Source organism: Cupriavidus sp. IK-TO18, from assembly GCF_015549295.1.
Classification (GTDB): domain Bacteria; phylum Pseudomonadota; class Gammaproteobacteria; order Burkholderiales; family Burkholderiaceae; genus Cupriavidus; species Cupriavidus oxalaticus_A.
On record NZ_JADGMP010000009.1, the window covers coordinates 230,687 to 281,180 of the forward strand.

The window sequence follows — 50,494 nt, forward strand, 5'->3', positions numbered from 1 at the left end:
TCTGCTCGATGTTGTCATGCTGGCGCAGGCGCAGGCCGGCCACCTCGCGCGCGCGGTCGCCCAGGTCGGGCAGGTTCTGGAACACCATCAGCGTATCGAACAGGGCTCCGCCGATGCCGGACTCAGCCTGGATCTCCGCGAGCGCGGCGTGCTCGAACTCGCGCATCGCCACGGCGGCGTGCTGGGTCGCCTGCAGGTAGTCCGCCACCGCCAGCGCGCCTTGCGGACGCAGCCGCAACGGCAGCGTGTTGATGAACACGCCCAGCATGCGCTCGGCGCCTTCCAGGCCCGCGGGGCGGCCGGCCGAGGTCACGCCGAAGACGATATCGTCGCTGCCGGCGTGGCGCGACAGCACGATGCCCCACGCGGCCTGCATCACGGTGTTGAGCGTGACGCGGTGCGCCGCGGCCAGCGCGCGCAGGCTGGCGTCGAGGCCGGCCGGCAGGATCAGGTCGCGGCAAAGCGGCGCGGTTTTCCCGTGGGCGCTGGCGGGTGCGATGCCCGGCAGCACTGTCGGGCCGGCCAGGCCGGCGAATGCAGCGCGCCAGAAGGCCTGCCGCGCGGATGCGGGCTGTGCCGCGAGCCAGGCGATGTAGTCGCGGTACGGCCGGCGCGGCGTCGGGGCATGTGCCGGATCGGCATAGCGGGCCAGCGCCTCGTCGAGCAGCTGCACCGAGCCCCAGCCGTCGACGATCAGGTGGTGCCGGCTCCAGACCAGCCACCAGCCCGCGTCGCCGGTGCGCAGCAGCGCCAGCCGCATCAGCGGCAGCTCGGTGGGATCGAAGCCGCGCGAGCGGTCGGCATGGCACCACTCCGCCAGCCGCGCCGCCTGCGCGCCGGCCCCGCGCCAGTCTTCCACTGTCACGGGTAGCTTTGCGCGCGCATGCACGCATTGCAGCGCGCGGTCGCCGCCCGCTTCGCCTGCCGCGGCAAAGGTGGTACGCAAGATCGGGTGGTCGTCCAGCAGCGCCTGCCAGGCGGCGGCCATGCGTTCGGTGTCGAGCGGACCCTCGACCTGCAGCACCAGCTGGTTGACGTAGGCACCGTTGCCGCCATCGCGCAGGTGGTGGAACAGCAGGCCTTCCTGCAGGGGCGACAGCGGATAGGCATCTTCGATGTCGCCCGCTCGGCTGCGCAGACGCTCCAGCGCCTGCGTGTCGCAGCCGCTCAGCGCAAAGGGCTGCGCAGCCGCTGGCGTTGCGGCTGCACTGGCAGTTTTCTCGCGCGCGGCGAGATGGACCGCCAGGCGTGCCAGCGTCGGGTGCGCGAACAGGTCCCTGGGCGCGAGCACCAGCTGCTGCGCGCGCGCCCTGGCGACGATCTGCAGCGCCAGGATGGAATCGCCGCCGAGCGCGAAGAAATCCGCATCGCGGTCGATCTGCTCGCGTTGCAGGATTTCGCGCCACAATCCCGCCAGCATCTGTTCGATGGCGGCCGCCTGTGCGGCGGCTGGCGCCGCGTTCGCACGCAGCACGGCAGCCAGCGCCGCCGGCGTGGGATGCGCGAACAGCAGCCTGGGCGTCAGAGGCAGGCCCGCCTTGCGCGCCTGCGCGACCAGTTGCAGTCCAAGAATGGAATCGCCGCCGAGCGCGAAGAAGTTGCCGTCGGCGCCCACGCTTTCGCGTCCGAGCACGCCTGCCCACAGGCGCGCCAGCGTCGCCTCGGTCTCGTCGCCCGGTGCCGGTTGCGCCGGCGCCACGGCCTCGCCGGGCACGGGTGGTAGCGCCTTGCGATCGACCTTGCCGTTGCGCAGCCGCGCGAAGGCGTCGCACGCAATGAACGCGGCAGGCAGCATCGGCGCCGGCAACGCGGCGGACATGGTGGTGCGCAGGGTATCGAGATCCAGGCCGGCGTCGGCCACCAGGTAGGCGACCAGCCGCAGCCCCTCGCCCGCCGGCGACGGCAGCGCCAGCACCATGGCATCGCGCACGCCCGGCGCCTGGCGCAGCCATGCTTCGACTTCGCCCGGCTCGACGCGGAAGCCGCGGATCTTGACCTGTGCGTCGGCGCGGCCGAGGAAGACGATGGCGCCGTCTTCGTCCATGCGTACGCGGTCGCCGGTCCGGTACAAGCGGCCGCCCGGCTGGAACGGGTCCGGCACAAAACGCTCGGCGGTCAGCGCGGGGCGGCGCAGGTAGCCGCTGGCGACGCCGGCGCCGCCGATATAGAGCTCGCCCACCGCGCCACGCGGCACGCGGTTCAGGTGGCGGTCGAGCACGCAGGCGCTGACGCCGGCAAGCGGCTGGCCGACGGGAATTGGACCCGCCACAGCGGCGTCAGGCACCGCATGCGTCAGGCACCCCACCGTGGCTTCTGTGGGGCCGTAGTGATTGACCACGCGGCATGCCGGGCGCAGCGCCTGCACGCGCGCCACCAGCGCCGCGTCGAGCGCCTCGCCGCCGAACACCAGGCACTGGCGCGGCACCAGCCGCACGGGATCGGCCACCGCCAGCAGCGCGCGCAGGTGCGTCGGGACGATCTTCAGGCAATCGACCGGCCGCGCTGCCAGGGCTTCGGCAAGCGCTTCGGGGTCTTCCGCCAGCGCGTCGTCCAGCACGCGCAGCGTGTGGCCGCCGAGCAGCGCGCCGAACCATGCGGTGTGGCCGAGGTCGGCCGTCACCGAGGACAGCGACGCCAGCGACGACCCTGCCGGCAGCGCCAGCGCGCGCAGCACGCCGGCGGCGTAATGCGCGAGGTTGCCTTGCGTGACCACCACGGCCTTGGGCGTGCCGGTCGAGCCGGAGGTGTAGATCAGGTAGGCGGGCTGTGCCGGAGCGGCGGCGGGCCATGCGGCAGCGCCGGTTGTGTCCTCGCTCGCGAGCGAGGACACATGCCAGGCTGCGCCCGGCGTGGATTGCGCCAGCCACTGCGGCCGCTCGCCCTCGCCCACCACGGCGGCAAGGCACGCATCGGCGGCCAGTTGCGCCAGCCGCGCGGCGGGCATGCCGGCGTCCAGGCACAGGAAGGCGGCGCCGGCCTTCCATGCGCCAAGCATGGCGGCAGCCATGCGCGCGCCGCGCGGCAGCAGCAGGCCGACCACATCGCCGGGCCGGACGCCACCGTCGCGCAGGCTTGCGGCGAGCGCGGTCGCGGCGCGATCGAGCGCGGCGTAGCTGCATTGCGCATCGGCGGCATCGACGGCGAGCCGCCCGGGATGCGCGCGCACGCCGGCCTCGAAGGCCGCCAGCGCGGTGGCGTGCCGCTCGATGCGGCCAGCGCGCATATCGGAGAGCACCGCCGCCTCATACAGCGGCAGGTCCCCGACACGCGCGTCGGCGTTGTCGAGCACAGCATCCACCGCAGCGCGCAGCGTGGCGATCAGGCGCTGGACGGACTGCGCGTCGAACCGGTCGGCGTCATAGCGCCATTGCCCGCGCAGGCGATCGCCCTCGTCCTGCCAGCGCAGGTTCATGTCGTTGGCTGCGCCGCGCTGGGTGGCGAGGTATTCGCGCACCAGGTAGCGGCCCAGCACGTTGCGCGGCCCCACCGGCACGAAGGTGGTCATATGCCGGAACAGCGGCCCCTCCCCGCCCATGCGCGCCAGCGGATATTGCTGGTGGCGCAGCGCGCCGCGCATCTGCCGGGCGCAGTCGCGCACCACCGCGGCAAAGGCCGGATTGGCGGAGAAGTCTGCGCGCAGCGGCACCGTGTTCAGCGTAAAGCCGATCAGGTCGGCGGACTGTGCGCCTGATCGGCCCGCCGTCGGCGTGCCGATCAGGAAATCGTCCTCGCCACTGGCGCGGTGCACGACCGTCTTGAACAGCGCCAGCATCACCACGAAGAGGCTGACTTCCAGCTGCGTTGCCAGCTCGCGCAGGCCTGCCGTCTGCTGCGGCGTGAGGCGGAATTCGAGTTCGGCGCCGCGGTGGCGCGATTCCGCGTCCAGCGTGCCGGGCATCGCCGGCGCCGCGGGCGCGTCTTCAAGCACGCCTTCCCAGTACGCGCGCAGCGAAGCGCCGCGCGGGCCTGCCAGCAGTTGCCGCTGGCGCGCAAGCCAGTCGCGGTAGCGGCCGCTTTGCGACGCCATCGGCGCTGCGCCGGCGCACAGCGCCTCGTAGGTGGCGAAGATCTGGTCGCAGACCAGCTCGAACCCGAGGTAGTCGCCGGCGATATGGTGCATGCCCGCGCACATCCACATGCGGTCGGCGCCGCCCGGCTGGCGCGAGACGAGGAAGCGGAAACGGCAGACCTGCCCCGCATCGGGGTCGAACGGTTCGTCGGCTTCGCGCTCGAACCAGGCGTGCAGGCCCGCTTCATCGAGGCCGTCGGCACGCGTCAGCGACACCTCCGCGGCAAAGCCCGCGGGGCGTGCCATCACGATCTCGCCGTCTTCCTCGATAAAGCCGCTATGCAGCGCCTCATGGCAGTCCACCACGTGGCGCACCGCCTGTTCGAGCAGCTCAAAGCGCAGGCCAGCCGGCACCTCGATCGCGAACACCATGTTGTAGGCGGCGCTGTGCGGATGGCGGCGATGAAACGCCAGCAGCGCGAGCTGGCCGGGGCCGGCGGGATAGCGGTCGAAGTAGCCGGGATGCGCGGCCAGCCACGCATCGGCCTCGGCGGCGCGGGTTGCCAGCAGCCCGGCCGCGGCCTGCTGCGCATCGGTGCCGGCCGCGCTGTCGCCAGCCACGCGCCAGCGCCCGTCATGCAGGCGCAGGCGCACGCCTTCGGCGCGCAGGGTTCGCATAAGGGCGCCAGTTTCGGCCGGCAAGGGAGCTTCGGAAGACGACATGGCGAAAGCGTTGGAGATGACAGGTCCCCGCCGGGCAGGCGCAGCCAGCCCGGCCAGGAGTGATCAGACGGGAAACGCGCCTCACCCCAGTCCGGGCGGCGCGGGCTCGGCCATGGCGACGATCACGCGGCGCGCGCCGGTGAAGGTGCCGCGCCCGTGGGCGGCGAGCATGTTGTCGAGCATCAGCACGTCGCCCTGCTGCCAGGGAAAGCGCACCGTGCATTGGTCCAGCGTGGCGCGGATCGAGGCCAGCGCATCGTCTTCCAGCGGTGCGCCGTCGCCGTAGACGACGTTGCGCGGCAGTTCGTCGACGCTGCCGACCACGTCCAGCAAGGTCTCGCGCACGTGCGGCGCCAGGTTGGAAACATGGAACAGGTGGGCCTGGTTGAACCACACCATCTCGCCGGTCACGGGATGGCGCGCGACCGCCTGGCACAGCTGGCGCGTGCGCAGCTCGCCGTCGGGCTTCCATTCGAACTCGATCCGCTGCGCGCGGCAGAAGCGCTCCACCTGCGCGCGGTCTTCGGTGTTGAAGGCGCGCTGCCAGCTCAGGTCGAGGCCGTTGCCGTAGTTGCGTACGTACATCAGCCGGCGTTGCGCAAAGCGCTCGCGGATGGCTGGGTCGAGGCGCTGGTAGACCAGGCGGCTGTCGGCGATCGGCGTTTCGCCGCCGGATTCGCTCGGCTGCACGCAGTGGAACCAGATCTTCATCGGCCACTGCAGCGTGTACGACTGCTCGTTATGCAGCGGGATCACCTGGTGCGCCGGGTATTCGGTCGAGGTGTAGACGCCCTCCCTGACCTGCGAGCGCGGCGTGGAGCCGAACTCGTAGCTCAGCAGCGGATGGCCGAAGGCGCTGGCGAAGGCGCGGAACGCGGTGTCGTCATCGAAATGAAAGCCACGGAACAGCACGCCGCCGACGCGCGGCAACTGCTCGGCGGCAATCGCCGCCATGGCATGGAACTGGCCGCGCCAGTCGGTGCCGCCGTCCGGCTTGACCACCAGCGGCAGCGCGCCTTGCGCGGACAGCGGGGCGATACGCAGTCCGCCTGCCCCGGCGTTGCTTGCCGAGGTGGCTGAGGTTGCGGCGGTAGCCACGCCGGCAGCGGCGCGGTGGTCCGCCCTGAGGTCGGCGATGGTACTGGTCGTGTCCATATCCCTGTTGCCTCTACGGGTGCGTTCGCGAGGCCGGTTGCGGCCTGGGAGTCAATGGAGGCCAACGGGGGCAGCCTCGCGAACCATGTCTGCACATTGAAAGTGTGAAGCGAGTGTAGCGGAATAATTTACGAATGGAAATACAAATCATTATCATTTACGATATGGACCGACGAATCATCGCGAACGTTCGCGACGCCATCGCGGCGGACTTGCTTGCCTGCGCCGCGATGGCGTTTCCACACCACCAGAAGGAGCATTGCCATGAGCTGGGACCACCCCGACACGCGTTTCCACGTCGTCCGCAATGAAGAAGGCCAGTACTCGATCTGGCCCGACTACAAGCCCGTCCCGGCAGGATGGAAAAGCACCGGATTCCAGGGCAATCGCGACGAGTGCCTGACCCATATCGACACGGTCTGGACCGACATGCGCCCGCTCAGCCTGCAGCGCGCGCTGGCTGGCGCATGAGCGCGCCGCAGCCTGGGCGCGAGCGCTGGTTTGCCGTGATGCCCGGACGGGCAGGCGATGCCACGAATGCAGAGGCTACGCGCGTGCGCCTGTACTCCCTGCCCTATGCGGGCGCCGGCCATACCGCGTACCACGGGTGGCGCGACGCGCTGCCCGCGCAGGTGGAGCTGGCGCCGGTATGCCTGCCCGGACGCGGCATGCGCACGGCCGAGGCGCATGCGGCTTCGATCGAGGAACTGGCCGCGGCGCTGGCGGCGGCGATCGCACGCGCGGCGCGCACCGAGGCGCCGCGCTTTGCGCTGTTCGGGCACAGCATGGGCGCCCTGCTCGGCTTCGAAACCGCGCGCGTGCTCGAAACCGTGCACGGCCTTGCGCCCACGGCGCTGGTTGTGTCCGGACGTGGCGCGCCGGCGCTGCCGTCGGCGCGGCCGCCGTTCAGCACGCTGCCTGACGGCGCCTTCGCCGACGTCATCGCGGGGATGGGCGGCATGCCGGCCGAGATCCGCGAAACCCCGGAAGCACTGGCGTTCTTCCTGCCGGTGCTGCGTGCCGACATCGCGCTGTGCGAGCGCTGGCGCTACGTCCGCGGCCCGCGCCTGGGCTGCCCGATCACCGTGCTGGGCGGCCAGGACGATGTCCACGCGCCGCCCGCCACGCTGGCAGCCTGGCGCGACGAAACCCTGCACGATTGCCGCCAGCAGGTCTTCGCGGGTGGGCACTTCTTCCTGCACGAAGCGGCGCCCGCGGTGCTGGATGCCGTTGCTCAGGCAGTGCTTGGCACCGCGCCGCTCAGCGGAGAAGCCGGCCATGCGCTTGCCTGACTTCGCCGCACCGTCGCACGGCGACATCCACGTGTGGCACGTGGCGGCCGATGCGCCGGTGGATCCCACCGTGCTTTCTGCTGACGAGCACGCCCGCGCCGCCGCGTTTCGCCAGGCCGCCGACCGCAACCGCTTTACCGCGGCGCGCGCGGCCTTGCGCACGCTGCTGGGCGGCTGCCTGGCCCTGCCGCCCGCCGCCGTCCCGCTGGCCGCCAACGCCTTCGGCAAGCCCGTGCTGGCCACGGCCCCGGAGAACCCGCCCCTGCACTTCAACGTCAGCCACAGCGGCGCGCGCGCGGTGATCGCGCTGTCGCGCGCGCCGGTCGGCATCGACATCGAAGCCTGGCGTGCCGGCATGGCCTGGGCGGACTGGCGCGACAGCGCCGCCGTCGCCTGCGCGCCCGATGAAATGCACTGGCTTGCCGGGCTGGCGCAGCGGCAGCCGGAGCACGCCATGCTCGGCTTCCTGCGGCTCTGGACCGCCAAGGAAGCGTGCAGCAAGGCGCTCGGCACCGGCCTGTCGGCGTCGCCGCAAGCGGTGCGCGTGGCGCCGCCCGGCAGCGCCGGATGCGTGCCGCCGCTGGCGCGCGCCGGCGCGGGTGTCTGGTATCTGCACGATGCCGGCGGCGGTTCGCGCTATGTGGCATGCCTGGCCACGCCGCTCGCGGCGGTGCGCGTCGTGCAACGGCAATACCCGCCGCGGTGCGCCAGCGCCAACCCTTGATCCAGTCCTTGCAGTCAACGCCCCCAACGCCCCTGTATCAACGCCCTCCGCTAGGAACGACACCATGACGCCTCCCTCGCTCGCCACGCTCGCCCATGGCCAACCCGCGCCGTTCTCGGCCGGCGCCTTTGCCCGGCAAGCGCCGATCCGGCTCGACGACAATGCCTACCTGCAGCGCCAGTGCGCCCGCGAATCCAACGCCCGCTCGTATCCGCGCCGCATCCCGCTGGCGCTGGAACAGGGCTACGGCGTGTACCTGCGCGACACCAGCGGCCAGCTCTTCATCGACTGCCTGGCGGGTGCCGGCACGCTCGCGCTCGGCCACAACCACCCGGCGGTGGTGCGCGCGCTACGCGACACGCTCGACAGCGGCCTGCCGCTGCATACGCTGGACCTGGCCACGCCGGTCAAGGACCGCTTTATCGACGACCTGTTCGGCCTGCTGCCGGACGAGTTCGCCGCGCGCGCGCGCATCCAGTTCTGCGGCCCGACCGGTGCCGACGGCATCGAAGCCGCGCTCAAGCTGGCCAAGACCGCCACCGGCCGCCACACCGTGCTGAGCTTCGCCGGCGGCTACCATGGCATGACCCACGGCACGCTGGCGCTGATGGGCAACCTGGGGCCCAAGGCGCCGCTGGGCGCGCTCGGCGCCAGCGTGCAGTTCCTGCCTTATCCGTATGACTACCGCTGCCCCTTCGGCCTGCGCGGCGAAGCCGGCATCGATGCCGGGCTGCGCTATATCGGGCAGATGCTGTCCGATCCCGAGTCCGGCGTGTTGCCGCCGGCAGCGGTGGTGGTAGAAGCGGTGCAAGGCGAAGGCGGCGTGATTCCCGCGCCGGCACGCTGGCTGCGCGAACTGCGCCGCATCACGCGCGAGCGAGGCATCGCGCTGGTGCTGGACGAAGTGCAGACCGGGCTGGGCCGCACCGGGCACACCTTCGCGTTCGAGCATGCCGGCATCGTGCCGGACGTGCTGGTGCTGTCCAAGGCGATCGGCGGCGGGCTGCCGATGTCGGTGGTGATCTACGACGGCGCGCTCGACGCCTGGCAGCCGGGCGCGCATGCCGGGACCTTCCGCGGCAACCAGCTGGCGATGGCGGCGGGCTCGGCCACCATCCGCACTATCGCTGCGCAAGGGCTGGTGGCGCATGCCGAGGGCATGGGGCAGCGGCTCGCGACACGGTTGCGCGAGCTGCAGTCGGACTTCGCCGCAATTGGCGAGGTGCGTGGGCGCGGGCTGATGCTTGGGGTGGAGCTGGTGGATGAGCGTGCCGACCCTGACGTGGTCGGCGCGTACCCCGCCGATGGCGACTTCGCGCGTACCATGCAGCGCGAATGCCTGCAGCGCGGGCTGATCGTCGAGCTGGGCGGGCGCCATGGGGCGACGGTGCGGTTCCTGCCGCCGCTGGTCATTGACGAGGCTGAGGTGGATCTGGTGGGTGAGTTGTTTGGCGAGGCGCTTGGCGCGGCAACGCGGGAGTTACGGTAAGCGCGCTTGACACGCGCCGGCCCTCTCCCCCGGCCCCTCTCCCCCGGCCCCTCTCCCGCAAGCGGGAAAGGGGAGCAAACCAACGGTTAGCGCATCGTGCTACAGCGCATCCCGCAACAGATCGCGCAGCCTGAATTTCTGGATCTTCCCCGCCGGCGTCGCCGGCAACGCATCGCGCACGACAAGCTTTTCCGGGATGTACTGCAGCGCCATCTTCTGCCCCTTGAGCCATTCCACCATCGCCGCGTGATCGAAGTCATGCCCGGCGCGCGGCACCACGAAGGCACAGGCACGCTCGCCCAGCCGTTCGTCGGGATAGGCGACGATCGCCACCTGCGCCACCGCGGGATGGCGGTACAGCAAGGTCTCGACCTCCAGCACGGGGATGTTCTCGCCGCCGCGGATGATCACGTCCTTGCTGCGGCCGGCGATGCGCAGGTACCCCTCGGCATCGAGCCGGGCCAGGTCGCCGGTGTCGAACCAGCCATCGCCATCGGTGCCGTTCAGCTGCGGGCGCTTCAGGTAGCCGCCGAAATTGGAGCAGGCGCGCACCAGCAGCCGGCCGGTCTCGCCGACAGGCACGTCCGTGTCGGTGCCATCGACCACCCGGATCGCCACGCCGGGCAGCGGGCGGCCGTCGGTGGTGGACGCACGTTCGTCGCTGTCCTCCGGCAGCGTCGTGGTGACCGCGCCGTTCTCGGTCATGCCCCATGCCGATACGATCTTCGCGCCCAGCGCCTGCCGTGCCTGCTCGACCAGCGCACCCGGAATCGGCGCGCCCGCGCACAGGAAGATGCGCAGGCTCGGCACCGGCGCGCCGGACTCGGCCACCACGCGCGCCAGGTCCGTGAGGAAAGGCGTGGAGCCCATGGTGAAGGTCACGCCCTCGTCGCGGATCAGCGCGGCGGCGCGGGCCGGGTCCCAGATGTCCTGCAGCACCGCATGCGCGCCCAGCACCACCGGCATCATCAGGCCGTACATGAAGCCGGTCTGGTGTGCCATCGGCGACGCCATCAGCACCACGTCGTCGCCGGTGAGATGCAGCCGGCCGGCATAGGCGACGATGTTGGAGAACAGCGTGTTCGCGGTATGCATCACGCCCTTGGGCTCGCCGGTGGTGCCGGAGGTGTAGATCAGCTGCGTGACGTCGTCCGGGCCCGGGCGGCTGCACTGCAGGATGGTGGCGGCATCGGCTGCGTCTTCCCAGGACGGGCCGCTCAGCAGCGCCTCGAAGCTGTCGTCGCCGTCGCCATCCACCACGACGATATGGCGCAGCGCAGGCAACCCTTCACGCAAACCCCGCAGCATCTGCGCATGGTCGAAGCCGCGGAACAACTTCGGCACCACCACCACCTTGCTCCGGGCGTGCGCCAGCATGAACGACAGCTCGCGCTCGCGGAAGATCGGCATGACCGGGTTGAGCACCGCGCCCAGGCGCGCGCAGGCCAGGTACAGCACGCTCAGGTGCCAGCCGTTGGGCAGCTGGCATGAGACCACGTCGCCGGCCACGATGCCGAGGCGGGAAAGGCCCACCGCCACGCGGTCGGCCATGCGCTCCAGCTGCTGCCAGGTGAAGCGCGTCACGTGTTGACGATCGATGCTGAGCGCGGTCAACGCGGGGGCGTCGGGCCGCTCACGTACGCACTCGGCAAGATAGTCGTTGATGGTACGGTCCTGCCAGTGCCCGGCGGCAATGCTGGCGGCACGGCGCGGCGCGATCAGTACGGCGTCGAAATCCATGGCGGTCTCCTCGTTGTTGTGTGCTGCCAGTCGTTGCGTCGGGCGCGCGTCAGGCCGGTACCGCTTCGCGCCCCGCGCGCGTGCGCGCGATGATGGTCTTCATGATCTGCGCGGTGCCGTCGCCGATCTGGAAGCCGAGCACGTCGCGCAGGCGCTGCTCCATCACGCCGCGGTCATAGCCGCCGTGGCCGAACGACAGCAGGCACTGGTGCACCACGTCGTACGCCAGCTTGGGCGCCCACCACTTGCACATGGCGGCTTCGGCGGTATGCGGCAGGCCGCGGTCCTTCAGCCACAGCGTCTGCAAACACAGCAGGCGCGCGCCCTGCACCTGGGTCTCGAAGTCTGCCAGCGGGTGCGACACGCCCTGGAACGCCGACAGCGGCTTGCCGAAGGCCTGGCGCTCGGCCACGTAGGCCCAGGTCTCGTCCAGCGCCGCCTGCGCCACGGCCAGCACCTGCAGGCCGATCAGCGCGCGCGAGAAATCGAAGCCCTGCATCACCTGCACAAAGCCTTCGCCCTCCTTGCCGAGCAGATGGCTCGCCGGCACGCGCACGTTCTCGAAGAAGATCGAGCCGCGTCCGATGGCGCGCTGGCCGTGGCAGTCGAAGCGGTTGCGCGTGATGCCCGGGAGGTCCATCGGCACCAGCAGCGCCGACACGCCGCGCGCGCCCGCCTCGACCGAACCGCTGCGTGCGAACACCACCGCGGCATCGGCCTGGTCGGCGGCGGAGATCGAGGTCTTCTCGCCGTTGAGCACATAGTGGTCGCCATCGCGTTCCATGCGCAGCCGCAGGCTGGCCGCGTCCGAGCCGCCGCGCGGCTCGGTCAGCGCGATCGCCAGCAGCGCTTCGCCGCGCGTCAGGCGCTGCAGCCATGGGCCGGCGATCTCTGGCCGCGCGTGATGCGCCAGGATCTGCCCGTTCAGCGAGGCCAGCAGGTTGATATACGACAGGCTCAGGTCGGCGCGCGCCACCGCTTCGTGGATCACACCGGCCGCGAGCGAGCCCATGCCCTGCCCGCCGTATTGTTCCGGCAGCTCGGGCGCGATAAAGCCCATCTCGCCCATCTCTCGCATCAGCGCGCGGTCGAGCACGCGGGTGCGGTCGCGCTCCAGGTAGCCGGGCGCGACGCGGGCGTCGGCAAAGCGGCGGGCATGTTCGGCCAGCGCCGACAGGTCTTCGTCAAGGTAGGGATTCATGGCTGTCTCCGCTGGCTCCATTCACTTCGCGTACTTGCGGAAGTCAGGCTTGCGCTTTTCCTGGAAGGCGCGCACGCCCTCGCGCGATTCCTCGGTGTCGTAGTAGAGCTTGAGCGCGTACATGCCCATGCCGGCGATGCCGCCCTGGTGCGCGGTGTCCATATTGAACGAGCGCTTGGCGATGGCGATCGCGGTCGGGCTCTTTTCCAGGATCTCGTCGCACCACTTCTGCACTTCGGCGTCGAGCTGCTCGTGCGGCACCACGGCATTGACCAGCCCCATCGCCAGCGCCTCGGCGGCGGGATAGCGGCGGCACAGGTACCAGATCTCGCGCGCCTTCTTCTCGCCGACCACGCGAGCCAGGAACGCAGTGCCATAGCCGGGATCGACCGAGCCGACACGCGGGCCAACCTGCCCGAACACCGCCTTGTCCGAGGCGATGGTGAAATCGCAGATCGTGCACAGCACGTTGCCGCCGCCGATGGCATAGCCCTGCACGCGCGCGATCACCGGCTTGGGCACGTCGCGGATGGCGTTGTGCAGCTCTTCCATCGGCAGGCCGATGGTGCCGCGGCCGTCGTACTGGCCTTCATGCGCGGACTGGTCGCCGCCGGTGCAGAAGGCCTTCTCGCCGGCGCCTGCCAGCACGATGGCGCCGATCTCGCGGTCATAGCCGGCGCGGTTGATGGCGTGGATCAGTTCGTCGCAGGTGCGGCCGCGGAAGGCGTTCATCTTTTCCGGGCGGTTGATGATGATCCAGGCCGCGCCGTTGCGCACTTCATAGCGGATGTCTTCGTATTGCATGGTGGTCTCCGTTGTCAGTTCGGGATGGGTTGCGCTCAGCCGTTCATGGTCAGGCCGCCCGACACGCTCAGCACCTGTCCGGTGATGAACGACGCGTCGTCGCCGGCAAAGAACAGCACCGCGCCGGGCAGGTCGTCGGGCTGGCCGATGCGGCCCAGCGGGATCGAGCGGGTGAAGGCTTCCACCAGCTTTTCGGGGTTGCCCGCGCCCTGCTTGTAGTCTTCGAACAGCGCGGTCTCGGTCGGCCCCGGGCACACCACGTTCACGGTGATGCCGTGGCGCGCATGCTCGCGCGCGATAGTCTTGGAGAACGACACCAGCCCGCCCTTGCACGCGGCATACACCGCTTCGCCGGAAGACCCCACGCGCGCGGCATCGGAGGCGATATTGACGATGCGTCCGCGCTTGCGCGCCACCATGCCGGGCAGCACTGCGTGGTGCATATGCAGCGCGCCGGTCAGGTTGATGGCGATCAGCCGCTCCCACTGCGCCGGCTCGGTCTTGACGAACGGGCGGAACACGTCCCAGCCGGCGTTGTTGACCAGCACGTCGATCGGGCCCAGCTCCTGCTCCACCGCAGCCACCGCGGCGTCGACGCTGGCGCGATCGGTAATGTCGCAGCGCACGGACAATGCGCGGCCGCCGGCATCGCGGATCTGCGCCGCCACGCGTTCGCCTGCCTCCGGGTTCAGGTCGAGCACGCCGACCGCCGCCCCGGCGCGCGCAAAGCGCAAACAGGTTGCGCCGCCGATACCGCCACCACCGCCGGTCACGATGACCGTCTTGCCTTCGAGTCCTTGCACAGCCGTTCTCCTTTCAGGGTTCCGGTGCTATCGTGCCGGCGATGCGCCGCCACCTGCCCCGTCAATTACGTAAATATATTGACGTATAATAGGAGCGGTCGACGGCTGGCGCAAGGCATCAATACTATGGAAATGACTATGGTTAACCCGGACAAAAATGGCGCACCCCCTACCAGCGCCCGCGCGGAACTGGCCAACCGGCTGTTCTTTCGCCTATACCAATGCGCAAATATGTTGCATAAAACCGGGTCGCGAGCGGTCGAAGCCGAAGGCCTGACGACGCAGCAGTGGGCAGTGCTGGGCGCGCTGTCGCGTCCGGAAGCCGCCGATGGCATGAGCGTCGGCGACCTGGCGCGCTACCTGATGGTGAGCCGCCAGAATCTGTCGGGCCTGGTCAGCCGGATGGAACGGGACGGCCACGTGACGCTGGCGCCGGACGGGCGCGACCGCCGCTCGCGGCTGGTGCGGATGAGCGAGCCGGGCCGCGAGGTGTGGCTGCACCAGGCGCAGCCGAAGATCCGGCAGTACTACGAGCAGGCGCTGGACGGGTTCTCGACCAACGACCTGACGCATACGCTGCACTACCTGCTGAAGCTGCTGGACAACATGCGCGCGCTGGATACGCCGGACGGCGGCGATAGCGGCCCGGCGCAGGACTGAGGCGGGCCGCTGTATCAGGGCTGATACACATCGCGCCGCCACGCGGCGGCCGGCCCTGCGGCATCTCCCGCTACGCGGCGCGCCACGGCCGCTGGCGCGCGATATGCATCGGCATGGGGTTGCTCAGGCACCCCGGTGCTGCGCCGGGGAGTCCTGAACCACTGCCCCGGCTTGCGGCGATGGCTTGCGTGCGCGCAGCCGGGACGGCGTTCGATCGATCCTTTACCGGAGGTCCCGCCATGACCCGCTACATCGTGCTAGCCAGCTTCACCGACCAGGGCATCCGCGCCGTCAAGGACACCACCAAGCGCGCCGCCGCGGTGCGCGAGATGGGCGCGCGTTTCGGGGTGCAGATGAAAGACATCTTCTGGACACTGGGCAAATACGACATCGTGCTGACTGTCGAGGCCCAGGATGATGCCAGCATGACCGCCTTCGGCCTGGCGGTCGGCGCGCTGGGCAACGTGCGCACGCAGACGCTGCGGGCATTCAATGTCGACGAAATGCAGGCGATCCTCGGCAAGATGAGTTGAGCCCGCCTTCGCACTGTCCCCGTCATGAAGCACGCCCGCCATGGTGCCTGGCGGGCGTTGTCGCTTCTGGCTTGTGTTGTTCCTCCTGATATCCGACGGCCTTGTCAGACGACGCCCGATACCTGGGAGGCGAGACAGAGCAGACACTCATACTGCCAACTTCCGGGAGAGCGCCATGCCAGGCAAGAATATCCACGTCGTGCCTACCCATAACGGCTGGGCGGTCGAAGCGGAAGGACGCTCCGGCAACCAGCAGCGATTCACTTCGATGGATCATGCGATCGCTACCGGCATGGAGAAAGCCAGGCGCGCAAAGGTTGAGCTGCTGATCCACGGCAGGGATCACCGGATCATGGAGCGAAGCTCATTTGGAAACGCTCCTGGCGACCTCGACGGGTAGTTGCAGGGCACCATCGGCATCGTGCTTCTGCGACCCTGAATCCGGGCGCTGCCTCCGTGGCCCCTCGAGACCGCGCACGGATCTGCTCCGGATAGCGACCGGCATGGCATACCCCACGTCAGGCCGCACACGTACACCAATGCGCTTCGACTACCGCAATGTACGCAGGCCGGACTCATGGACAATCCGATGCGCAACTTGAAAGGCTTTTACATCCTTCTGGTCGCCGTCACCATTGCGTTCATCTGGATACTGCTGCCCTTCTTCAGCGCGATCCTCTGGGGCACGATACTGGCGATCCTGTTTCATCCAATGCAACGCAGGCTGACGGTGCGATTTGGCAACCGGGAAAATCTCGCAGCGCTGACGACGCTGCTTGTTTGCGTGCTATTGGCCATTGTTCCGGTCTTCCTGATGATTGCCACACTCGCACAGGAAGTGGCGCATGCCTACAACCAGATCAAGACTGGCCAGTGGGACTTCGGGCAGTATTTTCGGACTGCCGTACAGGCCCTGCCCGCTTCCGTCGAGAACTGGCTGAACGAAATCGGATTAGCCGACATAGCGGGGTTGCAATCGAAACTGACCGAAGGTGCCGCACGGATCAGCCAGTTCATGGCGGCCCAGGCTGTCACCATTGGCCAGAACACCCTGCAGTTCGCCGTCGGCATCGGCATCATGCTGTATCTGGTGTTTTTCCTGCTGCGTGATGGTACGGTCATTTCCCATCGCATCCGCGAGGCGATACCGCTGAACGACGCGCACACACGCCGGCTGGTCGGCCGATTCACCACCGTAGTCCGCGCCACGGTCAAGGGTAACGTCGTAGTGGCCGCGGTCCAGGGAATCCTGGGCGGCGTGGCTTTTCTGCTGCTGGGCATCAACGGGGTGTTGCTGTGGGGGACGCTGATGGCGTTTCTGTCCCTGCTACCGGCCATTGGGGCCGCGCTGGTCTGGGGTCCGGCCGCGGTTTATTTCTTGCTGGCGGGCCCTGCCTGGAAAGGAATCGCGCTCATTGCCATCGGTACCCTTGTCATTGGCGCCGTGGACAACTTGCTCCGTCCTGTCCTGGTCGGCAAGGACACCAAGTTGCCAGACTGGGTGGTCCTGATATCAACATTGGGCGGCATGTCTGTATTTGGCATCAACGGCTTTGTGATAGGTCCTCTGATTGCTGCGCTGTTTATTTCCTGCTGGGATATTTCGGTGATCGAGGATCGCGACGACACCATGTAAACGGCCGTCGCCGCCACTCCGGCATCCTCATGCCGCGATTGGCAATAAGCCGATCAAATCCCTAGAAATACGAATTATTCTCATTTATCATTCGTCCTTTCGTTGCTTTCGCCCTGGGCCGTCATGCTTTTCCGCCGTCTTGCCATACCCGCCGCTGCCAGTTCCCTGCTCCTGCCTCCCGTTGTCTCCCGCGCCGCCGACGAACTCACCACGCTGCCATCCGTGACGGTCAGCGCCGCCAGTGACGGGCAAACCGACGTCGGTTTCGCCACGCGGCGGGCGGCCGGCGTGACCAAGTCGGGCGAATCGGCGGCCGACGCCGCGCAATCGATTACCGTCATCACGCGCGACCTGCTCGACAGCCAGCAGGCACAGAACCTCAGCGACGCGCTGCAGAATTCAGCCGGCGTGGTCACCAACGCCTATGGCAGGCGCGGCTGGGACGACTTCATCATCCGCGGCCAGCGTGCATCGGAATCGATCTTTGCCGACGGCCTGCTCGTCGACAGCAACAACCGCGTGGCGCAGGAACTGTTCGGCGTGGAACGCGTGGAAGTGCTCAAGGGACCGGCCTCGATACTGTTCGGCGCGGTGCAGCCCGGCGGCCTGGTCAACATGGTCAGCAAGCGTCCGCGCGCGGAACTGTTCGGCGAACTGGGGCTTACCGTCGGCAACTATGGCTTCCGGCAGATGACGGTCGACGTGGGTACGCCGCTGGCCAGGGACAGCAAGGCTGCGTTCCGCCTGAACGCGCTGATGATGAACAGCGACGATCCGACCGACTACGTCTGGTATCGCAACCGCTGGATCGCGCCGTCCCTGACGCTCGACCTTGGCACGCGCACGGACTTCACGATCCTGGCCAGCCACAACCAGCGCAACTACGTGCGCCAGCAGGGCCTGCCCGTGAACGGCACCCTGGTGCCGAACCGCAATGGCGTGGTGCCGAGCAACCGCTTCATCGGCGAACCGAATGCCCCGTCTTATGACGGCGAGCAGAACCGCATCGGCTACGCGCTGACGCACCGCTTCGACTCCGGCTGGACGCTGAACCAGAACCTGCGCTACCAGGCATCGTCGCTGACCGGCACGCTGGTATCGGCCGGCACGATGGCGGTCAACAGCCAGTCGATGAACCGCAGTGGCACGCAGCAGAGCTTTTCGGGGAATTCGTTCGGCGTTGACACCAACGTGCAGCGGACCTTTGCGTTTGCGGGGCATGCCCATAGCGTGACCTTCGGCGTCGACTACCGGCATACGAAGGAAGACCGCCTGCAGAAGACGTGCCGCGTGGCCGCGCTGAACGTCTACAACCCGGTCTATGGCGCCAGCATCAACTGTCCGTCCGCCTATAGCCTCGACGCGACCGATACGCTGGATGCGGTCGGCCTCTATCTGCGCGACCAGATCCGTCTTGCAGAGCGCTGGACCTTGACTGGCGGCGTGCGCTACGAATCGGCGCGGACGAGCACGTCGGACCGGCTGGCGTCGTCGCGTTCCGTGAATGACAACAATGCCGTCACCGGCAGCGCGGGCGTGATGTACGAGCTGACGAACTGGGCACGGCCGTACGCGAGCTTCGCCACGTCGTTCCTGCCGAACGCCGGCACCGATGTCAGCGGCGCCACATTCCAGCCAGAAAAGGGGCGCCAGTACGAAGTGGGCATCAAGTTCGACATGCCCGCCAAAACCGGCCTGCTGACGCTGGCCGCGTTCGACCTGACACGCACCAATGTGCTCAGCAGCGATCCGGTCAATACGGGTTTCAGCATGGCCGTCGGCGAACAGCGCTCGCGCGGGCTGGAAGTGGAACTGACGCAGGATCTCGGCAATGGCCTTAGCGTGTCGGCGGCCTATGCCTACATCGCAAGCGAAGTCACCGAGGACACCACGGCCGCCAACGTCGGAAAGCCGCTGAACAGCGTGCCCCGGCACAGCTTCTCGGTCTGGAGCCAGTATCGCTTGCGTGGGGCGCTGGCCGGCTGGTACATCGGTGCCGGCCTGCGCGGCGAGAGCGCCAAGCGCGGCTACAGCTTCAACTACACCGTGCCGGGCTACACGGTGGCCGATCTTGCCGTCGGGTACGTGGCATCGCACTGGCGCGCGGCATTCAACGTCAAGAACGTGTTCGACAAGATGTACTACGCGGGAGGCCTGAACAACAACGTGTTGCCCGTGGGCAATCCGCGGGTAGCCATGCTCAACGTGACGATGAACTATTGAGCCCGGGAACGAGGTGGTGTCTCGCCTGCCATGCGAAACACCACCATCCTTCCGGTCAGACGGATGCTGGCTCCAATATCTGCCCGCCCCCATAGCTCGACTGCACCGGCACCTGCCCGCCCACCGTCATCCTGATCGCGCAATACTTGAACTCGGGAATCTTGCCGAACGGGTCCAGCGCCGCGTTGGTCAGCTTGTTGATCGCCGCTTCGTAGTAGCAGAACGGCACGAACACGGCGCCGCGCGGCGTGCCGGCATCGGCGCGCGCATACAGCGTGACTTCGCCGCGGCGCGACGATAGCGTGACCACATCCCCGGGCTTGCCGCCCATTGCATCGAGATCCAGCGGATGCACCAGCGCCACCGGGTCCGGCTCGATCGCATCGAGCACGCCGGCGCGACGCGTCATGCTGCCGGTATGCCAGTGCTCCAGCTGGCGCCCGGTGATCAGCACCATCGGGTAGTCCGCATCAGGGCGCTCCGCCGCCGGAATGATGTCCGCGGGCACGAAACGGCCACGGCCGCTTTCGGTCGGGAAGCTGTCCGTGAAAATCACGGGCTCGCCCGGATCGCCCTCTTCCTTGCACGGATACGTCACCGCATGTTCGCGCTCCAGCCGCTCCCAGGTCACGCCGCCGATGCTCGGCATTGCCTGCCGCATCTCGTTGAACACGTCCACCACGCTGTCATAGTGCCAGTCCAGCCCGAGCTGTGCCGCCATCTGCCGGATGATCCACAGGTCCTGCCGCGCCTGCCCCGGCGGGTCGAGCGCCTGCCGCCCGAGCTGCACCGTGCGGTCGGTGTTGGTGAAGGTGCCGGTCTTCTCCGGGAACGCCGATGCCGGCAGCACCACGTCCGCCAGGTACGCCGTCTCGGTCAGGAAGATGTCCTGCACCACCAGGTGGTCGAGCGATGCCAGCGCCTCGCGCGCATGCTCGGCGTCGGGGTCGGACATCGCCGGGTTTTCGCCCATGATGTACATGCCGCGCACTTCGCCGCGCTCGATCGCCTGCATCACCTCCACCACGGTCAGGCCCGGCTGGCGGTCCAGCGGCATGCCCCATAGCGCTTCGAAGCTGGCGATCGCCACCGGATCGTCGACGCGCCGGTAGTCGGGATACATCATCGGGATCAGCCCCGCGTCGGAGGCGCCCTGCACGTTGTTCTGCCCGCGCAGCGGATGCAGCCCGGTGCCGGGCCGTCCGATCTGGCCGGTCATCAGCGCCAGGGCGATCAGGCAGCGGGCGTTGTCGGTGCCGTGCACGTGCTGCGAAACGCCCATGCCCCAAAGAATCATCGAACTCTTCGAGGTCGCATAGAGCCGGGCGACTTCGCGGATGATCTCGGCGTCGATGCCGCAGATCGGCGCCATCAGCTCGGGACTGTACGCGGCAACGTTGCGCTGCAGTTCGTCGAAGCCGATGGTGCGGCTGTCGATGAAATCGCGGTCCACCAGGCCCTCGTTGACGATCACATGCATCATCGCGTTGAGCAGCGCCACGTCGGCATCGGGCTTGAACTGCAGGAAGCGCCAGGCGAAGCGCGCCAGGTCGGAGCGGCGCGGATCGGCCACGATCAGCCTGGTGCCGTTTTTCACGGCGTTCTTGATCCAGCTTGCCGCGACCGGATGGTTCACGGTCGGGTTGGCGCCGATCACGATCACGACCTCGGCCTTGTCGACATCCATCACCGGATTCGACACCGCGCCCGAGCCGATGCCTTCCAGCAGCGCCGCCACCGACGAGGCATGGCACAGCCGCGTGCAATGGTCGACGTTGTTGCTGCCAAAGCCGGTGCGCACCAGCTTCTGGAACAGGTAGGCTTCTTCGTTGCTGCCCTTGGCCGAGCCGAAGCCCGCCAGCGCGCGCTTGCCATGCGTGTCGCGGATCTGCGCGAGCCTGCCGCCGGCGAGCGCCAGCGCCTCTTCCCAGCTGGCTTCGCGGAACACGTCCATCACATGGTCGGGATCCATGACGAAATCACCGCGCTTGGGCACGCCTTCGCGGCGCACCAGCGGCACGGTCAGCCGCTGCGGGTGCTGCACGTAGTCGAAGCCGTAGCGGCCCTTCACGCACAGCCGCTGGTGGTTGGCGGGGCCGTCGCGGCCTTCCACGAACAGGATGCGGTTGTCCTTGACGTTGTAGGTCAGCTGGCAGCCCACGCCGCAGTACGGGCACACCGATTCGACCTGCTTGTCGGGCACGGCCAGGGCCACGTCGCGCGCCGGCATCAGCGCGCCGGTCGGGCACGCCTGCACGCATTCGCCGCAGGCGACGCAGGTGGAAGCGCCCATGGGGTCGTCCATGTCGAACACGATGCGGGCCTGATCGCCGCGCAAGGCCAGTCCGATCACGTCGTTGACCTGCTCGTCACGGCAGGCGCGCAGGCAGCGGGTGCACTGGATACAGGCATCGAGGTTGACGGCGATGGCCGGGTGCGACAGGTCAGCCGCCACGCGCTCGCGCGGCGCAAAGCGCGGCTTGCCTACCTCCAGCTTCGTCGCCCACTGGTCGAGTTCGTTGTGGCGCGTGTATTCCGCTTCCGGCATGTCCGACTGCAGCAGCTCCAGCACGGTGCGCTGGGCGCGGCGGGCGCGTTCTGATTCGGTCTGGACCTGCATGCCCTCGGCGGGATAGCGGCAGCAGGACGGGGCCAGCACGCGCTCGCCCTGGATCTCGACCATGCAGGCGCGGCAGTTGCCCGCGGCTTCGAGGCCGTCCTTGTAGCACAGGTGCGGGACGTCGAAGCCCTCGCGCTGCGCCACCCTGAGCAGGCTTTCGCCGGGTTGCGCGGTGACTTCACGGCCGTTGAGCGTGAAGGTGACGGCCGGCTCGGCGGATTCGACAAGCGCGCGTTCGGCGCGGGTCAGTGCATTCATGTCAGTCTCTCACGCGAGTTCGTGCGGGAAGTACTTGATCACGCAGTCGACGGGATTGGGCGCGGCCTGCCCCAGCCCGCAGATCGATGCATCGCGCATCACCGCGGACAGGTCGTCCAGCGCGGCGAGGTCCCACTTCGGCTGGTGGATCAGGTCGAGGGCCTTGGCTGTGCCGGTGCGGCACGGCGTGCATTGCCCGCACGACTCATGCTTGAAGAAGTGCATCAGGTTGCGCGCCGCCTGCGTGGCGCTGTCGTGGTCCGACAGGATCACCACCGCGGCCGAGCCGATAAAGCAGCCGTACGGCTGCAGCGTGTCGAAATCGAGCGGGATATTGCCCAGCGACGCGGGCAGGATGCCGCCCGACGCGCCGCCCGGCAGGTAGGCGTAGAAGGCATGGCCGTCGAGCATGCCGCCGCAGTATTCGTCGATCAGCTCGCGCACGGAGATGCCCGCGGGCGCCAGGTGAACGCCCGGCTTCTTCACGCGTCCGGATACCGAGAACGAGCGCAAGCCCTTGCGCCCGTTGCGTCCCTGCGCGGCGAACCACTCCGCGCCCTTCTCGATGATGTCGCGCACCCAGTACAGGGTCTCGAAGTTGTGCTCGAGCGTGGGCCGGCCGAACAGGCCCACCTGCGCCACATATGGCGGGCGCAGCCGCGGCATGCCGCGCTTGCCTTCGATCGACTCGATCATCGCCGACTCTTCGCCGCAGATATACGCGCCTGCACCGCGGCGCAGCTCGATCGCGGGCAGGCCGGGAATGGGCGGGTCGTCGCGCAGCTGCTGCAGTGCCTCGGCCAGCAACGCACGGCAGCCGGCGTATTCGTCGCGCAGGTAGATATAGATCGCCGACACGTTCACGACCGTCGCCGCGATCAGCATGCCTTCCAGGAAGCGGTGCGGATCGCGCTCCAGGTAGACGCGGTCCTTGAAGGTGCCAGGCTCGCCTTCATCGATGTTCACGGCCATCAGGCGCGGTGCGGCTTCCTTCTGCACGATGCGCCATTTGCGGCCGGTGGGGAAGCCCGCGCCGCCCAGGCCGCGCAGGCCGGAATCTTCCATCGTGCAGAGCACGGCGGCGGGATCGAGGGTGCCGTCGGCCAGCGACTGCAGCAACCCATAGCCGCCGGCTGCACGGTACGCGCCGTAGCCGATATGGGGCTCGGGCTCGTGACGCACGGCCCCGGCCTGCACCGCGGCGGCCACCGTGTCGGCGGTGGCACCGTCCACGGGATTCTGTCCGACCAGTGCCGCGGGCGCCTTCTCGCAACGGCCGATGCAGGGGGCTGCGATCACGCGCACGTCGGTGCCGAGCAAGGCGGGCAGCTTGTCGATCAGCGCGCGGGCACCGGCCAGTTCGCAGGCGATGCCCTCGCAAACGCGCACCGTCAGCGCGGGCGGGGCCGCGATCTGTCCGTCCGCATCCTCGCGCACCACGTCGAAATGGTGGTAGAAGGTGGCGACCTCGTACACCTCGGTCATCGATAGCCTCAGCTCGCTCGCGAGCGCGACCAGGTGGGGCATCGCAAGCTGGCCATAGCGGTCGTTGATGCAATGCAGGTGTTCGATCAGCAGGTCGCGGCGGCGCGGCATGTCGCCCAGCGCCACGCGCACTTCGGCCAGCGCGGCCGCGTCGACCTGGCGGCCCTTGGGCTGGCGGCGCTTGCGCTGCCGGCCGAGCCCGGTCGCCTCAAGGGGGATGACAACCTGGTTCATGGCGGTGCCTGGATCTTTTGTGGATGTCGGAAGGCCGATCAGGAAGGTGCCTCGCGGGCCACCCTCCTGTCGTGCTTCATTTTTCTCGTATTGTGCTACCGGGGCGGGTGCCCGTGCAGGCGTCCGCCCGCCCCGGCTACTACCGGCGCCCGCAGGCGCCGCAAGGCTCTCTTCATCAGGTCAGGTCTTCCGGCACGGTACGGTAGCCCATCGGTGCCGAGGTATTGGCGTGGACATACTTGCGGGCATGGGCTTCGCGCATTGGCTTGAGCACGAACAGCGCCATGATCGCAGTCAATGCCGCCATGCCCGAGGCCACCATGAAGACCGCATGCCAGCTGCCCGTGGCGGCCGTGATCACGCTGGAGAACGGCACCAGCAGCGCGGCCGTGCCCTTGGCGGTGTACAGCAGGCCGGCGTTGGTCGCGGCAAACTTCGGCCCGAAGGTGTCGCCGCAGGTGGCCGGGAACAGGCTGTAGATCTCACCCCAGGCGAAGAACACCACGCCGGTCAGGATCACGAAGGCAACCGGATGGTGGCCGTACTTCGACAGCAGCAGGATACCGACGGCCTCGACCCCGAAGGCAAAGAACATGGTGCGTTCGCGGCCGATATGGTCGGAGATCCAGCCGAAGAACGGTCGCGTCAGGCCGTTGAGCACGCGGTCGATGGTCAGTGCGAAGGTCAGCGCGGGCAAGGTCAGGCCAAGGATCGAGATCGGCGCCTCGTGCAGGCCGAAGTCCTTGGCGATCGGACCGAGCTGGGCGGTGGCCATCAGGCCGCCGGCGGCCATCATCACGAACATCGCGTACATGACCCAGAAGATCGGCGACTTCAGCACCTCGCGCGGCGAAGCGTTGTAGGTGGCGGCAGCCTTCAGCGTGGTCTTGACCTCGCTCAGGATCTTGGCCGACGGCGGGAACAGGGCCATGCCCAGGATGAACACGACCAGGCCCTGGCCAAGACCGAACCACAGGAACGCGGCTTCATAGCCCGACGTCTTGATCATGTTGGCGATGGGCACCACGGTCAGCGCGGAGCCCGCGCCAAACCCGGCCGCCGTGATCCCTGCCGCCAGCCCACGGCGATTGGGGAACCACTTCAGCGCGTTACCCACGCAAGTGCCATACACAGCGCCAGCACCCAGGCCGCCGATTGCCGCCGCGACGTACAGCATCGGCAGCGAGGATGCCACCGAGTTCAGCGCCCAGGCAACGGCGCAGAGCAGGCCACCGCCCACCACTACCGGGCGCGGGCCGTACTTGTCAACGAGGTAGCCCTCGATCGGTACCAGCCAGGTTTCCGTCACGACGAAGATGGTGAATGCCACCTGGATCGCGGTGCGGCCCCAGTGGTATTTATCGTCGATCGGGTTGACGAACAGCGTCCAGCCGTACTGCATGTTGGCGATCATCGCCATGCAGATTACGCCGAAGACCAATTGCACCCACGGCGACGCAAAGCGCGACGTGGACTCCCTTTGCTGCAGTTCCATGATGTCTCCTTATAGCGGCATGCCGCCAAGGTGGAAGATTGGGCGCCTGAAGACGCCTCTGCGTGACTCTCGGTCTCGAACAGCTTAGCCGTTCTAGTGCTATACGGTATGTGATATATCAACCAAGTCAAGCGTATTTGTTGCGGCTCTGCAGCAAACTCTGTCCGCAACCTGCGCCGGGCTGCTCGATGCTGCCGCGCCACTATTGCGCGCGTTGCATCAAAGGCCGTGCCTCTGGTACCGGGAATCCTTGGAAATCAAGCAGTTGTCCTGAGCCGGCGCATCAATCGGCGCGCCGGTGGGCAACCATCAGCATGCCGGGGATTGGCGACCGGGGAAACCGGGGAAAACGGTCGGGTGGGGAAAGTCCCTAGTTTGATACATTCAGACCAACGTGACTCTCGCTTCGCATGCCGGAGCGGAATGCGGGTACGGTTCAGCCGAAAGTCAGGGAAGATGGGAACGCAAGCGCCGGTGATAAGAGCCTGGCGGGAGGTTCACGATGGGGCGGGGAAGCAGGACAGCGCGCAGGACAACAGCGCACCGAAGGGCGGAAAGATGGCGGCCGCAGGATCTTCAAGCCAGGCTTGAGACGACAGGGTCTACGACAAGGTGCCGGCCGCTACATCCTTGTCAAACGCGCTCAGGGCCCCGCCTGCCATGCGCAGAACGCACGGACGGGCCAGCCCGGCACGGATCAGGCGTACGCCAGTTCGCCGGCAGCAGGCACGACACGCGTCTGGCGTGCGCGGCCCACTCCGTCGCTTTCCTGGCTCGATCCCAGCCCGGCAAAGCGGCCATGTTCCTGCGCGGTCACCAGCACGTCCATCGGCAGGCGGGTAGCCAGCAGGACGGTCATGGCGACACCGCCGGCAAGCGCGGCCAGGCCAAGGACGAAGAGCAGTGCGACTTCCATTTCAAAAACTCCAGTTGCGTTGTGGTCAGGAGTTTTCATTATATGCTGCGCCGCACTATGTGTAAATATCCTGTATGTAATATATCAGTAGAAAGTTTACTCCAATACAACAGCGGTTGGACGGCGATCCCGCATGCGTCACACGGTGGTGGTATCGCGGCGCGCAGCGGTCGCTGTGGCCGGGGGTTCGTACTCCAGGCCGCGCAAAGCGTCCCAGATCGCGGCTGCGTTGGGCTTCAGCGACCGGCTCTTGCGCCGCACCAGCATGACTGTCGAAGTCACCTGCGGCCGCAATGGCCGCATCACGGCGGCCGGGTTCAGCCCGCCCGCCTGCGCGCGCGACGGCACGACGCCGATGCCCAGCCCCAGCGCCACCATGCCGAACACCGCGGCAAAGTGCCCGAGCAGCTGCAGCGAGCTGGTCCGCACGTGGTAGCTGCTGAGCGCCTTCTCCACCGCCGGCTGCACGCCGCACTGCTGGTCCAGCGTCAGCACGCTGGCATCGCTGAGCTCGCCCCACCCTACCGAGTCGCGCGCGGCCAGCGGATGCTGCGCGGGCAGCACCGCGTGATAGGGATCGATGCACAGCGGCTCGCAATACAGGTCATCGGCGGCAATCGGATCGGTGGCGATGCCGAAGTCGACCTCGCCGCTGCGCACGCTCTGCAGCACAGATTCCTGCGAACGGTCCTTCAGGTGGATCGCGATCGCGGGCCACGCCTGCCGGCAGCCCGCCAGCCAAGCCGGCAACGACATCGAGCTGAGCACCGGGTCCGACGCGATCTGCACCAGCCCCTGGCACGGGCGGCTCGCGCTCTGGCTGTCGCGCAGCGTCTGCTCGACCTCTTCGATCAGGTGGCAGATGCGCTGCGACAGGTGCAGGCCCGCGTCGGTCAGTTCCACCTGGCGGGTAGTGCGGTCGAACAGGCGCTGGTCGATTTCTTCTTCCAGCTCGCGCACGCTGCGGCTTACCGCGGACTGCGTCAGGCCGAGTTCGGCGGCCGCGCGCGTAAAGTTCTTGTGCCGCGCCACCGCGGCGAAGGCCTTCAATTGGGGCAGCGAGATATTCATGGCCGCCCTCCCTGACACGCCACGGCGCAGCTCGGGCGCAACCCTAGGTCGGGCGCGGCGGGATGTCGCGGTGCGGGCACCGATGCATGCGGTCCGGTCATGGCAGTCTCCTTGGATGGGGCGTGGCTGTGTGCAGCCATCGTTGCTGTGGGTATGGATTTGCTGGTGTCGCGCGGTCGTTGGCCTGATGTCATGGCAACGGCCCGCACGCAGGCAGGCCGTTCTTCCGGGGAACTTAGTCTCCTTCTCTCTGGATTCGTGGCAGATAGGCGGCATCCGCGACCTGCAGGCCTTCGGCCTGCCCGGTGATGAATCGCCTGCGCATTGGCGCCAGCAATACCTTGGCCGAGATTCCCGCTCTCGCGGCCGAACTTGTCCGACAGGAACCCGCACAGCGGCCGCGTGAAGCCGTTGCACAGGTTGTCGATCGACAAGGTCATCGTCAGCAGCGGCAACGTGAGCCCCAGCAGCGTCACCGGCATCGACGCAAACCCGTAATCCTTCGCGATCGGGCCCAGTGCTCCCCAGTGATGCCTGGCGTCCATCGGGGATACAAACAGGGTCCAGCCATACTGCAGGTTGGCCACCAGCCCCATGCATACCACGCCGATTGCGGGCTGGATCCAACGATTCTGCAGGCCCCGGCCGTTCACATTTCCGTGAGCGGGCGTGGCCGCCGCTTCATATTGCGCCATCTGTTCTTGTCTCCTGGTGCTTGCCAGCTGCGTCCTGGATGGGACACCCTCCCGGGCCTCTTCGGTGTGGGCCCTTGGTCGCGATGAGATCGGCGCCTGACATTGCGGCATGCAAATCCGGGATTGATGCTACTTGAATCTAAGATCAGGACTGCATAAAGTTTTTTATCGTTTGTATTGATGACCGTTTATATATTGCACGGAACGATTGAATGAGGAACGCCACGCTGCGGCAACTGAAGGTCTTTGAAACCGTCGCCCGCCATATGAGCTTTTCACGCGCCGCCGAGGAGCTGCACCTGACGCAGCCGGCCGTGTCAACCCAGGTCCGGCAGCTGGAGCACCATGTCGGCCTGCCGCTGTTCGAGCAACTCGGCAAGAAGATCTACCTGACGCCGGCAGGGCACGAAATGCTGCATTACAGCCGCAGCATCATCCAGCAGTTCCGCGAAGCCGAAGACGCCATGTCGCAACTCAAGGGCATTTCCGGCGGGCGCCTCAACGTGGCGGTGATCAGCGCCGGCGACTATTTCTTTCCGCGGCTGCTGGCGGAGTTCATGGAGCGCCATGAAGGCGTGACGCTGAACCTTGCCGTGCACAACCGCGAGGAATTGCTGCACCAGCTGGCCGGCAACCTGACTGACCTTGCGGTGATGGTGCGTCCACCCGAAGGCATGGACACCATCAACGAAGTCTTCGCGCCCCACCCTTACGTCATCGTCGCGGCGCCCAGCCATCCGCTGGTCGGCAAGCGCAACATCCCGCTGGCGGCATTGGCGGACGAGGCCTTCGTTTCGCGCGAAAAAGGCTCTGATACGTGGAATTCGATGCAGGAAGGCTTTGCCGGGCGGCTGTCCAACCTTCGCATTGCCATGGAGATCAAGAGTACGGAGACCATCAAGCAGGCGGTGATTGCCAACATGGGCATCGCCTTCCTGTCGGCGCATACGGTCGGGCTCGAGTTGCAGGCGGGGAAGCTGGCCGTGCTCGATATCGAGGGCTTTCCGGTGATGCTCAACTGGTACGTTGTGCATCGCAAGAACAAGCGGCTGCCGCCGGTGGCGCTTGCGTTCAAGCAGTTCCTGATGGAGGAAGGCGCCGGACTGATCCAGCGGATTACAGGCGTGGAGGGACTGATTCGACTGGAAGCCTAGGCTAGCAATCCATAAACAATGGATTATGGTTTGACAGTGAAACTTTAATTATCGTAAATCCTTCGCCGTCCCTATGCTTGTCTCAACCCCACCGCTACGGCGTATCGAGGAGACAAGCCATGAACCAGGTCCAGACTGACAGCCGCCCCGCCGCCATCACGGTCGGCACCGACAACCGGCCCATCCCGCGCGAGACGCAGCTCGCGGCCTATAACGCCGCCTTCATCGAGCTGGGCCTGCGTTTCCGCTGGGACGCCGAGATGTATGAATGGCTGTGCGGCATCGAATGCGAAAAGGCCCGCGTCGCCCGCTACATTGAAGAGCACCACGCCCACCTGCTCGCCGCTTATGATGCGGCCTTCCTCAGCGGGCTGATCTTCGAGAAAAAGAACGAGTACCTGCGCGCGGTCGGCCATCTCAACTGAGCACTCCGATCGGTTACAGGCGAGGCGCTTTGGCGGCCTCGCCTTTTTATTGCGGTGCGAACTGCCGACTCGACATTGGCATCGACATTGGCTTTGGCGTTCGCGGCGGCGCTCACGCAGCGGCATCTTCCACTGTCCGCCGGATCAGCCGCTTGATCCGGGGACGAGGCTTCTGCGCCGCAAGCCAAAGGTCATGGGCCATCTGCATGCCACTCCACATCTCGCGGCTTGCCCCCAGCGCGTCTTCGAGCCTGATGCAATGTCAGGTGTAATCGAAGAGTGTCCGTTGAGGATACGCGAAAGCGTTGCCCGCGTTACGCCGATATGCGCGGCAAACGCCGTGATGGTCATGTCGTCCACGCCTTCAAGCCAGTCGCCCAGGACGGTTCCGGGGTGCGGCGGGTTGTGCATGCGATTCATGATGCGGTCCTTCAGTGGTAGTCCTGGTAGTCCACGACGATGGCATCTCTTCCCTCGAACCTGAATGTCAGCCGCCAGTGGCCATTGACAACGACGGACCAATGGCCAGCCAGGTCGCCACATAGCGGATGCAAGCGCCCAGCCAGGAACAGCCATGTCTTCAGGCCGGATGGCCTGATCCAATGCACCGAGTTGCCTGCGCAGCCGATCCGCGTGATGCGGTTGAAGCAGCGCCTTATCGCATAGGCACCGAGCGCTCGTGACGATAGCCCGCTGGGCTACGCCCTGCAATGAGATTGCTTCGCTTGCCGCGCCGGACCAGGGTTGACCACCACATCGACACCGGTCATCACCGGCACCCGATCCGCGGCGGCCGTCATGCGCGCGCAGCCCACTTTGGTGACGGCATGAAATTCGCTTGCCATGACGGTGTCGCCGCCATACGGGCGCTTCCGCAGCGGCCAGCGCAGGCATGTGCCGCACCGCTGCCACCACATGGAACCTACTCGCCACCACTTCCGCACAGACATGCCGGCCGGTGAAGCCGCCGGCACCGGGCAGCACTTCCCGGCGGATGCGTCGACCATCCTGCGCCGCGCGGCGATTTCCGGGACCTGCGCCAGCCTGGTCTCCACCGGCATGCTCGCCCGTGGCGGCACCGTCGATTGCGGCAGTGCGTTCGCGCCGGTCAATGCGGTCAGCCACTGGATCTGGGGCGAACGCGCCATGCATGCCAACCGGCCGTCGGTCCGGCATACCATGCTGGGCTACGTCATCCATCATGCGATGTCGGTGTTCTGGGCCGTGTTCTATGAAACCGCGGTGGCACGGCATCATGCGCGCGGCGCCGCGGGCACCCTGGCGCTTGGCGGTCTTGGCGTGGCAGCCCTTGCCTGCCTGGTGGACCTGACGTGTACGCCGCACCGCCTGACGCCTGGCTTCGAGCGGCGCCTGTCGCCGCGCATGCTGACGCTGGTCTACCTGGCTTTCGGGCTGGCCCTGCCGCTGGGATCGCTGCTGGTGCGGCACACAGCGCGCAAAGGGTGAGCCCGCAGCGCGCGCAAAGCGCGCGGCGGAGACGATGCGGGGTATGCCGGGGAAAGTCAGTCGACGGAAGTCAGCGGTTTCGACAACGCGCAACGGCATTGCCGACGCCAAGGCGGTACGGAGCGAAATGCAGGAAGCGGCCGGCAAGCCGGCCGCCGGGATGCAGCGATATCAGGCCTGTTCCTTGACCTGAGTTTCCAGTTCGACCAGCCGCTTCTTCAGCGCCCGCTCTTCCTGGAAGCGCACGGTTTCATCGCGGATTATGGCGACGATGCCGGTGATGGCCCCCGCGTCATCCTTGAGCAGCGCCACGGTAAAGGCGATCGACAGAGACTTGCCGTCCTTGTCGACCGCGGGCACCTTGAGCAGGTCATGGCCGTAGCGCGTGATGCCGGTGGCCATGGTCTTGTCATAGCCCTCCCAATGGCGCCCGCGCAGCCGCTCGGGAATGATCAGGTCGAGCGACTGGCCCATGGCCTCGGCCTGGGTGTAGCCGAACATGCGCTCGGCGGCGGGGTTCCACAGCGTGATGGCGCCCTTGGCGTCCGAGATGATGATGGCGTCGCCGATGGCGGACACCAGCTGCGCGTAGTCGATGGGTTCTGGCATGGGAACTCCCTCTCTGTCGGTCATTGCCGGTTGGGGTATGTAGCCATCAAGGTAGCGCGGCACGGGGCAGCGCTGCAAGCGAAAACGCCGGGGCGGCGCAGTTGGCGCGGCCCCGGCGTACGCCCCGGCACATGCGCCGGGCGGGCGGCGTCAGATCACCTGGGACTCGCGCAGGCGCTTGATGTCGTCCGCACCGTAGCCCAGGCCGGCCAGCACTTCTTCGCTATGCTCGCCCAGCAGCGGCGAACCCGTGATTTCCGGCTTGAGGTCGGAGAACTTGATCGGGCTGCCCACCGTCAGGTAAGTGCCGCGCTCCTTGTGCGGCACCTCGGTGATGCTGCCGCTGGCGCGCAGCGACGGATCGGCGGCGATCTCCTTCATCGACAGCACCGGCGAGCACGGGATGTCATGCTTGCGCAGGATGTCAACCGCCTCGTACTTGGTCTTGTCGGCGAGCCAGTCCTCGATGGTCTTGAAGATATCGAAGATATGCGGCTGGCGTGCCTTGGCGGTGCTGTAGTTGGGATCGTCGATCCATTCCGGCTTGCCCAGCGCCTTGCAGATCGGCTCCCAGGCGTGGCCCTGGATGGTGAAGTAGATATAGGCGTTGGGGTCGGTCTCCCAGCCCTTGCACTTCAGCACCCAGCCCGGCTGGCCGCCACCGCCCGCGTTGCCGCCGCGCGGCACCACGTCGCTGAACGAGCCGTGCGGATACTGCGGGTACTCTTCCAGGTAGCCCAGGCGGTCCAGGCGCTGCTGGTCGCGCAGCTTGACGCGGCACAGGTTCAGCACGGCGTCCTGCATCGACACGGCCACCTTCTGGCCCTTGCCGGTCTTGTCGCGGCCGATCAGCGCGGTCAGGATGCCGATGGCCAGGTGCATGCCGGTGTTGGAATCGCCCAGCGCCGCGGCGGACACCGTCGGCGGGCCGTCCCAGAAGCCGGTGGTCGAGGCCGCGCCGCCCGCGCACTGCGCCACGTTCTCATAGACCTTCAGGTCTTCATAGTGGTGGCCGTCGCTGAAGCCCTTGACCGAAGCCACGATCATCTTCGGGTTCAGCTCGTTGATGCGCTCCCACGAGAAACCCATGCGATCCAGCGCGCCCGGGCCAAAGTTCTCGACCAGCACGTCCGACTCGCGGATCAGCTGTTCCAGGATCTTCTTGCCTTCCGGCTTCTTCGTATCCAGCGTGAGCGAACGCTTGTTGCTGTTGAGCATGGTGAAGTACAGCGCGTCGACATCGGGGATGTCGCGCAGCTGCGTGCGCGTAACATCGCCGGAACCGGGGCGTTCCACCTTGATGACGTCTGCGCCGAACCACGCCAGCAGCTGCGTGCACGCGGGACCGGCCTGGACGTGCGTGAAGTCGATGATCTTGATGCCGTTGAGTGGGAGGTTCACTTTCGTCTCCTATTGGATTAGGGGGTGAAATTCGGATCGATTACTTCTTGGCCGAGCTTTGCGGATTCAGGTTGGTCAGGCGACCGCTTTCGGTGCCGGCAGCGGGGTCGATGACGGCGTTGACCAGCGTGGGCTTGCCCGACCGCAGCGCTTCGTTCACCGCGGCTTCGAGTTCCGCCGGCGTGGTAACGTTGGCGCCGACGCCACCGAACGCTTCCATCATCTTGTCGTAGCGCGCACCCGGCACGAAGGTCGTGACCGCCGGGTCCTTGCCGCCGGTCGGATTCTTGTCGATGCCCTTGTAGACGCCGTTGTTGTTGAAGATGACGATGCAAACCGGCAGGTTGTAGCGGCAGATCGTCTCGACTTCCATGCCCGAGAAACCGAACGCACTGTCACCGCACAGCGCCAGCACCGGCTTGCTGGTCTCGACCGCCGCGGCGACCGCGTAGCCCATGCCCACGCCCATCACGCCCCAGGTACCCACGTCCAGGCGCTTGCGCGGCTCGTACATGTCGATCACGGCACGGGCGTAGTCCAGCGTGTTGGCGCCTTCGTTGACGAACGAGATGCCCGGGTTCGCCTTGACCACATCCTTCAGCACGCTCAGCGCGCCGTGGAAATTCATCGGCGCGGCATCCCTGGACTTGGCCAGGGTCTCGGCCATCTTCGCCAGGTTCTTGTCCTTGCGCTCATCCACCGCGTTCAGCCACTCGGCGGGCGGCCTCGCGAAGTCGTTGCCGACCTTGCCGAGGATCGCCGACACGCACGAACCGATGTCACCCACCACCGGCGCGGCGATGGCGACGTTGCTGTCCATCTCGGTCGGCGCGATGTCGATCTGGATGAATTGCTTCGGGCCACCCCAGGTCTTGCCCTTCCCGTGCGACAGCAGCCAGTTCAGGCGGGCGCCGACCAGCATCACCACGTCGGCTTCAGCCAGCACGTACGAGCGCGCGGCCGAGGCCGATTGCGGGTGCGTATCGGGCAGCAGGCCCTTGGCCATCGACATCGGCAGGTACGGAATGCCGGTCTTCTCGACCAGCGCGCGGATATCCGCTTCGGCGCGTGCGTACGCGGCACCCTTGCCCAGCAGGATCAGCGGGCGCTTGGCGCCCTTCAGCAGCGCGACGGCACGGTCGACCGAGTCCGGCGCAGGCAGTTGGCGCGGGGCCGGATCCACCACCTTGATCAGCGACTTGCGGCCCTTCTCGGCTTCCATCGACTGGCCCAGCAGCCTGGCCGGCAGGTCCAGGTACACACCGCCCGGACGGCCCGACACGGCGGCACGAATGGCACGCGCGACACCGACACCGATGTCCTCGGCGTGCAGCACGCGGAAGGCGGCCTTGGCGTGCGGACGGGCGATGGCCAGCTGGTCCATCTCTTCGTAGTCGCCCTGCTGCAAATCGACGATCTCGCGCTCGCTCGAGCCGCTGATCAGGATCATCGGGAAGCAGTTGGTGGTCGCATGCGCCAGTGCCGTCAGCCCGTTCAGGAAGCCCGGCGCAGACACGGTCAGGCAAACGCCCGGCTTCTGGGTGAGAAAGCCGGCAATCGCTGCCGCGTTGCCTGCATTCTGCTCGTGACGGAAGCTGATGACGCGCATGCCGTTGGCCTGCGCCAGCCGAGCCAGATCGGTCACCGGAATGCCGGGCAGGCCGTAGATGTTTTCAATGCCGTTCAGCTTGAGCGCGTCGATGACCAGATGAAAACCATCGGTCTGTGCCTGATGTTCTTCCGCGGCGTGACGCTGCAGCTCGTTTCCAACTTCTGCCATGGTTGCTTCCTTCTATACGATTTGACTGGGGTTGGATTTCTTCTACTTCAGGGGGTCTGCCGCGGTGGTGTCTCGGCCCGCTTCGCTACGACTTCGGACATGCTTGGTCTCCTCGTTGAACTCGTGTTCGTGGTGCGCGGGGACTATCCCCTTGATTCAACCTCTGCCGGTTCGTTCAACCGGTCTTGATGACATACGGTATGTGATATATCAGAGAACAGCAAGCTCTTTTCCTACTCTGCGACGAACTTTCGTCAGTGCACCGCAGCAAACCAGCTTCTATCTGCGCTCAAATCGGCACAACTCCTTAATCTGTGGGAATCATTCTCCCTTTGCACAGATGCAGGAGTTCAATTCGCAAGCGAATAGCCTGCGACTTCCAGTCAATAGATATATTACATACAACGTTTTGAGGGGCTTTAAGGCCTTCTGAAATGACTTGCGGGATCCTCAACTTCTCATGCCTGCCCCTGCTCCCGGAACAGGAACGTCAGGCCCACAGCGGCGCCTGGCTTTGTTGCAGCATGAATCTGTGGATTGATGCTAACTGAGGCTTAATTAGTCTTGGCTTAAAGTTTCTTATCGTATCTATTCATGACCGTTTATATATCGCGGAACTGGCATGAATTTGGGTGCAGGGATGGCATCGTGGACCACCGGTGGCATCCCCGCCCGTGGAAAACCCCTACGCCGGCGTTTCCTCCAGCTGTCGCAGCAGCGCGTCGACACTGCCCTTGGCGTCGCCAAACCACATCCGCGTGTTGTCCTTGTAGAACAACGGATTGTCGACCCCCGCGTAGCCCGCTGCCATGCTGCGCTTGGACACCACCACGGTCTTGGCCTTCCACACCTCTAGCACCGGCATGCCGGCAATCGGACTGGCAGGGTCCTCCAGCGCACCCGGGTTAACGATGTCGTTGGCGCCGACCACCAGCACCACGTCGGCTTTCTCGAAGTCGTCGTTGATCTCTTCCATTTCCAGCACGATGTCGTACGGCACGCGCGCCTCGGCCAGCAGGACGTTCATGTGCCCCGGCAAGCGGCCGGCCACCGGGTGGATGCCGAAGCGGACGTTGACGCCCTGCGCACGCAACCGCCGCGCGATCTCGCTGATGGTGCCCTGCGCCTGCGCCACCGCCATGCCGTAGCCGGGCACGATGATGACCTCGTTGGCATCCTTGAGCAGGCTGCTGACTTCCTCGCTCGATACCGGCAGCACCTCGCCCTGCTCCGCCGCCGCGCCCTGCGCCTGCACCGCGCCGAAGCCGCCCAGGATCACCGACAGGAACTTGCGGTTCATGGCCTTGCACATGATGTAGCTGAGGATGGCGCCGCTCGACCCCACCAGCGCGCCGGTGATGATCAGCAGGTCGTTGCCCAGCATGAAGCCGGTCGCCGCGGCCGCCCAGCCGGAGTAGCTGTTCAGCATCGACACCACTACCGGCATGTCGGCGCCGCCGATGGCCAGCACCAGGTGCGCGCCGACCAGCAGCGCGATCACCGTCATCGCTGCCAGCGGCACCAGCCCCTGCTGCACATCCGGCGCGCTGAGGAAGGCATAGCCCAGCCACACGCACACCGCCAGCGCCCCGGCATTGAGTACGTGGCGGCCCGGCAGCAGCATCGGCTTGCCGCCCATGGTGCCTTGCAGCTTGAGGAAGGCGATGATCGAGCCGGTAAAGGTGACCGCGCCGATCAGGATGCCGAGGTAGGTCTCGACCTCATGGATCGCCTTCTCCGCGCCGGCCAGCGTGGTCGGCTCCAGGTAGTTGGCGTAGCCGACCAGCACCGCGGCCAGCCCGACGAAGCTGTGCAGCACCGCCACCAGCTGCGGCATCTGCGTCATCTCCACGCGTTTGGCCAGCACCGCGCCGGCGATGCCGCCCGCCAGCATCGCGCCGATGATGATGGGAACGCCGTCGGGCGTGCCGGCCAGCACGGTGGTCACCACCGCGATCACCATGCCGGCGATGCCGAGCAGGTTGCCGCGTTTGGCGGTGGCAGGATGGCTCAGCCCGCTCAGGCTGAGGATGAACAGCGCGCTGGCGCCAAGGTAAGCGATATTGCTGATGCCGGAAGGCATGGCTCGGTCTCCTTTGCCTTTGTATTCAGTCGCGCTGGAACATCTTCAGCATGCGCTGCGTGACCAGGAAGCCGCCGGCGATGTTGATGGTCGCAACCAGCACCGCGCAGCCCGCGATCACCGCCGTCAGCAGCGACGGCTTGCCCAGCTGCACCAGCGCCCCCACCACGATGATCCCGCTGATGGCATTGGTCACGCTCATCAGCGGCGTGTGCAGCGCGGCGGTGACGTTCCACACCACCTGGTAGCCGACGAAGATCGCCAGCACGAACACGGTGAAGTGCGCCATGAACGCGGGCGGCGCCACTGCCCCGAGGGCGAGCAGGGCAATCGCCGCCAGCCCCAGCGCGACCAGCGTCACCCCGGTGCGGTTGCGCGGCGGGGGGGCTTCCGCCTCCACCGGCGGCGACGCGGCCGGCGCCTGCTGCTGCGGTATCGCCACCGTCAGCGGCGGCGGCGGCCAGGTCACCGCGCCCTGGTGCTGCACCGTGGCGCCGCGGATCATCTCGTCGTCCATGTTGACCACGAGCTGGCCGTCCTTGCCCGGCGTCAGCTCGGTCAGCAGGTGGCGGATATTGGTGGCGTAGAGCTGGCTCGACTGCGCCGCCATCCGGCTCGGCAGGTCGGTATAGCCGATGATGGTCACGCCACCGCGGCGCACGCTTTCGCCCGGCACGGTGAGTACGCAGTTGCCGCCCTGCTCGGCGGCCAGGTCAACCACCACGCTGCCGGCACGCATGAGCCCGACCGTCCCCGCTTCCAGCAGCTTCGGCGCCGGCTTGCCGGGGATCAGCGCGGTGGTGACGATGATGTCGACTTCGCGCGCCTGCTCGGCAAAGAGGCGCATCTCCGCCTCGATGAAGGCGGGGCTCATCTCCTTGGCGTAGCCGCCGCTGCCGCTGCCGTCTTCTTCGATCTCGACGGTCAGGAATTCGGCGCCCAGGCTCTCGATCTGCTGGCGCACCACCGGGCGCGTGTCGAAGGCGCGCACCACCGCGCCCAGGCTGCGCGCCGCGCCGATCGCCGCCAGCCCCGCCACGCCCGCGCCGATCACCAGCACGCGCGCCGGCGGGATCTTGCCCGCGGCGGTGATCTGCCCGGCAAAGGGCCGGCCGAAGGCATGCGCGGCCTCGATCACCGCGCGGTAGCCCGCCATATTGGCCATGGAGCTGAGCGCATCCAGCTTCTGCGCGCGAGAGATGCGCGGCACGCAATCCATCGCCAGCACCGTGGCGCCGCGCTGCGCCAGCCGCTCCAGCATCGGCATCTGCTGCGCCGGCCAGACAAAGCCGATCAGCGTGGCATGCTTCTTCAGCAGCGCCGCCTCTTCCACGCCCAGGCTGGGGTGGACCTGCGGCGGGCGCACCTTGACCACCACGTCGACCGACGCCCACAGGCTTGCCGCATCGACGATGGCGGCGCCGGCGGCGCGGTAGTCGTCGTCCGAGAACGAAGCCTCCTGGCCCGCGCCGGTCTCTACCGCGACCTGGTAGCCGAGCTTGAGCAGTTCCTTGACCGAGTCCGGGGTGGCGGCAACGCGCCGCTCGCCCGGGTGGACCTCGCGGGGCACACCGATCGTCATTGGCATGGCATTCACCGTATCGAGTTTTGGGTTGGGTCGCGCTCAGCCGCGCACGTGGTTGACCAGCGAGCCGATGCCCGCGATCGACACCTCCACCACGGCGCCGTCTTTCATCGAACCCACGCCCAGCGAGGTGCCGACGGCAATCACGTCACCGGGCATCAGCGTCAGGTCTTGCGAAATGCGGCTGACCTGCTCTTCCGGCGAGAAGATCATGTCCGACAGCGGATAGTTCTGCCGCTCTACGCCGTCGAGCCGCGTGACTACGCTGGCGGCGCGCCAGTCAAAGCCGGTGACGATGGCCGGGCCGACGCAGCCGAAGGTGTCGAAACCCTTGGCGCGCGTCCATTGCGGGAAATTGGGATCGGCGGCGATCAGCTCGGCCGCGGTCACGTCGTTGACGATGGTGTAGCCGAAGATATGGTCGCCGGCCTCCGACACCGGCACATTGCGCGCCTTCTTGCCGATGACGATGCCAAGCTCGCCCTCGTAGACGATCTTGCCGTCGTAGCTCTTGGGGCGCTGCACGGCGTCGTTAGGGCCGGCCAGCGACGATGCCGGCTTGATCAGGAACAGCGGGTGCGTCGGCACCGGCTTTTCCAGCTTGCGGGCGAGCGCGTGGAAGTTGTTCCACAGCGCCACCACCTTGCCGGGCTGGCATGGCGCGACCAGCGTCAGCGCGGCGCGCTCGTGCACGGCGCCGGTGGGCGCGGGATGGTTGAAACCGTCGCTATCGTATTCGACCACGCGATTCTGGTCAGGGCCATCGAGACGGCCATGGCCGATGCTGCCGTCGGCGCGGCGAAAGCGTATCCAGATTTGCACGGCAATGCTCCTTGCGCAGGCAAAGGCGGGCCTGCCTGCGCCGATATCGGTTGCAGGATCTTGTAAAGGGAAATGGGAATGAGATCAGGGCTGGCGCGTCCGCCCGTCGTTCCCGCGCAGGCGGGAACCCAGTGACTTCAAGAGACGTCGCTGGATTCCCGCCCACGTGCCCCGGGGGGTATGCGCGGGAATGACATCGGTACGCTCACACACCCGCTCCCGGGCTACCGCCTCATACCGCCCCGGCCAGCTTCATCGCCGCGATCTGCGCGGGCGTGCGGCCCAGCCATTCGAGGATCTCGTCGGTATGCTCGCCCAGCAGCGGCGAGCGCTCCACCTCCACCGGCGATGCCGACATCGTGATCGGGCAGCCCAGCTGCACGTAGTTGCCGCGCTGAGGATGCTCCAGCTCGACCAGGTAGCCGCGCTGGTACAGCGACTGGTCCTCGATCAGGTCCTTCATCGACAGGATCGGTCCGCACGGCACATCCACCTCGTTGAGCGCGGCCATCACGTCGAACTTGCTGACCTTGCTGGTCCATTTCTCGATCACGGCGAAGCAGTCGGCCAGGTGCTTGAGGCGCGCTTCGGGCGTGGCGTAGTCCGGGTTGGTGATCAGGTCCTCGCGGCCGCACAGGCGCATCAGCGGTTCCCAGCCCTGCGGCTGGATGATGACGTAGACGTAGTCATTGGGGCCGCCCGGTGCGCAGCGCAGCGCCGCGCCCGGCTGGCCGCCGCCCGAGGCATTGCCGGCGCGCGGCACGTGGTCGCCGAACTCCTGGTTCGGGTACTCGCGCAGCGGGCCGTTGTCCAGGCGCTGCTGGTCGCGCAGCTTGACGCGGCACAGGTTCAACACCGCATCCTGCATCGCCACCTCCACGCGCTGCCCGCGGCCGGTATGCTCGCGCTGCAGCAGCGCGGCCAGGATGCCGACCACGCAATGGATGCCGGTGCCCGAGTCGCCGATCTGCGCGCCGGTCACGGTCGGCACGCCTTCGGCATCGCCGGTGGTCGAGGCCGAGCCGCCCATGCACTGCGCCACGTTTTCATACGCCTTGCAGTCGGCGTACGGCCCCGGGCCGAAGCCCTTGATCGACGCATAGACCAGCCGCGGATTCAGGTCCTGCAGGTGCTCCCAGTCGAAGCCGGCGCGCGCCAGCACGCCGGGCCCGAAGTTTTCGATCAGCACGTCGCTGCGCTGTACCAGGTCTTCGAGCAGCGCCTTGCCTTCGGGCGTCTTCATGTTCAGCGTCAGGCTGCGCTTGTTGGAGTTGAGCATGGTGAAGTACAGGCTGTCGGCGTTGGGCACGTCGCGCAGCTGGCTGCGGGTAATGTCGCCGCGGCCGGGCATCTCCACCTTGATCACGTCCGCGCCCAGCCACGCCATCAGCTGCGTGGCCGACGGGCCTGCCTGGACGTGGGTCATGTCCAGGATGCGAACACCTTGCAGTGCCTTGGTTTCCATTGCGAAAGTCTCCTTTTAACCGCTGATTTTGTAGCTCTTGATGACATACGGTATGTGATATATCAGAAGAGAGCAAGAGGAGATTGGCAGTCGCAGCAGAAATATCGACGATGCGCCGCAGCATAAGCAGAAAAAGAGACGCTTAGTGCGGGCGATGCCGCAGACATCGGCACTGGATTCTCACATTGATATATCACATACCATCTGGCGAAATGCATCGATGCCTGCACAAAACAAAAACGGCGGACCGAAGTCCGCCGTTTTGCCCTGCCCTGCTCGCCTCAGTCGAGGAAGTCGCAGTGCTTCTCCACGTAGTCCGCCAGGTCCAGCGAATGCTGCCGCACCAGCCGCTCGGCCAGTTCGGTATCGCGCTTCTCCAGCGCCTCGATGATGCGCAGGTGATCCACGATCGACCTTGCCGCCCGGTCGCTCTGCGAGATCGTCATCTTCCGGATCGCGCGCACATGGATAAAGATATTGCGGATCGTGTCCATGATGATCTGCGACCTGGACAGCTGCACGATTGCCTGGTGGAACGCGATATTGGCGTCGGAATACTCCTCGATATGTTCCGCCGGCGTCGAATCGCGGAAGCTGTCGAACATGCGTCGCAGCTGGGCGATTTCCTGGTCGGTGGCATTCTGCGTGGCAAGGCGCGCCGCCATGCTCTCCAGCGCCGCCCACATCTGGATCATCTCGACGATCTCGCGCTTGGTCTTGCGCATGATGTAGATGCCCCGGCGCGGCACGGTGCGCAGGAAGCCTTCCTGCTCCAGCAGTGTCATGGCTTCGCGGATCGGCGTGCGGCTGACGCCCATGGCTTCGCTCAGCACTCGTTCGTCGAGCCGGATCTCGTCGTGCGACTGGTAGATATCGGCGTCGGCAATGGCCTGCCGCAACATGGCATAGGCCTGGTCGCGCAGGCTCGCGCCGGCGTTGATCGGTTGCACTGACAAGGTCAGCCCGTTGGGCTGGACGATGGATTGTGGTTGCGCAGACATGGAATATGCTCGTGTGAGACCGGTGGCGCGGCGGCCGGAATGGCTGCCCGCCACATTTCCGCACAGCTTAGCAAAACGCCCGACTCATTACGAAAATGCATCAAGCAATACGTTGCGGTCATGCATCGGCACCGTCAGCGTGCGCGGTCTGTCGTATATGGTATATCACAATCGTCTTGCCATTTCTTGCCCAGAAGCGGGCCAGGCGCAACATGGGCGCCGCCCGCTCGGGGCGGGAGGGCCAGACCGGAGCCGCTCCCGTCACCAGCCAACGCCAGCGGTTACGCCGCGAGCTTGGCCATCGAGTCGCGCTGCTTGATCAAACCCAGCACGGCGTCGCACATCGGCGTCGGCTGCCCGACCAGCCGGCCCATTTCCTGCACCACCGTGAGCAGCGGATCGATTTCCATGGCGCGCCCCGCCTCCAGGTCCTGCAGCATCGAGGTCTTGTGCGCCCCAACCGCTCCCGCCCCGTCGATGCGCCGCTCCACGTCGACGCGGAACTTGACCCCGAAGCGCTCGGCAATGCCCTGCGCCTCCACCATCATCTGGCGCGACAGCGCGCGCGTGGCCGGGTCCGAGGTAATGACATCGAGCGTGGCATGGGTCAGCGCGCTGATCGGGTTGAAGCAAAGGTTGCCCCACAGCTTCAGCCAGATCTCGTCGCGGATGTTGTCGCGCACCGGCGCCTCCAGGTCGGCCGCCATCATCATTTCGCTGAGCCGGGTCACGCGGGCCGAACGGCTGCCATCCGGCTCGCCCAGCGGGAATTTCTTGCCATACACATGCTTGATCACGCCGGGCGCGATGATTTCGGCAGCCGGATAGACCACGCAGCCGATCGCGCGCTCCGGCCCGAAGCCGCGCCATTGCCGGCCGCCCGGGTCGACACTTTCCAGCGTCGATCCCGCCAGCTCGCCGCCGTGCTTGTAGAAATACCAGTAAGGAATGCCATTGACGCCGGTCACGATCGCGGTTTCCGGACCCAGCAGCGGCTGGATCAGGTCTACCACGCCCGGCACCGAATGCGCCTTAAGCGTAATGAAGACGTAGTCCTGCGGCCCCAGTTCGCGCGGATCGCTGGTGCAGCGCACTCGCGCCGCGCGCTCCTCGCCGTCGATCAGCAGCCGCACGCCGTGTTCCTGCATCGCCGCCAGGTGCGGGCCGCGCGCGACGAAGCTGACATCGGCCCCCGCGCGCGCAAGCTGCGCCCCGACATAGCCGCCGATGGCGCCCGCGCCGTAGATACACACTTTCATTTGCTGTCTCCTTGATGGCTCGATTGGATTTTTTGATATATCACATACTATATTCCACTAAGCCGCAAAACAACCTTTATCTTTGCGGACACATTTAGGCAAGCGGCGCTGCGCTAACATGAAGCTTCGTGCGCCTGGAACGATGCCCGGGCGCCGGTTGCTTACCAACACCGGAGCCCACTGATGGAATCGTCGCTGGCTTTGCTGCAGGACCCCGCCGCCTGGGCGGCTCTGGCCACGCTGGTGGCCATGGAAATCGTGCTGGGGATCGATAACCTGATCTTCATTTCGATCCTGACCAACAAGCTGCCCGCAGAGATGCGCGAGAAGGCGCGCAAGGTCGGCATCAGCCTGGCGCTGCTGATGCGCCTTGGCTTGCTGGCCACCATCGCCGTCATCGTCAAGCTGACCGAACCGGTCTTCACGATCCTTGGCCAGGGGCTGTCGTGGCGCGACATGATCCTCATCGCCGGCGGCGCCTTCCTGGTATGGAAGGCCACCCGAGAGATCCATCACCACGTCACCGCCGGCGAGGAAGGCGAACACAATGGCACCGGCAAGGTGGCGCACAGCTTTGCCGCCGCGATTGGCCAGATCCTGGTGCTCGACCTGGTGTTCTCGATCGACAGCATCATCACCGCGGTTGGCATGACCGAGCATGTCCAGATCATGTTCGTAGCGGTGATCGCCGCTGTGATGGCGATGCTGTTCGCCGCCACGCCGCTGGCCAACTTTATCAACCGCAACCCGACCATTGTGATGCTGGCGCTGGCCTTCCTGATGATGATCGGCATGACGCTGATCGCCGAAGGGCTCGGCACGCATGTGCCGAAGGGCTACATCTATACGGCGATGGCGTTCTCGGCCGCGGTGGAAGGGCTGAACATGCTGGCGCGGCAGCGGCGCCACGCGCGGCGCGCGCGCGGCGAAGCCCACTGAGCGTCAGGCGGCACAATGTGAATCTTGTGCCGCAGCAGGCTGTAACAGACGGTGTCCGAACTTTTCCCGGGAAACGCCGTCTTTTAGAGTTCTGCTCAACCCTCGGACAAGAAAAGGACGCTTTCGCCACATGATGAACCGCCGAACCCTGCTGGTCTCCGCCACCGCCTCAGCCGCCCTGGCCGCGCTGGGCATTACCCCACCGGTGCTGGCGGCCAGCCGGATCAAGCTCGGCGAGGCGCAGCCGTTCGGCTTCGACGCCCTGATCGAGCGGGCGCGCGCGCTGGCTGCCAAGCCCTATGCGCCCCCGCCCTCGCCGCCTGCGGACGTGCTGTCGCGCATCGACTACGATGCCCACGGCAAGATCCGGTTCCGCACCGACGATGCGCTGTTTGCCAACGGCCCGGGCCAGTTCCCCGTCACCTTCTTCCACCTCGGCACCTACTTCCGCACCCCGGTGCGCATGCATGTGATCGAGCGCGCCAAGGGCGGCGGCGGGCGCGCGCGCGAGATCGTCTATGACGATGCCTACTTCGACATGCCGGCCGACAGCCCCGCGCACAAGCTGCCGCCCGGCAGCGGCTTCGCGGGCTTCCGTTTCCAGGAAAGCCGCCTCAGCGACCAGAAGACGCGCGACTGGCGCAAGAACGACTGGGTCGCCTTCCTGGGCGCCTCCTACTTCCGCGCCATCGGCGACCTGTACCAGTACGGGCTGTCGGCGCGCGGCATCGCCATCGACGTGGCCGAGGCCGGGAAGCCCGAGGAATTCCCCGCCTTCACCCATTTCTGGTTCGAGACCCCGGAAGGCAACGGCGATACCGTCACGGTCTACGCCCTGCTCGACGGCCCCAGCATCTCCGGCGCCTACCGCTTCGTGATGCAGCGCGCCAAGGCCGTGATCATGGACGTGGAATGCGCGCTGTTCCTGCGCAAGGACGTCGCGCGGCTGGGACTGGCACCGCTGACCTCGATGTACTGGTTCTCGGAAAGCATCAAGGGCATCACCGACTGGCGCCCGGAAGTCCACGACTCCGACGGCCTGGCCATCTGGAACGGCGCCGGCGAGCATATCTGGCGCCCGCTCAACAACCCGCCCCAGACCACGGCATCGGCATTCTCCGACGACAACCCCAAGGGTTTCGGCCTGCTGCAGCGCGACCGCCTGTTCGACCACTACCAGGACGGCGTCAACTACGAACGCCGCCCGAGTCTGTGGGTCGAGCCGCGCGACGGCTGGGGTGCGGGTGCCGTGCAACTGGTCGAGCTGCGCACCGACGACGAGATCCACGACAACATCGTCGCCATGTGGGTGCCCAAGGCGCCCGCCAAGGCCGGCGCCACCTACCGCCTGCGCTACCGCCTGCACTGGCAGGCCGACGAACCGAACCCGTCGCCGCTGGCGCGCTGCGTGGCCACGCGCCTGGGCAACGGCGGCCAGCCCGGCCAGCCGCGGCCCAAGGGCGTGCGCAAGTTCATGGTCGAGTTCAAGGGCGCGCCGCTGGAAAAGCTGCCGTTCGGCGTCAAGCCCGAAGCCGTGCTGACCGCTTCGCGCGGCACCTTCTCCTATGTCTTCACCGAAGCCGTGCCCAACAACGTGCCCGGCCACTGGCGCGCCCAGTTCGACCTGACCACCGATGGCAAGGGGCCGGTCGACATCCGCCTGTTCCTGCGCCTGGACGGCAAGCCGCTGTCCGAGACATGGCTGTACCAGTACCACCCGCCCCAGGCGTAAGCCTCCGTTGTAAGCCCCAGTCAAAAGCCCGCCCCCGGCGCAGCCGCCAGCCGGCGCCGCTTTGCAGGATATTGCGGCGCCGTGATGTCAGGCGCGCTTGAGCGGGTATGATGGCTGGCTACGACAGTCAAACCGCACCAGCCAGCCTCACATGATTTCTCAAGAGTTTGCCGGTGCCGCCGAAGGCGGCCAGGCTGCATCGCTCCCGCGCTCGGAGCGTGCCTACCAGCAACTGCGCGCCGCCATCCAGGCGGGGCAGCTATCTCCCGGCACCCGGCTGCGCGAAGTGGAACTGGCGGAATCGCTGGGCTTGTCGCGCACCCCGGTGCGCGAAGCGCTGTCGCGGCTGGAATCGGAAGGCCTGGTGGTCAACGAGCCCAACCGGGGCATGATGGTGACGCAGCTCGACGCCAGCATGGTCAGCGAGCTGTACGTGATGCGCGAGGTGCTGGAAGGCACCGCCGCGGCGCTGGCCGCACGCCATGCCACCGATGTGGAGATTTCGCTGCTGCGCGATATCGTCGAGCGCGACCTCGCGTTCGCCGACGATCCGGACCGGCTCGCGCAGAACAACCGGCTGTTCCACGAAACCCTGCACCGCTGCGCCCACAACCGCTACCTGCTGAAGAACCTGCGCTCGCTGCACGAATCGATGGCGCTGCTGGGGCGCACCACGCTGGCGGTGCCCGGCCGCGCGCGCAGCTCCTATGAAGAGCACACCGCCCTGGTCGAAGCGCTGGAAAAGCGTGATCCGGCGCAGGCCGAGCAGATTGCCCGGCGCCATATCCAGCAGGCCTACAAGGTGAGGCTGTCGCTTTGGATCCAGGAGCAGTCCGGCAGCTGAGCTTGCGGGCCAGGGCGCTTCAGGCAGCCGCCTGCGCCCGCGCCGTGCGCAGTGTGCCGACGCTCAGCACCGCCAGGGCAAGCAGGATCAGCACCACCGCGTACAGCGTCTGCGGCGCGATCACCTCGCCGCCCAGCCAGGCGCCCATCGCCAGCGCCACCGGCGGATTGACGTAGACATAGCTCGTCGACAGCGTCTGGCCGACCGTCGCCACCAGGTACATATAGGCAGAGAACGCCACCAGCGAGCCCGCCACCACCAGGTAGACCCAGGCCCAGCCGGCCTGCGCGCTGATCGACCCCAGCGACACCGGCCATGGCTCCTGCCGCAGCGCCGACAGCACCATCAGCACCACCCCGCCGATCAGCATCTCCGCGGCAAAGGCCGCCGCGCCCTGCGGCAGTTCGAGCCGGCGCACCAGCTGCGAGCCGAACGACCAGCTCGCCACCGCCAGCATCAGCGCCACCACGCCACCCGCGCTGACGCGGAATTCCGCCCCCGCGGTCAGCACCACGATGCCCGCGCTGCCGATCGCAATCGCCACATACTCGTACCACTTGGGGCGCTGGCCGAAGCAGGCCGCCCAGATCAGCGCAAAGATCGGCATCGAGCCGATCATTACCGTGGTCGCGCCCGACGAGATGGTCTGCTCGGCCATCGCGGTCAATCCCATGCCGCCTACCAGCAGGAACAGCGCCGGCACCGCGCAGTTGCGCAGCTGCCGCCACGACGGCATCGGCGTGCCGCGCCACGCCAGCCAGGCGGCCAGCAGCAGGCCCGCGCATAGAAAGCGCGTACCCGTCATGAACAGCGGCGGAAAGCTCTCCAGCGTAAAGCGGATCGCCAGATAGGTCGTACCCCAGACCACGTAAGTGATCAGCAGGCACACAAGGACAAGCGGGGGCATGGTCGCGGACGGTTCTGCAAAGGCATCCAAGATAGCCTTTGGCCGCGCCACGACAAAACGAAAAGGTCTGGCAAGCCTTGTCAGAGTTGCTCACAAGGCACGTCGACCTGCCTTGCGTAAAGCGAGCAGGCAAAACAAAACCGGCCGCGTCTTGCCCGTGGCGGGCGCGCGTCTGGCCGGTTCTACAACGCAGCCACCAGGGCCGCGGGTACTGCGATACCGCTGGAAACTGCTTAGCCGTTGGCGTAGACGACCTTGGCCTTGCGGGCTTGCGACTGCAGGCGCGCGATGACTTCCTGCACCGCGGCGATGGCGCGCTTGGCGTCATGCACGAAGCCCAGGCTTTGCTTGCCGAGCTCGCGCTCGATGAGGTCGCGTTCCAGTTGATCGGTCAGCTTGATATCGGATTGGGTGTTCATGGCTTCCTTCCTTGCTTGTTGCTGCGGGATTACCCTCATGGGGTTTTCCCGAATTGTAGCAAAGGAATTGTCGCAACGCAGCATTAGGTAATAGTGCGTATGCGGGAAAGCAACGGCACAACGGAGGCGGCCGCCCGCAGGCGGCCTTTTTGGACACACTGGGCTAGCCAAGTCACCAAAAAGACTGGCGCATGCTTTACCGGTCACCCATCGACCGAGGGACTGCCACCCGTTGCTCCCACAGCGGAGAACGCGCCTTATCATCCAGACACATAGACCTGAAGTGACGAGGTGTGACTGCCGCGGCAACGGCAGTCCGCGACTCGGCCAACGGAGCAGATTGCGATGTCAGGCGACCTGGTGATTCGGAACATGACGCGCGCCGAGCTTGATCAACTGATCGGCTGGGCGGCAACCGAGGGGTGGAACCCCGGCCTTCACGACGCGGCGCTGTTCTGGGCCACGGACCCGGATGCTTTCATCGCAGCCGAGCTGGATGGGGAGCTGATCGGCGGCGGCGCGATCACGTCCTACGGCGGCGCGTTCGGCTTTATGGGTTTCTTTATCGTCCGTCCGGCCTTTCGCGGCCGGGGACTGGGCAACGCGCTGTGGCATGCGCGCCGAGACCGGCTGATTGCCCGCCTGCGGCCCGGAGCCACCATCGGGCTGGATGGCGTTTTCGCGATGCAGGATTACTACGCCAGGGGTGGCTTCGTTTTCTCCCATCGCAATCTGCGCTTTCGTGCCGAGGTACCGGATAGCCCGCCCCAATCGCCCCTCTCGCCGGACGCGTCGCGCCCGGATGACGTGATCGTCCCGCTGGAAGCGGTGCCCTTCGACGACGTGCTGGCATACGACCGCACGTGCTTTCCCGCCGCGCGCGAGACCTTCCTGCGCGGATGGATCCGGCAGGAGGATGGGGTTGCGCTCGGTTGTCTGCGACAGGGACGGCTGGGCGGATTCGGCGTGGTGCGCCGGTGCGGGGAAGGCTGCAAGATCGGGCCGCTGTTTGCCGACGACGCCGAAGCGGCCGAAGCGCTTTACGAACGCCTGGCCGCCTTTGCGTCGGGTGGCCCGTTGTTCCTCGATGTCCCGGAAAACCACCCCGCGGCCATGGCGCTGGCCCATCGGCACGGCATGGCGGAAGTCTTCGGCTGCGCGCGCATGTATCTGGGGCCTGCGCCGGGCCTGGTGCACAAGCGCATCTTCGGCATTACTACCTTCGAGCTGGGATGATGCAGGCACGCGACCTCGCCGGCTACGGCGGCTCCCCGCCCCATCCACGCTGGCCCGGCGGCTCGCGCGTGGCGGTGCAGTTCGTGCTGAACATCGAGGAAGGCGCGGAATCGTGCATCCTCAACGGCGATATGCGCTCCGAAGCGTACCTGCACGAACTGCCCGGACGGCCGCCGCGTGAGGCCGGGCGCGACTGGAGCGTCGAAAGCATGTACGAGTATGGAGCGCGTGCCGGCGTCTGGCGGTTGCTGGATCTGTTCGCCGAGCGCGGCCTGCCGCTGACCGCGTTCGCGGCCGGTCGCGCGCTGGAGCTCAATCCGCGGATCGGACAGGCACTGAGTGCGGCAGGACACGAGGTTGCAGGGCATGGCTATCGCTGGATCGATTATCGGGACGTCCCGGAAGATGAGGAGCGGCGCCATATCCGCCTGACCATCGCGGCAATCGAACGCACCTGCGGCAGGCGGCCGGTAGGCTGGTACACCGGGCGGGTCAGCGCCAACACGCGGCGCCTGGTCCATGAGGAAGGCGGGTTCCTTTACAGCTCGGATGCCTACAACGATGACCTGCCGTACTGGCTCTGCAGCGCCCCACCGCTGCTGGCAATCCCGTATACGCTGGTCAACAACGACGCGCGCTATCTGCTGCCTGACGGCTTTGCCTCGGGGCAAGATTTCTACCGCTCGCTGCGGGATGCATTTGACCAGTTGTGGCACGAGGGGGCGCGCGCGCCGAAGATGATGAGCGTCGGTCTGCATCCCCGCATCAGCGGCCATCCGGCGCGCGCCATGGCGCTGGCACGCTTCCTTGACGACGTACGCGGCCATGACGCCGTGTGGATCTGCCGCCGGGAAGACATCGCCAGGCACTGGCTGACCGAGCATCCGGCGTAGCGTGGCTCCTGGTCGGGCGGGCTACCGACGCGCCCTGGCAAGTGCCTGCCCCTGATCGGCTGACAAAACTGAAGGCAGACGTCCGGCTGCCTCAGTTGCAATCGGCTTCGCATTGCGGGAAAAGCGGCAGAAATTGTCAATGAATGGGCAGGTTCGGGTAGTGTCGAACGCTCCCCGCGGCGCTACGATCACCAGACATAGCGACCGCCGGCGGCCTACGTCAGCTTATTCCGTGCCGCCCTCCATCGGCTTCGACGTCCGCGACGGCGTCCTGCATGCAATCTGTGCGTGCCATCCAGGCAGCGCCCGATCCGGTGACTGCGATCGCACGCTATGTTGACAGGCTGGGCTGTGCCCGCAGCTCCATGGCCTCAACTCCACCAGACACTTCAAAACTCTCAAACCCTAAGGCGTTAAGACATGGCAATCAAGACAGTAGGCATCGTCGGTGCCGGCACCATGGGCAATGGCATCGCCCAGGCCTGCGCAGTGGCCGGCCTGAACGTGGTGATGGTCGACATCAGCGACGCCGCGGTGCAGAAGGGCGTGGCCACCGTGGCGGGCAGCCTGGACCGGCTGATCAAGAAGGAAAAGCTGACCGAGGCGCAGAAGGCCGATGCGCTGGCGCGCATCCAGGGCAGCACGTCGTATGACGACCTCAAGGCCACCGACATCGTGATCGAGGCCGCCACCGAGAACTACGACCT

General features: G+C 66.8%; 43 protein-coding genes and 1 pseudogene (1 of these 44 only partly in view). 18 read left to right on the top strand and 26 right to left on the bottom strand.

Translation table 11 applies throughout. The features are described 5' to 3' along the window. On the bottom strand, positions 1 to 4,687 hold the 5' portion of the coding sequence (locus tag IPF36_RS09565) for a non-ribosomal peptide synthetase (protein WP_195427862.1). 4,571 nt of this gene lie to the left of the window's left edge; the window shows 4,687 of its 9,258 coding nt (coding positions 1-4,687); its start codon is at positions 4,685 to 4,687; its stop codon lies beyond the left edge, outside the window. 126 nt (positions 4,688 to 4,813) lie between these two features. Next, positions 4,814 to 5,887 (bottom strand): TauD/TfdA family dioxygenase, encoded by a 1,074-nt coding sequence (locus tag IPF36_RS09570; protein WP_135702898.1) that lies wholly within the window; start codon positions 5,885 to 5,887, stop codon positions 4,814 to 4,816. 264 nt (positions 5,888 to 6,151) lie between these two features. Between IPF36_RS09570 and IPF36_RS09575 the strand changes: the two genes are divergently transcribed. The 4 genes from IPF36_RS09575 (at position 6,152) to IPF36_RS09590 (ending at position 9,392) form a co-directional block, all read left to right on the top strand. Continuing rightward, positions 6,152 to 6,358, top strand: coding sequence for an MbtH family NRPS accessory protein (locus IPF36_RS09575; protein ID WP_133094417.1), 207 nt, complete (start codon positions 6,152 to 6,154; stop codon positions 6,356 to 6,358). Further along, positions 6,355 to 7,179: a thioesterase II family protein gene (locus IPF36_RS09580; protein ID WP_195427863.1), complete on the top strand. Its 825-nt coding sequence runs from the start codon at positions 6,355 to 6,357 to the stop codon at positions 7,177 to 7,179. Before IPF36_RS09575 ends, IPF36_RS09580 begins: the two co-directional genes overlap by 4 nt. Then, the gene (locus IPF36_RS09585) at positions 7,166 to 7,903 is read left to right on the top strand and encodes a 4'-phosphopantetheinyl transferase superfamily protein (RefSeq protein WP_167884546.1); all 738 of its coding nucleotides are present in this window, start codon (positions 7,166 to 7,168) and stop codon (positions 7,901 to 7,903) included. The genes IPF36_RS09580 and IPF36_RS09585 overlap by 14 nt, the downstream gene beginning before the upstream one ends. Before the next feature lie 64 nt (positions 7,904 to 7,967). After that, entirely contained in the window at positions 7,968 to 9,392 is a 1,425-nt protein-coding gene (locus IPF36_RS09590) for a diaminobutyrate--2-oxoglutarate transaminase (protein ID WP_135702901.1), read from the top strand. A gap of 99 nt (positions 9,393 to 9,491) precedes the next feature. On the opposite strand, the gene aliA is transcribed toward IPF36_RS09590, so the two are convergent. From aliA to badH, 4 genes are read right to left on the bottom strand one after another with little or no spacing between them, the layout of a single operon-like run. Then, on the bottom strand, positions 9,492 to 11,132 hold the full coding sequence (gene aliA, locus IPF36_RS09595) for a cyclohexanecarboxylate-CoA ligase (protein ID WP_133094413.1): 1,641 nt from the start codon (positions 11,130 to 11,132) through the stop codon (positions 9,492 to 9,494). Positions 11,133 to 11,181: 49 nt separating this feature from the next. After that, positions 11,182 to 12,333 carry a cyclohexanecarboxyl-CoA dehydrogenase gene (aliB, locus tag IPF36_RS09600; protein ID WP_135702903.1) on the bottom strand — a complete coding sequence of 384 codons (1,152 nt, stop codon included), beginning with the start codon at positions 12,331 to 12,333 and terminating at the stop codon, positions 11,182 to 11,184. A 21-nt stretch (positions 12,334 to 12,354) separates the two neighbouring features. Beyond that, positions 12,355 to 13,137 (bottom strand): 2-ketocyclohexanecarboxyl-CoA hydrolase, encoded by a 783-nt coding sequence (gene badI / locus IPF36_RS09605; protein WP_133094411.1) that lies wholly within the window; start codon positions 13,135 to 13,137, stop codon positions 12,355 to 12,357. 35 nt (positions 13,138 to 13,172) lie between these two features. After that, complete coding sequence (badH, locus tag IPF36_RS09610) at positions 13,173 to 13,940, bottom strand: 2-hydroxycyclohexanecarboxyl-CoA dehydrogenase (protein ID WP_133094410.1); 768 nt, start codon at positions 13,938 to 13,940, stop codon at positions 13,173 to 13,175. 138 nt (positions 13,941 to 14,078) lie between these two features. Between badH and IPF36_RS09615 the strand changes: the two genes are divergently transcribed. The 5 genes from IPF36_RS09615 (at position 14,079) to IPF36_RS09635 (ending at position 18,992) form a co-directional block, all read left to right on the top strand. Beyond that, entirely contained in the window at positions 14,079 to 14,600 is a 522-nt protein-coding gene (locus IPF36_RS09615; RefSeq protein ID WP_135702904.1) for a MarR family winged helix-turn-helix transcriptional regulator, read from the top strand. 239 nt (positions 14,601 to 14,839) lie between these two features. After that, on the top strand, positions 14,840 to 15,133 hold the full coding sequence (locus IPF36_RS09620; protein WP_133094408.1) for a GYD domain-containing protein: 294 nt from the start codon (positions 14,840 to 14,842) through the stop codon (positions 15,131 to 15,133). 175 nt (positions 15,134 to 15,308) lie between these two features. Continuing rightward, a complete protein-coding gene (locus IPF36_RS09625) occupies positions 15,309 to 15,533 on the top strand; it encodes a DUF2188 domain-containing protein (RefSeq protein ID WP_133094407.1) in 225 nt (74 codons plus the stop codon). A 177-nt stretch (positions 15,534 to 15,710) separates the two neighbouring features. After that, positions 15,711 to 16,769 (top strand): AI-2E family transporter, encoded by a 1,059-nt coding sequence (locus IPF36_RS09630; RefSeq protein ID WP_195427864.1) that lies wholly within the window; start codon positions 15,711 to 15,713, stop codon positions 16,767 to 16,769. 123 nt (positions 16,770 to 16,892) lie between these two features. After that, entirely contained in the window at positions 16,893 to 18,992 is a 2,100-nt protein-coding gene (locus IPF36_RS09635; protein WP_195427865.1) for a TonB-dependent siderophore receptor, read from the top strand. Positions 18,993 to 19,047: 55 nt separating this feature from the next. Here IPF36_RS09635 and fdhF read toward each other — a convergent pair whose 3' ends face one another. The 6 genes from fdhF to IPF36_RS34575 form a co-directional block, all read right to left on the bottom strand. Further along, the gene (gene fdhF / locus IPF36_RS09640) at positions 19,048 to 21,870 is read right to left on the bottom strand and encodes a formate dehydrogenase subunit alpha (RefSeq protein WP_195427866.1); all 2,823 of its coding nucleotides are present in this window, start codon (positions 21,868 to 21,870) and stop codon (positions 19,048 to 19,050) included. Between the two features lie 9 nt (positions 21,871 to 21,879). Then, positions 21,880 to 23,589, bottom strand: a complete 1,710-nt coding sequence (locus IPF36_RS09645) for an NADH-ubiquinone oxidoreductase-F iron-sulfur binding region domain-containing protein (RefSeq protein WP_135702907.1) — start codon at positions 23,587 to 23,589, stop codon at positions 21,880 to 21,882. Between the two features lie 175 nt (positions 23,590 to 23,764). Beyond that, the gene (gene oxlT / locus IPF36_RS09650; RefSeq protein ID WP_133094403.1) at positions 23,765 to 25,084 is read right to left on the bottom strand and encodes an oxalate/formate MFS antiporter; all 1,320 of its coding nucleotides are present in this window, start codon (positions 25,082 to 25,084) and stop codon (positions 23,765 to 23,767) included. A gap of 697 nt (positions 25,085 to 25,781) precedes the next feature. Continuing rightward, complete coding sequence (locus IPF36_RS09655) at positions 25,782 to 26,000, bottom strand: hypothetical protein (protein WP_133094402.1); 219 nt, start codon at positions 25,998 to 26,000, stop codon at positions 25,782 to 25,784. A gap of 138 nt (positions 26,001 to 26,138) precedes the next feature. Further along, positions 26,139 to 27,071 (bottom strand): LysR family transcriptional regulator, encoded by a 933-nt coding sequence (locus IPF36_RS09660; protein ID WP_195427867.1) that lies wholly within the window; start codon positions 27,069 to 27,071, stop codon positions 26,139 to 26,141. Then, on the bottom strand, positions 27,068 to 27,766 hold the full coding sequence (locus IPF36_RS34575) for a hypothetical protein (protein ID WP_255519725.1): 699 nt from the start codon (positions 27,764 to 27,766) through the stop codon (positions 27,068 to 27,070). Before IPF36_RS34575 ends, IPF36_RS09660 begins: the two co-directional genes overlap by 4 nt. Positions 27,767 to 27,978: 212 nt before the next feature. Here IPF36_RS34575 and IPF36_RS09670 point away from each other — a divergent pair, with 212 nt between their 5' ends. Together IPF36_RS09670 and IPF36_RS09675 are read left to right on the top strand one after the other, a co-directional pair. Next, positions 27,979 to 28,920 (top strand): LysR family transcriptional regulator, encoded by a 942-nt coding sequence (locus IPF36_RS09670; protein ID WP_135702910.1) that lies wholly within the window; start codon positions 27,979 to 27,981, stop codon positions 28,918 to 28,920. A gap of 119 nt (positions 28,921 to 29,039) precedes the next feature. Continuing rightward, positions 29,040 to 29,345: a LysR family transcriptional regulator gene (locus tag IPF36_RS09675; RefSeq protein WP_133094398.1), complete on the top strand. Its 306-nt coding sequence runs from the start codon at positions 29,040 to 29,042 to the stop codon at positions 29,343 to 29,345. A gap of 144 nt (positions 29,346 to 29,489) precedes the next feature. On the opposite strand, the gene IPF36_RS09680 is transcribed toward IPF36_RS09675, so the two are convergent. The 3 genes and pseudogenes from IPF36_RS09680 to IPF36_RS34585 form a co-directional block, all read right to left on the bottom strand. Beyond that, positions 29,490 to 29,888: a transcriptional regulator gene (locus IPF36_RS09680; RefSeq protein ID WP_368671136.1), complete on the bottom strand. Its 399-nt coding sequence runs from the start codon at positions 29,886 to 29,888 to the stop codon at positions 29,490 to 29,492. Next, positions 29,777 to 30,032, bottom strand: a pseudogene (locus tag IPF36_RS34580) (type II toxin-antitoxin system RelE/ParE family toxin). The gene IPF36_RS09680 and the pseudogene IPF36_RS34580 overlap by 112 nt, the downstream one beginning before the upstream one ends. 11 nt (positions 30,033 to 30,043) lie before the next feature. Further along, positions 30,044 to 30,190: a hypothetical protein gene (locus IPF36_RS34585; RefSeq protein ID WP_165971461.1), complete on the bottom strand. Its 147-nt coding sequence runs from the start codon at positions 30,188 to 30,190 to the stop codon at positions 30,044 to 30,046. A gap of 70 nt (positions 30,191 to 30,260) precedes the next feature. Between IPF36_RS34585 and IPF36_RS09690 the strand changes: the two genes are divergently transcribed. Beyond that, on the top strand, positions 30,261 to 30,812 hold the full coding sequence (locus tag IPF36_RS09690; RefSeq protein ID WP_240745820.1) for a hypothetical protein: 552 nt from the start codon (positions 30,261 to 30,263) through the stop codon (positions 30,810 to 30,812). Positions 30,813 to 30,983: 171 nt separating this feature from the next. Here the strand turns inward: IPF36_RS09690 and IPF36_RS09695 are convergent, their stop codons facing one another. The 9 genes from IPF36_RS09695 to IPF36_RS09735 form a co-directional block, all read right to left on the bottom strand. Further along, a complete protein-coding gene (locus tag IPF36_RS09695) occupies positions 30,984 to 31,421 on the bottom strand; it encodes a PAS domain S-box protein (RefSeq protein WP_133094396.1) in 438 nt (145 codons plus the stop codon). Between the two features lie 150 nt (positions 31,422 to 31,571). Continuing rightward, positions 31,572 to 32,822, bottom strand: coding sequence for a formyl-CoA transferase (frc, locus tag IPF36_RS09700; protein ID WP_133094395.1), 1,251 nt, complete (start codon positions 32,820 to 32,822; stop codon positions 31,572 to 31,574). A gap of 40 nt (positions 32,823 to 32,862) precedes the next feature. Continuing rightward, complete coding sequence (gene oxc, locus IPF36_RS09705) at positions 32,863 to 34,602, bottom strand: oxalyl-CoA decarboxylase (protein ID WP_135702913.1); 1,740 nt, start codon at positions 34,600 to 34,602, stop codon at positions 32,863 to 32,865. Positions 34,603 to 35,287: 685 nt separating this feature from the next. After that, positions 35,288 to 36,685, bottom strand: a complete 1,398-nt coding sequence (locus IPF36_RS09710) for an NAD(P)(+) transhydrogenase (Re/Si-specific) subunit beta (protein ID WP_195427868.1) — start codon at positions 36,683 to 36,685, stop codon at positions 35,288 to 35,290. Between the two features lie 25 nt (positions 36,686 to 36,710). After that, the gene (locus IPF36_RS09715; protein ID WP_133094392.1) at positions 36,711 to 38,273 is read right to left on the bottom strand and encodes a Re/Si-specific NAD(P)(+) transhydrogenase subunit alpha; all 1,563 of its coding nucleotides are present in this window, start codon (positions 38,271 to 38,273) and stop codon (positions 36,711 to 36,713) included. Between the two features lie 36 nt (positions 38,274 to 38,309). Continuing rightward, positions 38,310 to 39,092 carry a fumarylacetoacetate hydrolase family protein gene (locus tag IPF36_RS09720; RefSeq protein WP_195427869.1) on the bottom strand — a complete coding sequence of 261 codons (783 nt, stop codon included), beginning with the start codon at positions 39,090 to 39,092 and terminating at the stop codon, positions 38,310 to 38,312. A 232-nt stretch (positions 39,093 to 39,324) separates the two neighbouring features. Beyond that, on the bottom strand, positions 39,325 to 40,557 hold the full coding sequence (gene frc, locus IPF36_RS09725) for a formyl-CoA transferase (RefSeq protein ID WP_135702915.1): 1,233 nt from the start codon (positions 40,555 to 40,557) through the stop codon (positions 39,325 to 39,327). A gap of 281 nt (positions 40,558 to 40,838) precedes the next feature. Continuing rightward, on the bottom strand, positions 40,839 to 41,558 hold the full coding sequence (locus IPF36_RS09730) for a GntR family transcriptional regulator (protein ID WP_029047003.1): 720 nt from the start codon (positions 41,556 to 41,558) through the stop codon (positions 40,839 to 40,841). Between the two features lie 281 nt (positions 41,559 to 41,839). After that, complete coding sequence (locus tag IPF36_RS09735) at positions 41,840 to 42,817, bottom strand: 2-dehydropantoate 2-reductase (RefSeq protein WP_133094389.1); 978 nt, start codon at positions 42,815 to 42,817, stop codon at positions 41,840 to 41,842. 183 nt (positions 42,818 to 43,000) lie between these two features. Here IPF36_RS09735 and IPF36_RS09740 point away from each other — a divergent pair, with 183 nt between their 5' ends. The 3 genes from IPF36_RS09740 to IPF36_RS09750 all read left to right on the top strand — a co-directional run bounded on the left by IPF36_RS09740 (position 43,001) and on the right by IPF36_RS09750 (position 46,332). Continuing rightward, positions 43,001 to 43,756 carry a TerC family protein gene (locus tag IPF36_RS09740; RefSeq protein WP_133094388.1) on the top strand — a complete coding sequence of 252 codons (756 nt, stop codon included), beginning with the start codon at positions 43,001 to 43,003 and terminating at the stop codon, positions 43,754 to 43,756. 130 nt (positions 43,757 to 43,886) lie between these two features. Beyond that, positions 43,887 to 45,488 carry a glucan biosynthesis protein gene (locus IPF36_RS09745; RefSeq protein WP_195427870.1) on the top strand — a complete coding sequence of 534 codons (1,602 nt, stop codon included), beginning with the start codon at positions 43,887 to 43,889 and terminating at the stop codon, positions 45,486 to 45,488. A gap of 151 nt (positions 45,489 to 45,639) precedes the next feature. After that, positions 45,640 to 46,332, top strand: a complete 693-nt coding sequence (locus IPF36_RS09750; protein WP_133094386.1) for a GntR family transcriptional regulator — start codon at positions 45,640 to 45,642, stop codon at positions 46,330 to 46,332. 19 nt (positions 46,333 to 46,351) lie between these two features. On the opposite strand, the gene IPF36_RS09755 is transcribed toward IPF36_RS09750, so the two are convergent. Next, positions 46,352 to 47,239: an EamA family transporter gene (locus tag IPF36_RS09755; RefSeq protein ID WP_195427871.1), complete on the bottom strand. Its 888-nt coding sequence runs from the start codon at positions 47,237 to 47,239 to the stop codon at positions 46,352 to 46,354. A gap of 233 nt (positions 47,240 to 47,472) precedes the next feature. Further along, positions 47,473 to 47,658: a hypothetical protein gene (locus IPF36_RS09760; protein WP_135702917.1), complete on the bottom strand. Its 186-nt coding sequence runs from the start codon at positions 47,656 to 47,658 to the stop codon at positions 47,473 to 47,475. A 345-nt stretch (positions 47,659 to 48,003) separates the two neighbouring features. Between IPF36_RS09760 and IPF36_RS09765 the strand changes: the two genes are divergently transcribed. The 3 genes from IPF36_RS09765 to IPF36_RS09775 form a co-directional block, all read left to right on the top strand. After that, the gene (locus IPF36_RS09765; protein ID WP_195427872.1) at positions 48,004 to 48,894 is read left to right on the top strand and encodes a GNAT family N-acetyltransferase; all 891 of its coding nucleotides are present in this window, start codon (positions 48,004 to 48,006) and stop codon (positions 48,892 to 48,894) included. Then, on the top strand, positions 48,891 to 49,787 hold the full coding sequence (locus IPF36_RS09770) for a polysaccharide deacetylase family protein (protein ID WP_218959532.1): 897 nt from the start codon (positions 48,891 to 48,893) through the stop codon (positions 49,785 to 49,787). The genes IPF36_RS09765 and IPF36_RS09770 overlap by 4 nt, the downstream gene beginning before the upstream one ends. A gap of 420 nt (positions 49,788 to 50,207) precedes the next feature. Next, positions 50,208 to 50,494 (top strand): 3-hydroxyacyl-CoA dehydrogenase NAD-binding domain-containing protein (locus tag IPF36_RS09775; protein ID WP_255519726.1); only part of this gene is annotated, 287 nt, incomplete at its 3' end.

Bases quoted from the DNA above. Each gene is read 5' to 3' on its own strand.
- IPF36_RS09680 (WP_368671136.1), bottom strand. From the start codon at position 29,888: ATGTGGCGACCTGGCTGGCCATTGGTCCGTCGTTGTCAATGGCCACTG.
- IPF36_RS09620 (WP_133094408.1), top strand. From the start codon at position 14,840: ATGACCCGCTACATCGTGCTAGCCAGCTTCACCGACCAGGGCATCCGC.
- IPF36_RS09580 (WP_195427863.1), top strand. From the start codon at position 6,355: ATGAGCGCGCCGCAGCCTGGGCGCGAGCGCTGGTTTGCCGTGATGCCC.
- IPF36_RS09750 (WP_133094386.1), top strand. From the start codon at position 45,640: ATGATTTCTCAAGAGTTTGCCGGTGCCGCCGAAGGCGGCCAGGCTGCA.
- IPF36_RS09660 (WP_195427867.1), bottom strand. From the start codon at position 27,071: ATGAATATCTCGCTGCCCCAATTGAAGGCCTTCGCCGCGGTGGCGCGG.
- IPF36_RS09645 (WP_135702907.1), bottom strand. From the start codon at position 23,589: ATGAACCAGGTTGTCATCCCCCTTGAGGCGACCGGGCTCGGCCGGCAG.
- IPF36_RS34575 (WP_255519725.1), bottom strand. From the start codon at position 27,766: ATGGCGCAATATGAAGCGGCGGCCACGCCCGCTCACGGAAATGTGAAC.
- IPF36_RS09630 (WP_195427864.1), top strand. From the start codon at position 15,711: ATGGACAATCCGATGCGCAACTTGAAAGGCTTTTACATCCTTCTGGTC.
- aliA (WP_133094413.1), bottom strand. From the start codon at position 11,132: ATGGATTTCGACGCCGTACTGATCGCGCCGCGCCGTGCCGCCAGCATT.
- IPF36_RS09755 (WP_195427871.1), bottom strand. From the start codon at position 47,239: ATGCCCCCGCTTGTCCTTGTGTGCCTGCTGATCACTTACGTGGTCTGG.
- IPF36_RS09735 (WP_133094389.1), bottom strand. From the start codon at position 42,817: ATGAAAGTGTGTATCTACGGCGCGGGCGCCATCGGCGGCTATGTCGGG.
- IPF36_RS09690 (WP_240745820.1), top strand. From the start codon at position 30,261: ATGGAACCTACTCGCCACCACTTCCGCACAGACATGCCGGCCGGTGAA.
- IPF36_RS09670 (WP_135702910.1), top strand. From the start codon at position 27,979: ATGAGGAACGCCACGCTGCGGCAACTGAAGGTCTTTGAAACCGTCGCC.
- badI (WP_133094411.1), bottom strand. From the start codon at position 13,137: ATGCAATACGAAGACATCCGCTATGAAGTGCGCAACGGCGCGGCCTGG.
- IPF36_RS09655 (WP_133094402.1), bottom strand. From the start codon at position 26,000: ATGGAAGTCGCACTGCTCTTCGTCCTTGGCCTGGCCGCGCTTGCCGGC.
- IPF36_RS09615 (WP_135702904.1), top strand. From the start codon at position 14,079: ATGGTTAACCCGGACAAAAATGGCGCACCCCCTACCAGCGCCCGCGCG.
- fdhF (WP_195427866.1), bottom strand. From the start codon at position 21,870: ATGAATGCACTGACCCGCGCCGAACGCGCGCTTGTCGAATCCGCCGAG.
- IPF36_RS09740 (WP_133094388.1), top strand. From the start codon at position 43,001: ATGGAATCGTCGCTGGCTTTGCTGCAGGACCCCGCCGCCTGGGCGGCT.
- aliB (WP_135702903.1), bottom strand. From the start codon at position 12,333: ATGAATCCCTACCTTGACGAAGACCTGTCGGCGCTGGCCGAACATGCC.
- IPF36_RS09710 (WP_195427868.1), bottom strand. From the start codon at position 36,685: ATGCCTTCCGGCATCAGCAATATCGCTTACCTTGGCGCCAGCGCGCTG.
- IPF36_RS09770 (WP_218959532.1), top strand. From the start codon at position 48,891: ATGATGCAGGCACGCGACCTCGCCGGCTACGGCGGCTCCCCGCCCCAT.
- frc (WP_135702915.1), bottom strand. From the start codon at position 40,557: ATGGAAACCAAGGCACTGCAAGGTGTTCGCATCCTGGACATGACCCAC.
- IPF36_RS09765 (WP_195427872.1), top strand. From the start codon at position 48,004: ATGTCAGGCGACCTGGTGATTCGGAACATGACGCGCGCCGAGCTTGAT.
- IPF36_RS09575 (WP_133094417.1), top strand. From the start codon at position 6,152: ATGAGCTGGGACCACCCCGACACGCGTTTCCACGTCGTCCGCAATGAA.
- IPF36_RS34585 (WP_165971461.1), bottom strand. From the start codon at position 30,190: ATGGCAAGCGAATTTCATGCCGTCACCAAAGTGGGCTGCGCGCGCATG.
- IPF36_RS09585 (WP_167884546.1), top strand. From the start codon at position 7,166: ATGCGCTTGCCTGACTTCGCCGCACCGTCGCACGGCGACATCCACGTG.
- oxc (WP_135702913.1), bottom strand. From the start codon at position 34,602: ATGGCAGAAGTTGGAAACGAGCTGCAGCGTCACGCCGCGGAAGAACAT.
- IPF36_RS09675 (WP_133094398.1), top strand. From the start codon at position 29,040: ATGAACCAGGTCCAGACTGACAGCCGCCCCGCCGCCATCACGGTCGGC.
- IPF36_RS09730 (WP_029047003.1), bottom strand. From the start codon at position 41,558: ATGTCTGCGCAACCACAATCCATCGTCCAGCCCAACGGGCTGACCTTG.
- IPF36_RS09590 (WP_135702901.1), top strand. From the start codon at position 7,968: ATGACGCCTCCCTCGCTCGCCACGCTCGCCCATGGCCAACCCGCGCCG.
- IPF36_RS09570 (WP_135702898.1), bottom strand. From the start codon at position 5,887: ATGGACACGACCAGTACCATCGCCGACCTCAGGGCGGACCACCGCGCC.
- IPF36_RS09625 (WP_133094407.1), top strand. From the start codon at position 15,309: ATGCCAGGCAAGAATATCCACGTCGTGCCTACCCATAACGGCTGGGCG.
- IPF36_RS09635 (WP_195427865.1), top strand. From the start codon at position 16,893: ATGCTTTTCCGCCGTCTTGCCATACCCGCCGCTGCCAGTTCCCTGCTC.
- oxlT (WP_133094403.1), bottom strand. From the start codon at position 25,084: ATGGAACTGCAGCAAAGGGAGTCCACGTCGCGCTTTGCGTCGCCGTGG.
- IPF36_RS09695 (WP_133094396.1), bottom strand. From the start codon at position 31,421: ATGCCAGAACCCATCGACTACGCGCAGCTGGTGTCCGCCATCGGCGAC.
- IPF36_RS09745 (WP_195427870.1), top strand. From the start codon at position 43,887: ATGATGAACCGCCGAACCCTGCTGGTCTCCGCCACCGCCTCAGCCGCC.
- IPF36_RS09760 (WP_135702917.1), bottom strand. From the start codon at position 47,658: ATGAACACCCAATCCGATATCAAGCTGACCGATCAACTGGAACGCGAC.
- IPF36_RS09715 (WP_133094392.1), bottom strand. From the start codon at position 38,273: ATGCCAATGACGATCGGTGTGCCCCGCGAGGTCCACCCGGGCGAGCGG.